The organism is Arthrobacter sp. B0427-1-12 (assembly GCF_059092905.1).
Genome location: NZ_JBNHIC010000022.1, coordinates 1 through 54,866, shown reverse-complemented (window position 1 = coordinate 54,866; position 54,866 = coordinate 1). Strand labels below are relative to the sequence as shown.

The 54,866-nt window shown below is 67.0% G+C and carries 56 protein-coding genes (1 of these 56 running past the window's edge); 24 read left to right on the top strand and 32 right to left on the bottom strand.

Annotated features, from left to right (window positions below; genetic code table 11):
* Positions 1-170, bottom strand: the 5' portion of a protein-coding gene (locus AC5RWU_RS14095; RefSeq protein ID WP_494031527.1) for an NAD(P)H-binding protein. Its footprint begins 499 nt before the window's first position; only the first 170 of its 669 coding nucleotides appear in the window; it begins with the start codon at positions 168-170; its stop codon lies beyond the left edge, outside the window.
* A 26-nt stretch (positions 171-196) separates the two neighbouring features.
* On the bottom strand, positions 197-1,039 hold the full coding sequence (locus tag AC5RWU_RS14090) for a hypothetical protein (protein WP_494037038.1): 843 nt from the start codon (positions 1,037-1,039) through the stop codon (positions 197-199).
* 222 nt (positions 1,040-1,261) lie between these two features.
* Here AC5RWU_RS14090 and AC5RWU_RS14085 point away from each other — a divergent pair, with 222 nt between their 5' ends.
* Together AC5RWU_RS14085 and AC5RWU_RS14080 are read left to right on the top strand one after the other, a co-directional pair.
* Complete coding sequence (locus AC5RWU_RS14085) at positions 1,262-2,092, top strand: aldo/keto reductase (RefSeq protein ID WP_494031525.1); 831 nt, start codon at positions 1,262-1,264, stop codon at positions 2,090-2,092.
* A gap of 5 nt (positions 2,093-2,097) precedes the next feature.
* On the top strand, positions 2,098-3,132 hold the full coding sequence (locus tag AC5RWU_RS14080; protein WP_494031524.1) for an LLM class flavin-dependent oxidoreductase: 1,035 nt from the start codon (positions 2,098-2,100) through the stop codon (positions 3,130-3,132).
* Positions 3,133-3,239: 107 nt separating this feature from the next.
* On the opposite strand, the gene AC5RWU_RS14075 is transcribed toward AC5RWU_RS14080, so the two are convergent.
* Complete coding sequence (locus tag AC5RWU_RS14075; RefSeq protein WP_494031523.1) at positions 3,240-4,586, bottom strand: MFS transporter; 1,347 nt, start codon at positions 4,584-4,586, stop codon at positions 3,240-3,242.
* A gap of 341 nt (positions 4,587-4,927) precedes the next feature.
* Positions 4,928-6,241 carry an MFS transporter gene (locus AC5RWU_RS14070; RefSeq protein ID WP_494031522.1) on the bottom strand — a complete coding sequence of 438 codons (1,314 nt, stop codon included), beginning with the start codon at positions 6,239-6,241 and terminating at the stop codon, positions 4,928-4,930.
* A gap of 150 nt (positions 6,242-6,391) precedes the next feature.
* Between AC5RWU_RS14070 and AC5RWU_RS14065 the strand changes: the two genes are divergently transcribed.
* Complete coding sequence (locus AC5RWU_RS14065) at positions 6,392-6,838, top strand: MarR family winged helix-turn-helix transcriptional regulator (RefSeq protein WP_494031521.1); 447 nt, start codon at positions 6,392-6,394, stop codon at positions 6,836-6,838.
* Positions 6,839-6,866: 28 nt separating this feature from the next.
* Here the strand turns inward: AC5RWU_RS14065 and AC5RWU_RS14060 are convergent, their stop codons facing one another.
* Together AC5RWU_RS14060 and AC5RWU_RS14055 are read right to left on the bottom strand one after the other, a co-directional pair.
* Positions 6,867-7,931 (bottom strand): Gfo/Idh/MocA family oxidoreductase, encoded by a 1,065-nt coding sequence (locus tag AC5RWU_RS14060; RefSeq protein WP_494031520.1) that lies wholly within the window; start codon positions 7,929-7,931, stop codon positions 6,867-6,869.
* A 32-nt stretch (positions 7,932-7,963) separates the two neighbouring features.
* Positions 7,964-8,560 (bottom strand): TetR/AcrR family transcriptional regulator, encoded by a 597-nt coding sequence (locus AC5RWU_RS14055; RefSeq protein WP_494031519.1) that lies wholly within the window; start codon positions 8,558-8,560, stop codon positions 7,964-7,966.
* A gap of 86 nt (positions 8,561-8,646) precedes the next feature.
* Between AC5RWU_RS14055 and AC5RWU_RS14050 the strand changes: the two genes are divergently transcribed.
* Positions 8,647-9,207 (top strand): NAD(P)H-dependent oxidoreductase, encoded by a 561-nt coding sequence (locus tag AC5RWU_RS14050; protein WP_494031518.1) that lies wholly within the window; start codon positions 8,647-8,649, stop codon positions 9,205-9,207.
* Positions 9,208-9,326: 119 nt separating this feature from the next.
* Here AC5RWU_RS14050 and AC5RWU_RS14045 read toward each other — a convergent pair whose 3' ends face one another.
* From AC5RWU_RS14045 to AC5RWU_RS14035, 3 genes are all read right to left on the bottom strand, one after another.
* Positions 9,327-10,118, bottom strand: a complete 792-nt coding sequence (locus AC5RWU_RS14045) for an SDR family oxidoreductase (protein WP_494031517.1) — start codon at positions 10,116-10,118, stop codon at positions 9,327-9,329.
* Positions 10,119-10,213: 95 nt separating this feature from the next.
* Complete coding sequence (locus tag AC5RWU_RS14040; RefSeq protein WP_494031516.1) at positions 10,214-10,756, bottom strand: hypothetical protein; 543 nt, start codon at positions 10,754-10,756, stop codon at positions 10,214-10,216.
* On the bottom strand, positions 10,738-11,289 hold the full coding sequence (locus AC5RWU_RS14035; RefSeq protein ID WP_494031515.1) for a methyltransferase family protein: 552 nt from the start codon (positions 11,287-11,289) through the stop codon (positions 10,738-10,740). Before AC5RWU_RS14035 ends, AC5RWU_RS14040 begins: the two co-directional genes overlap by 19 nt.
* Positions 11,290-11,749: 460 nt before the next feature.
* Between AC5RWU_RS14035 and AC5RWU_RS14030 the strand changes: the two genes are divergently transcribed.
* Together AC5RWU_RS14030 and AC5RWU_RS14025 are read left to right on the top strand one after the other, a co-directional pair.
* Positions 11,750-12,019 (top strand): hypothetical protein, encoded by a 270-nt coding sequence (locus AC5RWU_RS14030; RefSeq protein WP_494031514.1) that lies wholly within the window; start codon positions 11,750-11,752, stop codon positions 12,017-12,019.
* Positions 11,971-12,432, top strand: coding sequence for a class I SAM-dependent methyltransferase (locus AC5RWU_RS14025; protein ID WP_494031548.1), 462 nt, complete (start codon positions 11,971-11,973; stop codon positions 12,430-12,432). The genes AC5RWU_RS14030 and AC5RWU_RS14025 overlap by 49 nt, the downstream gene beginning before the upstream one ends.
* 12 nt (positions 12,433-12,444) lie before the next feature.
* On the opposite strand, the gene AC5RWU_RS14020 is transcribed toward AC5RWU_RS14025, so the two are convergent.
* From AC5RWU_RS14020 to AC5RWU_RS14010, 3 genes are all read right to left on the bottom strand, one after another.
* Positions 12,445-12,705 carry a hypothetical protein gene (locus AC5RWU_RS14020; protein WP_494031513.1) on the bottom strand — a complete coding sequence of 87 codons (261 nt, stop codon included), beginning with the start codon at positions 12,703-12,705 and terminating at the stop codon, positions 12,445-12,447.
* Positions 12,702-13,667: a lantibiotic dehydratase C-terminal domain-containing protein gene (locus AC5RWU_RS14015; protein WP_494031512.1), complete on the bottom strand. Its 966-nt coding sequence runs from the start codon at positions 13,665-13,667 to the stop codon at positions 12,702-12,704. Before AC5RWU_RS14015 ends, AC5RWU_RS14020 begins: the two co-directional genes overlap by 4 nt.
* Positions 13,668-13,754: 87 nt before the next feature.
* Positions 13,755-13,889 carry a hypothetical protein gene (locus AC5RWU_RS14010; RefSeq protein WP_494031511.1) on the bottom strand — a complete coding sequence of 45 codons (135 nt, stop codon included), beginning with the start codon at positions 13,887-13,889 and terminating at the stop codon, positions 13,755-13,757.
* Between the two features lie 402 nt (positions 13,890-14,291).
* Between AC5RWU_RS14010 and AC5RWU_RS14005 the strand changes: the two genes are divergently transcribed.
* A complete protein-coding gene (locus tag AC5RWU_RS14005) occupies positions 14,292-15,263 on the top strand; it encodes a helix-turn-helix transcriptional regulator (RefSeq protein WP_494031510.1) in 972 nt (323 codons plus the stop codon).
* Between the two features lie 76 nt (positions 15,264-15,339).
* The gene (locus tag AC5RWU_RS14000) at positions 15,340-16,641 is read left to right on the top strand and encodes an aminotransferase-like domain-containing protein (protein ID WP_494031509.1); all 1,302 of its coding nucleotides are present in this window, start codon (positions 15,340-15,342) and stop codon (positions 16,639-16,641) included.
* A gap of 7 nt (positions 16,642-16,648) precedes the next feature.
* Here AC5RWU_RS14000 and AC5RWU_RS13995 read toward each other — a convergent pair whose 3' ends face one another.
* The 4 genes from AC5RWU_RS13995 to hisC form a co-directional block, all read right to left on the bottom strand.
* Positions 16,649-18,154 (bottom strand): dihydrolipoamide acetyltransferase family protein, encoded by a 1,506-nt coding sequence (locus tag AC5RWU_RS13995; RefSeq protein ID WP_494031508.1) that lies wholly within the window; start codon positions 18,152-18,154, stop codon positions 16,649-16,651.
* An 18-nt stretch (positions 18,155-18,172) separates the two neighbouring features.
* Entirely contained in the window at positions 18,173-19,147 is a 975-nt protein-coding gene (locus tag AC5RWU_RS13990; RefSeq protein WP_494031547.1) for an alpha-ketoacid dehydrogenase subunit beta, read from the bottom strand.
* Between the two features lie 77 nt (positions 19,148-19,224).
* Complete coding sequence (gene pdhA, locus AC5RWU_RS13985) at positions 19,225-20,403, bottom strand: pyruvate dehydrogenase (acetyl-transferring) E1 component subunit alpha (RefSeq protein ID WP_494031507.1); 1,179 nt, start codon at positions 20,401-20,403, stop codon at positions 19,225-19,227.
* 144 nt (positions 20,404-20,547) lie between these two features.
* On the bottom strand, positions 20,548-21,684 hold the full coding sequence (hisC, locus tag AC5RWU_RS13980) for a histidinol-phosphate transaminase (protein WP_494031506.1): 1,137 nt from the start codon (positions 21,682-21,684) through the stop codon (positions 20,548-20,550).
* Positions 21,685-21,751: 67 nt separating this feature from the next.
* On the opposite strand from hisC, the gene AC5RWU_RS13975 reads away from it, so the two are divergent.
* Positions 21,752-22,156, top strand: a complete 405-nt coding sequence (locus AC5RWU_RS13975) for a phage holin family protein (protein ID WP_494031505.1) — start codon at positions 21,752-21,754, stop codon at positions 22,154-22,156.
* 57 nt (positions 22,157-22,213) lie between these two features.
* Here AC5RWU_RS13975 and AC5RWU_RS13970 read toward each other — a convergent pair whose 3' ends face one another.
* Complete coding sequence (locus AC5RWU_RS13970; RefSeq protein WP_494031504.1) at positions 22,214-23,206, bottom strand: aldo/keto reductase; 993 nt, start codon at positions 23,204-23,206, stop codon at positions 22,214-22,216.
* A 240-nt stretch (positions 23,207-23,446) separates the two neighbouring features.
* Here AC5RWU_RS13970 and AC5RWU_RS13965 point away from each other — a divergent pair, with 240 nt between their 5' ends.
* From AC5RWU_RS13965 to AC5RWU_RS13955, 3 genes are read left to right on the top strand one after another with little or no spacing between them, the layout of a single operon-like run.
* A complete protein-coding gene (locus AC5RWU_RS13965) occupies positions 23,447-24,850 on the top strand; it encodes an MFS transporter (protein WP_494031503.1) in 1,404 nt (467 codons plus the stop codon).
* 48 nt (positions 24,851-24,898) lie between these two features.
* Complete coding sequence (locus AC5RWU_RS13960) at positions 24,899-26,980, top strand: molybdopterin oxidoreductase family protein (RefSeq protein WP_494031546.1); 2,082 nt, start codon at positions 24,899-24,901, stop codon at positions 26,978-26,980.
* On the top strand, positions 26,977-28,602 hold the full coding sequence (locus AC5RWU_RS13955) for an FAD-dependent oxidoreductase (protein WP_494031502.1): 1,626 nt from the start codon (positions 26,977-26,979) through the stop codon (positions 28,600-28,602). Before AC5RWU_RS13960 ends, AC5RWU_RS13955 begins: the two co-directional genes overlap by 4 nt.
* On the opposite strand, the gene AC5RWU_RS13950 is transcribed toward AC5RWU_RS13955, so the two are convergent.
* Both AC5RWU_RS13950 and AC5RWU_RS13945 read right to left on the bottom strand, forming a co-directional pair.
* The gene (locus AC5RWU_RS13950) at positions 28,599-29,438 is read right to left on the bottom strand and encodes a multicopper oxidase domain-containing protein (protein ID WP_494031545.1); all 840 of its coding nucleotides are present in this window, start codon (positions 29,436-29,438) and stop codon (positions 28,599-28,601) included. The two genes, AC5RWU_RS13955 and AC5RWU_RS13950, sit on opposite strands and share 4 nt — an antisense overlap.
* On the bottom strand, positions 29,438-30,205 hold the full coding sequence (locus tag AC5RWU_RS13945; RefSeq protein ID WP_494031501.1) for a multicopper oxidase family protein: 768 nt from the start codon (positions 30,203-30,205) through the stop codon (positions 29,438-29,440). Before AC5RWU_RS13945 ends, AC5RWU_RS13950 begins: the two co-directional genes overlap by 1 nt.
* Before the next feature lie 324 nt (positions 30,206-30,529).
* Between AC5RWU_RS13945 and AC5RWU_RS13940 the strand changes: the two genes are divergently transcribed.
* Genes AC5RWU_RS13940 through lepB form a run of 3 tightly spaced genes read left to right on the top strand, consistent with a single transcriptional unit; the run spans position 30,530 to position 32,635 of the window.
* Positions 30,530-31,381 (top strand): multicopper oxidase family protein, encoded by an 852-nt coding sequence (locus AC5RWU_RS13940; protein WP_494037037.1) that lies wholly within the window; start codon positions 30,530-30,532, stop codon positions 31,379-31,381.
* Positions 31,378-32,133 carry a multicopper oxidase domain-containing protein gene (locus AC5RWU_RS13935; protein WP_494037036.1) on the top strand — a complete coding sequence of 252 codons (756 nt, stop codon included), beginning with the start codon at positions 31,378-31,380 and terminating at the stop codon, positions 32,131-32,133. Before AC5RWU_RS13940 ends, AC5RWU_RS13935 begins: the two co-directional genes overlap by 4 nt.
* A 28-nt stretch (positions 32,134-32,161) precedes the next feature.
* Positions 32,162-32,635 carry a signal peptidase I gene (lepB, locus tag AC5RWU_RS13930; RefSeq protein ID WP_494037035.1) on the top strand — a complete coding sequence of 158 codons (474 nt, stop codon included), beginning with the start codon at positions 32,162-32,164 and terminating at the stop codon, positions 32,633-32,635.
* A 30-nt stretch (positions 32,636-32,665) separates the two neighbouring features.
* On the opposite strand, the gene AC5RWU_RS13925 is transcribed toward lepB, so the two are convergent.
* A complete protein-coding gene (locus AC5RWU_RS13925) occupies positions 32,666-33,421 on the bottom strand; it encodes a M50 family metallopeptidase (RefSeq protein ID WP_494031497.1) in 756 nt (251 codons plus the stop codon).
* 159 nt (positions 33,422-33,580) lie between these two features.
* On the opposite strand from AC5RWU_RS13925, the gene AC5RWU_RS13920 reads away from it, so the two are divergent.
* On the top strand, positions 33,581-34,651 hold the full coding sequence (locus AC5RWU_RS13920; protein ID WP_494031496.1) for a maleylacetate reductase: 1,071 nt from the start codon (positions 33,581-33,583) through the stop codon (positions 34,649-34,651).
* A 53-nt stretch (positions 34,652-34,704) separates the two neighbouring features.
* On the opposite strand, the gene AC5RWU_RS13915 is transcribed toward AC5RWU_RS13920, so the two are convergent.
* The 5 genes from AC5RWU_RS13915 to AC5RWU_RS13895 form a co-directional block, all read right to left on the bottom strand.
* Positions 34,705-35,928, bottom strand: coding sequence for an MFS transporter (locus AC5RWU_RS13915; protein ID WP_494031495.1), 1,224 nt, complete (start codon positions 35,926-35,928; stop codon positions 34,705-34,707).
* 2 nt (positions 35,929-35,930) lie between these two features.
* Positions 35,931-36,449, bottom strand: a complete 519-nt coding sequence (locus AC5RWU_RS13910) for a DoxX family protein (RefSeq protein WP_494031494.1) — start codon at positions 36,447-36,449, stop codon at positions 35,931-35,933.
* A 49-nt stretch (positions 36,450-36,498) separates the two neighbouring features.
* Positions 36,499-37,278, bottom strand: a complete 780-nt coding sequence (locus AC5RWU_RS13905) for a hydrolase (protein WP_494031493.1) — start codon at positions 37,276-37,278, stop codon at positions 36,499-36,501.
* Positions 37,279-37,305: 27 nt separating this feature from the next.
* Positions 37,306-39,201 (bottom strand): amidohydrolase, encoded by a 1,896-nt coding sequence (locus AC5RWU_RS13900; protein WP_494031492.1) that lies wholly within the window; start codon positions 39,199-39,201, stop codon positions 37,306-37,308.
* 376 nt (positions 39,202-39,577) lie between these two features.
* A complete protein-coding gene (locus tag AC5RWU_RS13895; RefSeq protein WP_494031491.1) occupies positions 39,578-40,051 on the bottom strand; it encodes a MarR family winged helix-turn-helix transcriptional regulator in 474 nt (157 codons plus the stop codon).
* A 189-nt stretch (positions 40,052-40,240) separates the two neighbouring features.
* On the opposite strand from AC5RWU_RS13895, the gene AC5RWU_RS13890 reads away from it, so the two are divergent.
* The 3 genes from AC5RWU_RS13890 to AC5RWU_RS13880 all read left to right on the top strand — a co-directional run bounded on the left by AC5RWU_RS13890 (position 40,241) and on the right by AC5RWU_RS13880 (position 43,541).
* On the top strand, positions 40,241-41,212 hold the full coding sequence (locus tag AC5RWU_RS13890; protein ID WP_494031490.1) for a ring-cleaving dioxygenase: 972 nt from the start codon (positions 40,241-40,243) through the stop codon (positions 41,210-41,212).
* A 12-nt stretch (positions 41,213-41,224) separates the two neighbouring features.
* A complete protein-coding gene (locus tag AC5RWU_RS13885) occupies positions 41,225-41,863 on the top strand; it encodes an alpha/beta hydrolase (RefSeq protein WP_494031489.1) in 639 nt (212 codons plus the stop codon).
* Between the two features lie 100 nt (positions 41,864-41,963).
* Positions 41,964-43,541, top strand: coding sequence for an MFS transporter (locus AC5RWU_RS13880; RefSeq protein WP_494031488.1), 1,578 nt, complete (start codon positions 41,964-41,966; stop codon positions 43,539-43,541).
* 48 nt (positions 43,542-43,589) lie between these two features.
* Here AC5RWU_RS13880 and AC5RWU_RS13875 read toward each other — a convergent pair whose 3' ends face one another.
* From AC5RWU_RS13875 to AC5RWU_RS13865, 3 genes are all read right to left on the bottom strand, one after another.
* Positions 43,590-44,126 carry a hypothetical protein gene (locus AC5RWU_RS13875; protein WP_494031487.1) on the bottom strand — a complete coding sequence of 179 codons (537 nt, stop codon included), beginning with the start codon at positions 44,124-44,126 and terminating at the stop codon, positions 43,590-43,592.
* On the bottom strand, positions 44,050-45,114 hold the full coding sequence (locus tag AC5RWU_RS13870) for a hypothetical protein (protein ID WP_494037034.1): 1,065 nt from the start codon (positions 45,112-45,114) through the stop codon (positions 44,050-44,052). The genes AC5RWU_RS13875 and AC5RWU_RS13870 overlap by 77 nt, the downstream gene beginning before the upstream one ends.
* 140 nt (positions 45,115-45,254) lie before the next feature.
* The gene (locus AC5RWU_RS13865; protein WP_494031485.1) at positions 45,255-45,560 is read right to left on the bottom strand and encodes a hypothetical protein; all 306 of its coding nucleotides are present in this window, start codon (positions 45,558-45,560) and stop codon (positions 45,255-45,257) included.
* A gap of 229 nt (positions 45,561-45,789) precedes the next feature.
* On the opposite strand from AC5RWU_RS13865, the gene purB reads away from it, so the two are divergent.
* Positions 45,790-47,220 (top strand): adenylosuccinate lyase, encoded by a 1,431-nt coding sequence (gene purB / locus AC5RWU_RS13860; protein WP_494031484.1) that lies wholly within the window; start codon positions 45,790-45,792, stop codon positions 47,218-47,220.
* A 26-nt stretch (positions 47,221-47,246) separates the two neighbouring features.
* Here purB and AC5RWU_RS13855 read toward each other — a convergent pair whose 3' ends face one another.
* Positions 47,247-48,269 carry a zinc-dependent alcohol dehydrogenase family protein gene (locus AC5RWU_RS13855; protein ID WP_494031483.1) on the bottom strand — a complete coding sequence of 341 codons (1,023 nt, stop codon included), beginning with the start codon at positions 48,267-48,269 and terminating at the stop codon, positions 47,247-47,249.
* 171 nt (positions 48,270-48,440) lie between these two features.
* On the opposite strand from AC5RWU_RS13855, the gene AC5RWU_RS13850 reads away from it, so the two are divergent.
* Positions 48,441-49,367: a helix-turn-helix transcriptional regulator gene (locus tag AC5RWU_RS13850; protein WP_494031482.1), complete on the top strand. Its 927-nt coding sequence runs from the start codon at positions 48,441-48,443 to the stop codon at positions 49,365-49,367.
* Between the two features lie 43 nt (positions 49,368-49,410).
* Here the strand turns inward: AC5RWU_RS13850 and AC5RWU_RS13845 are convergent, their stop codons facing one another.
* A complete protein-coding gene (locus tag AC5RWU_RS13845; protein ID WP_494037033.1) occupies positions 49,411-50,055 on the bottom strand; it encodes a hypothetical protein in 645 nt (214 codons plus the stop codon).
* A gap of 173 nt (positions 50,056-50,228) precedes the next feature.
* Entirely contained in the window at positions 50,229-51,389 is a 1,161-nt protein-coding gene (locus AC5RWU_RS13840) for an alanine racemase (RefSeq protein WP_494031480.1), read from the bottom strand.
* A gap of 140 nt (positions 51,390-51,529) precedes the next feature.
* Here AC5RWU_RS13840 and AC5RWU_RS13835 point away from each other — a divergent pair, with 140 nt between their 5' ends.
* Complete coding sequence (locus AC5RWU_RS13835; protein ID WP_494031479.1) at positions 51,530-51,997, top strand: VOC family protein; 468 nt, start codon at positions 51,530-51,532, stop codon at positions 51,995-51,997.
* 61 nt (positions 51,998-52,058) lie between these two features.
* On the opposite strand, the gene AC5RWU_RS13830 is transcribed toward AC5RWU_RS13835, so the two are convergent.
* A complete protein-coding gene (locus AC5RWU_RS13830; protein WP_494031809.1) occupies positions 52,059-52,334 on the bottom strand; it encodes a DUF2277 domain-containing protein in 276 nt (91 codons plus the stop codon).
* A 136-nt stretch (positions 52,335-52,470) separates the two neighbouring features.
* On the opposite strand from AC5RWU_RS13830, the gene AC5RWU_RS13825 reads away from it, so the two are divergent.
* Together AC5RWU_RS13825 and AC5RWU_RS13820 are read left to right on the top strand one after the other, a co-directional pair.
* Positions 52,471-53,490, top strand: a complete 1,020-nt coding sequence (locus AC5RWU_RS13825) for an NAD(P)-dependent alcohol dehydrogenase (protein WP_494031808.1) — start codon at positions 52,471-52,473, stop codon at positions 53,488-53,490.
* Between the two features lie 439 nt (positions 53,491-53,929).
* Positions 53,930-54,866: S-layer homology domain-containing protein (locus AC5RWU_RS13820; RefSeq protein WP_494037032.1), on the top strand; the 937-nt coding region annotated here is incomplete at its 3' end.

Below are 54,866 nucleotides of genomic sequence, written 5' to 3'. Positions count from 1 at the left end.
GTGCGGGCCGCTTCAAGATCCAGCACCAGCGCCTGGCCGCCTGCGGCCTGGAGATCCGCCTCGTGCGCGGGATTACGCACCAGACCGACCACCTCATGGCCGGCCGCCGCAAGGCGCGCAGTGGCGAGCAGTGCTATCTGTCCATGTCCTCCGGCAATCACAATCTTCATGCGGCCCATCCTGTCACGCGGTCGGGCTACCGCACAGCGGGCCTGCCGGTTTCCAGTTGGTCCTGCCACAGCCGCCGTACGTCCTGCTCCGTGTAGGTGGCGCGGATCTGGCTGTCATTGCCCCCGCCCAATACATTGACTATCCAGAGGCTGCCGGCCTGGGTCCCGCCGACCGCCGGATAATTGCCGGGCGCTTCGGCGAGCTGGCGCACCGGCACATTGGCGCGCAGCGCCATCGCGTGCAGCCATACGTCGTCCGCATGGCGGGCGGTCCGCAGAAAGTCCTCGCCCGCATCGCGCAGTCGGTCCAGGAACGCCGGCGGGTAAAGCACCCCGGACATGCCGGTGGCGAAGGTCCGCAGCGAATCCATCCCCGCATCGGCCCGGTCCCATTTGGCGTACGGGTCGATACGGCCGTCCGTCAGCGTCATCAAGTGCGCCCGGTGCGCGCCGATGCAGCCGGGGAACCTGCGATGGAAGGCCAGCAGCGCTGCCAGCCAGCCCGCGTCGTACAGCGCGTCATCATCGGCGGTCACCAGCGGCAGCCGGTGCCTGCCGTGCAGCCGAGCGTAGGGATAGTACTTCTTGTGCGGTCCGTAGTCCGGCGTGGGGAGGATTTCCAGCCCCCTGGCCATCAGTCGCCTCAATGCACGCGGTGGGTTCCGGACCTGGTCTTCATCATCCAGCCAGAGGATCAGCCGCACCGGCCGCACCCGGCCCCGCCCGATCGCCTCGATCGCATAGAAGGACCGGCCGGTCCGCCGCCCATACGAGGTCAGACTGACCACAGCCTCCCCATCACCCAGGACACTGGACCGTGCGAACAGATTCCGGCAGCGCAGCCACAGCATCGCCGGCAGGGCCACCACCGCACCCAGCACTCCCTGCCAGTTGATCAGGTGGGTCAGGCGCAGCAGGCTGCTCTTCCAGGTGGCCGGGCTCAGGGCTCCTCCAGCGGGTCAATGGTCGGGTCCGGTCCCATCCTAAGCGGCGGCCGGCGTCACGATCCGACTCCTGCCGCGAAGACGCTGGACGGGCATGCGAAACCCGGGTAAGTCTTAGACGGTAACCGCCACCGAAGGAGCCTGCGCATGTCCACTGTCGCCCCGACCGTTCCGCTGCGGAATGGAGCCAGGATGCCGCTGATCGGGCTGGGCACCTGGCCCCTGGACAATGCGGAGACAGCGGCCGCCGTCGAAACCGCCCTTGGCCTGGGGTACCGGCTCATCGACACCGCGGAAAACTACCGCAACGAGGAAGGCGTAGGCGAGGGCATCCGCCGCAGCGGGATTGACCGCGGCGAGGTGTTCATCACCACCAAATTCAACAAGGAATGGCACAGTTACGACGGCGTACAGCAGGCCTGGGAAAACAGCGCCCGCAGGCTCGGGGTGGACTACATCGACCTGCTGCTGATCCACTGGCCGAACCCGGCGCAGGACCGCTACGTCGATGCCTTCGCCGGCATGGCCAAGCTGCTGGCCGACGGGCGGGTCAAGGCGATCGGCGTCTCCAACTTCAAACCCGCGCACCTGCAGCACCTGCACGACAACGGCCTGGTGCCGGAGGTGAACCAGATCCAGCTGGATCCCAGGCACACCCGCAACGACCTGCGGGCTATCCACGCTGAGCGCGGCATCGTCACCGAGTCCTGGAGCCCGCTGGGCCGAGACAGCGGCCTGCTGCAGGAGGCCGCCATCGTCGAGCTGGCGGAGAAGTACGGCAGGACGCCCGGGCAGATCGTACTGCGCTGGCACACCCAGCTGGGCTGCGTGGCCACCCCGAAGTCCGCTAATCCGGACCGGCAGCGGCAGAACATCTCCATCTTCGATTTCGAACTGGAGCCGCAGGAACTGGACCGGCTGACCGGCATGGACACCGGCGTCGCGGACATCTACGACGCCGACGTCTTCGGCCACTGACGTCCGTGGAGCTGGGTTTCCTTTCCTTCGTCCCCAACCACGGCGGACCGGAGAACGCCGGACGGGCGCTGCGGGACGGCGTCGAACTTTTCGAATGGGCCGAGCAGTTGGGGCTGGACGCCGGCTGGGTCAGGGTACGGCACTTCGAGCCGTTCCTGTCCTCGCCACTGACCTTCCTGGCCGCAGTCTCCCAGCGCACCAGCCGAATCCGGCTGGGGACCGGCGTAATCCCGATGCGCTACGAGGACCCGATCCGGCTGGCTGAAGACGCCGCAACGCTCGACCTGCTCAGCGGCGGACGGCTGGAACTGGGCCTGAGCGGCGGCATCGCCGGGCTGGCCCCGATTCTGGACGGAGTCTTCGGCAGATCTGACCGCACCTTCTCCGACGAGGCGCAGCACCGGATTGCGCGGCTGCGCGCAGCCTTGTCCGGCAATACTCTGGCGCACAGCGGCAAGGGGTTCATGAGCGTTCCGGCGGACACGGAGCTGACCCTGTCCCCGCGCAGCCCGGGCCTGCTGGACCGGCTCTGGTACGGCCCCGGCACGCTGGCCACCGCCCGCCGGACCGCTGAGCAGGGCCTGGACCTGCAGGTCTCCACGCTCAACGGCGAGGACACCGGCGAAGCGTTCGAGGCCACGCAGGCCGCGCAGATCCGCGCGTACAAGCAGGAGTTCGCCGCCAGCGGAGCAGTGCGTGCGCCGCGGGTGGCGGCGGGGCGGATCATCCTGCCGCTGCTGACCCCGGAGGACGAGGCCCAGCACCGCGGTTTCATCGACTTCTACAATGCCCGCATGGATCCCGACGGCCGGCCGCGCGACGGGAAGATCCCGATGCGCTTCGGCCGGATCCACTGCGGCTCGCCGGAGCAGATCACCGAGGGGCTGCTGGCGGACGAGGCCCTGGCCGAGGCCACGCAGCTGATCATCACGCTGCCGGCACCCGGGGACGCCGCCTCGCACCGGCGAGTGCTGGAGGCCGTGGCCACGAAGATCGCACCCCGGCTCGGCTGGGAACCTGCCACGGCCGTCAACCGCTGACCCAGGGACCGGGTCCACGCCCACTCCCCCCGTTCGCACAGCAGCACGCGCCCGAAAGATCGATCTTTCGGGCGCGTGCTGCGGAGTCAACCGTGGAAAGGGGCGGGTCAGTGTGCCCCGGCCGGCGCCTTGGCGAGTTCCTTGGCCTCGGCGCTGTGCAGCACCGGCTTGCCGAGCATCGAAATGACCACTGCGCCAATGAGCATCGGAACGATGAACAGGAAGTACAGGCTGCCCGGCTCCCAGCCGCTGTCCAGGAAGGCACCGGCGATGATCGGCGACGCGATGGAGCCCACGCGGCCCATGCCGATGACCAGGCCCAGGGCGGTGGCACGGACCTCGGAGGTGTAGTAGGTGGGACTGATGGCCAGCATGCCGGCGATCGGTGCGTTGGAGCCGAAGCCCACCAGGGCCGCTGCGAACAGCGCGCCCGCCAACGAACCAGTGGAAAGCGCGAAGACACCGAATGTGGCGCCGCCGAGCACGAAGAACACGGCCAGCACGCGCCGCATCGGGAACCGCGCACCGAAGGCACCCAGCACTACTGCACCGATGATGGCACCGACGCTGAACAGCGTGCCGGCAAGGATGCCATCCTGAGTGGAGAAACCGCTGGCGGTGACCAGGCGCGGGGTCCAGGAGTTGGCGAAGTAGAAGCTGGCCATCAGGATGAAATAGGCCAGGGAGATCAGGATGGTGCGGCGAGCGTTGGCGCCGGTCAGCACGTCCGCGAAGCGGGACTTCTGCTGGGCGGCACGCGGCGCGGCTGCCGGCAGTTCCGTGACGGCCGGCTGGCCGATCCGGCGCAGGACCGTGTTGATCTGCTGCAGTGCGTTGGCCGGTCGCTTGACCAGCAGGTAGTCGATGGATTCCGGCAGGAAACGCATGATGATCGGGATCATGATCAGCGTGATGATGGCACCGAACATGAAGGCCGAACGCCATCCCCAGGCGGCAATCAGCAGACCGGTGGCCAGGCCGCCGAGCACGCCGCCGATGGGCTGGCCGATGCTTACAATCGCCAGTGCGGTGGAGCGGCGCTTGGCGTTGGAGAATTCGGAGGCGAAGACATTCAGGCTCGCCTGCAGCGTGCCGATGGCGGTGCCGGTGATGAAGCGCAGCAGGAGCAGCACTTCGTACCCCGGGGCGAAGCTGGAGGCCAGCATGCCTGCGGCTACGACGACGGCGCAGAACAGGATGGTCTTCCGGCGGCCGATGATGTCGGCGATGGTGGAGACGAAAATGGAGCCGATGGCCATGCCGACCAGTGCGGCACTGAGGAGAATGCCCAGCTGGGCACCATTGAGCTGCCAGTCCTCGGTGAGGGCGCTGGCGCTGAACGCCATCACCAGCACATCGAAACCGTCGATCATGTAGAGCGCCGTGCAGATGGCGATGATGCCGATCTGCGCCCTCTTCATGGGCGACGCTTCAATGCGTTGTTTGAGTTCCATCTCCGGGCCTATCTGTTTATCCGTGTACGCACCAATTGCTCGCACGGTTGACGGACCGGCAATTGGAAGGGGCCACTGTGGCTGCGGCCATGCCAGTATATGACCGGCCCAACATCTCCTTGTGCGCGACAGCACATGCCCAACAGGAGCCGAGAGTGGCCGTGACACCGCAGGACGCCCGGATTCAAGCGGTTTCCCACCCTTCGATAACCGACTTTTCGTTCGGTAACTGATTTGCCGTGATTCTGCTCACATAGCCGTGTTGGGTGGAGCTGCGCCGCGCACAGGAAACCCGCCGGACCTGACGGGTCCGGCGGGTTTCCTGTGTTCGGCCGGGGCGGTTAACTGGCCGCTCCGACGGCGGCGGGAACTTGAGTTCCGGCCTGTTGCCGGCGGTGGCTGCGCAGCACCGCAATGGCCACAGCGCCAACGACCATCGGGACGATGAACAAGTAGTACAGATTGCCCGGCTTCCAGCCGCCGTCAATCAGGGCCCCGGCGAGAATCGGGGAGATGATGGCGCCGATCCGGCCCATGCCGGTGATGAAGCCGACCGCCGTGGCGCGGACGTCCGAACCGTAGTACACCGGGCCGATGGAGAACATGCCGGCGATGCCCGCGTTGACCACGAAGCCCAGCACCGCGGCGCTGACCAGCGCGGGGGTCAGGGAACCGGAGGCAACGGCATAAAGCGCAAAGCCCGCGCCGCCGAGGAGGAAGAAGACCACCAGCGTCCATTTGACCGAAAAGCGGGCCGCGATCAGGCCGAAGATGATAGAGCCGAAGATGGCGCCGAAGCTGAACAGCGTGCCCGCATTGATGCCGTCCTGGACGGAGAAGCCGCTGGTGGTCAGCAGGCTGGGGGTCCAGGAGTTGGCGAAGTAGAAGCTGGCCATCAGCACCAGGAAGGCGATCGATAGGAACAGCGTGGCCGTGCCGTACTTGCTGCCGAACAGTGTCTTCCAGCGCGCACCGGCGGACAGCGCTGTGCCCGTGGAGACCTCGGGAAGCTGGTTGAGGGCGGGCTGGCCCAGCTTGGCCACGATGCCGTTTACCTTGGAAAGCGCATCCTCAGGCCGCTTGGCCAGCAGGTAGTCCAGTGACTCCGGCAGGAACCTGACGATGAACGGCACCATGGCCAGAGTCACGAGACCGCCGAAGATGAAGGCAGAGCGCCAGCCGAAACTGCTGATCAGGATGCCTGCGATGATGCCGCCCAGCATGCCGCCGATCGGCTGTCCGGCACTGTAGAAGCTGATCGACGTCGAGCGCCGCTTGGCCGAGGAATACTCCGCCACGAAGACATTCAGGCTTGCCTGCATGGTGCCGATCGCCAGGCCGGTGATGAAGCGCAGCAGGAACAGCAGTTCGTAGCTGGGGGCGAAAGCGGAGGCCAGCATGCCGGCGGAAATCGTGAGTGCCGAGATCAGGATGGTCTTCTGCCGGCCGATCACGTCGGCGACCTGGGTCAGCAGGATCGAGCCGATCGCCATCCCGAACAACGCGGCGCTCAGCAGCAGACCCAGCTGGCTGGCAGACAGGGCCCACTGTTCGGTGATGGCGGTGGCGCTGAAAGCCATGACCAAAACGTCGAAACCGTCAATCATGTTGAGCGCAACGCAGATGGCGACGATACCGATCTGCATCCTGGTCATGGGAGACGCTTCGATACGTGCCTTGATGTCCAATACGGGGGCCTAACTACTCAAATTCCAGCAACCGGGGGACTAAAATAGTCCGTATGCGTACGGCCTAGGCTACACACCGCTGCGACCTTCCTCACAATTCGGTGCCATAATTGCCAGGTGATTCTTCCCAACTATCAGGATGTCCGCAGCGTGCTGCTGCGGCGCGCACTTCAGATGCACACCTGGACGTGGCAGCACGAGGTATCTGCCGATGTGACCTCAGTGCAGTTCGGCGTGTTGCATGCGCTGCGGGACAACCCCGGCATCAGCCAGCGGGACTTGGGCCGGCTGGTCCAGGTCGACAAGTCCACGATGGCGGACATCATCGCCCGGCTGCGGCGCAATGGCTACATCACTTGCGCTCGCGATTCAGCGGACCGCCGTCGCAACATGGTCGATCTCACGGACACGGGCCAGGACCTGGTCCGGGAGCTCGAACCGAAGACGGTGCGGGTCAACGACATGCTGTTCGCAGGGCTGGACAGCAACGCTGCCAGGGAACTGGACCAGTTGCTGCAGCGCCTGCTGGCCACCGACCTCGCCAAAGCTGCAGCGATCCAGTAACACCGAACCGGAGCAGCCGTGCCGTCCGCTACCCGCCCGCCCGCCGGTGCGCCTCCTCGATGATTCCCAGCACCGGCAGGCTGTCCCTCGGCTCCACCGGCACCGGACCGCCGTCGCGGATCGCTGCAGCCATCTGCTCATAGAACGCGGGCCAGTTGCCGCGCTCGGTCGGCACCGTGTCCAGCGCAGTATCCACGCCCAGCGTGCCCCAGGCCTCGGCCGGCTCCACGCCATAGTCCTCGTCGCCGGGGCGGATGCCCTCGATGATGGAGGGCTCCTGCGTATCCGCGCCCCACTTGACGTAGGCGGCCTTGGAGCCGAGTATCCGGAAGCGGGGACCCGACTGCGCGGCCAGGCCATTCAGGGCCAGATGCGAGATCACGGTTCCCGCCGGCGTCGTATGCTTCAGGGCCAGGAAGACGTCGTCATCAGGTCCGCCGTCGCCCCGGTTCGCCGCAATTTCGGCATACAGCAGCTCCGCCGGCCCAAACAGCTGCAGCGCCTGGTCGATCACGTGCGGTCCGAGGTCGTAGAGAATGCCGCCGCCGTCGGCCGCCGCGGTGTCCCGCTTCCACACCTTGGTGACCACCGGCTGCCAGCGGTCGATCCGCGACTCGAAACGGTGCACGGTGCCCAGCGCGCCGTGCGCCAGCAGCTTCTTCACGGTCAGGAAGTCCCCGTCCCAGCGGCGGTTCTGGAAGACGGACAGCGCCAGTCCCCGCCGTTCGGCGTACGTGATGATCCGCTCCGCATCGACGGCATGCGGCACGAAGGGTTTGTCGACGACGACGGCGAGCCCGGCCTCCAGCGCCGCCTCCACAAGTGCTCCATGGGTGGCCGGCGGCGTGGTGACGACGGCCAGGTCCAGCTGGTGCGCATAGGCCAGGGCGTCGTGCGGCCGGGACACGATGTGGGCCTGCGGATAGCTGGCCCGCGCCGCCTCCTGGCGGGCCGGGTCCGAGGTGACGATGACATCGAGTGAATACCGCGGATTCACCGCGATCAACGGCGCATGGAACACCTTGCCACCCAGGCCGAAGCCGAAGACGGCGGTGCGGATTGCCTGCGGGTGTGAAGCTGCGCTGTGAGCCATGGCACAAGGCTAGCCGCCTGCAACCGGCGCCGCTATGCCGTGACCCTGCGCACCAGGTCCGCCCAGCCGTCGGCCAGCCGCTCCAGCGGCATGCGCTCCACGTGCCGCAGGTACAGCAGCAGCTCCGCATCCAGGGTGGCCATGAGCTGGTAGGTGACCAGGTCGGCGTCGCACTTCACCCCAGCCTCGGCAAGCAGCATCGATAGGTGCCGGCGCACCAACCGGCGCGCGGGGTGGGCGTAACGCAGCGCAGTGGAGGCATCCGCCGCCCGCTGCAGCTCGCCGTGCGTCTCGACAATGCCGATCCGCGCGATCCCGAAGGCGACCAAACGTTCGACGGCGGGAGCCCCCGGTCCCAGCGGCGGCGGCCCGAACATGAACGAGCGCTGGAATTCCTTCTCAGTGTGGTCCAGCAGCGCGACCATGAGTCCTGCGCGGCTGCCGAAGCGGCGGAAAATTGTGCCTTTGCCCACACCCGCATGCTGCGCGAGCGCGTCCATGGTCAGGGCATCGACTCCATGCCTGGCCATGAAATCCCGCGCCGCTTCCAGCACAATGGCGCGGTTCCGGGCGGCATCGCCGCGCTCGCCGTCGCCCGTTCCTGCCATCGGCAGCAATCCCCCGTCCACGGATCCATCATAGGGTCCGGGAATGCATCCGGACCGCGGTCCGCTTATACTGGTTGACAGTTCAACAACTTGAAGGAGAACCTCATATGGCTACTTTCGTCCTGACCCTCGTCGGCTCCCTGCGCAATGGCTCCACCAACCAGCAGCTGGCCGAGGCCACTGCCGCCAACGCCCCGGAAGGCGTTGAGGTTTCCATCTACGAAGGCCTCGGGAACATCCCCTTCTACAACGAGGACATCGACGTTGAGGGCCAGGTTCCGGCTGCGGCCGCCGCCCTGCGCGAAGCCGCAGCCCAGGCCGACGCGCTGCTGCTGGTCTCCCCCGAGTACAACGGCACCATGCCGGCCGTGCTGAAGAACGCCATCGACTGGCTGTCCCGCCCCTACGGTGCCGGCGCCGCAGCGAACAAGCCGACCGCCGTCGTCGGTACCGCCTTCGGCCAGTACGGTGGCGTCTGGGCGCAGGATGAGGCCCGCAAGGCCCTGAACATCGCCGGTGCCAAGGTGCTGGAAGACGCCAAGCTCTCCATCCCGCAGTCGGTGGTCCGCTTCGCCGAAATCCACCCGAAGGATGACGCCGAGGTCGCCGAGCAGGTTGCCGGTGTGCTGAACGCCCTGGTTGCCGCCACCGCGCCGGTCTCCGCCTAAGCTCCCGGCGAGCTCCGGCCGGCCGCATGGCAGCCGGCCTCCACAAATTCAGAAGGGGTCCCCGGTCACTGTGAGCCGGGGACCCCTTCTGTTGTCTTCCGTGTTCGACGCCGGTGCGCCTAATGGCGGGACAGCTCGCGGGGGAGCCCGCACGAGGCGGCAGGGTCGGCCGGAAAGTCCGTCGAGAGCGCGAGGTCGCGCTGCGCCTGCAAGGCGGCAAGCCGCTGCTCCAGGGCCGATTTCACGTTCGTGTAAGCGTCGCTGCCCAGGGTCAGCCGCTTCGGTGCCGGACGGGTGTCCGCCGAGGCGATGATCGCGGCCGCCATCTTCGCTGGATCTCCGCGCGCAGCGCCGAAATTCGTGCGCGAGGTGCCCTGCTCCACCATTGTGACCTCGATCCCGAACGGCGCTACTTCCGGAATCAGGGCTTCGAGAAACCCCTCGATCCCCCATTTGGTCGCATGGTAGATGCTTAGGCCGGGCATGGCCCATTGGCCGCCCATGCTGGACAGCTGGACGATCCGCCCGCCGCCCTGCAAGCGCAGGTAAGGCAGCACTGCCCGCGCGAGCTGGATCGAGCCCGTGAGGTTGGTGGCGATCTCCCGTTCGATCTCCGCGTCCGACAGCGCCTCGGCCGCGCCGGAGAGACCGTAGCCGGCATTGGAGATGACGACGTCGATCCTGCCGAGTTCCCCGAAAGCGCGTTCGATGACGTTGCGCACTCCAGCGGTGTCCGTCACGTCCAGGCAGGCCGTCCACAAGCAGTCCGGATGCTCTTCGCGCAACGGCGCAAGGTTCGCCGGGCGGCGGGCGGTCGCCGCCACCCGCTCGCCTCTTGCCAGCAGTTGCTCCGTCAATTCGCGTCCGATTCCCTGGCACGCGCCAGTGATGAACCAGGTTCTGGCGGCCATGTCCGTCACTCCCCCTGACCGACCTCGGTCGAGCGATCGCCGAGACCATTATCCCGCGGACCGGCTCCGTCTGTCGCTACCCGCGGGCCCCGGAATTACCCTCGCGTACCGCGCTCGTGGCTTCCGCGCTTGTGGCTTCCGCGCCCGTGGCTGTCGCCGCCACCGCTACCGGTACCGTCATCGGTCGATCCCTCGCCCCGATGCCGGCCGGAATCCTTGTCCGGATCGAGTTCATCGGCCTTCCTGAGCTGTTCCCCCGTCTTTTCCCGCAGCGTCTGGGCCTCGGACTGACCGGCTTCGGCTTCCTGCCGGCGCTGGTCCGCTTCGCTGCGCAGGCGGTCCGCCTCCGCTTCGGCTTCCTGCCGGCGCTGCTCCGCCTCGCGGCGCAGACGTTCCGCTTCCACTTCCGCCTTCTTGGCATCGGCCGTGGCCTGGCTGGCCTGTGCATCCCGCTCGCGCGCTTGAAAGTCCGCAGCCTGCGCCTTCTCGCGGATCGCCGCGGCCTCATGGCGGTCCTGCTCGCGCTTGCGTTCGACGCGAACGTGCTGCCGTTTCCGCGCCATGAACGCCAGCAGCGCAACGATAGCCAGTACAACGACGATCCCTACGATGATCCCGATTATTTGGGCTGTATCCACTGCTCATCCACCTTCTGGGTCGGTTCTTCTGGGTTTTCCGGACACGGCTGTTCCGCCGGCCACGGCCCTCCGGTGGCGGCCCTTCCGGCGGCGGCGCTCCGGCGACGGCGCTTCCGAATGTGCAAAAACCGCGGGCGGCACGGCGGCAACCGCTCCGTACAGGAAAAGCTTGGCTGTCCAAGCAGCAGTCCCGGTCCAAAGCTCGCTGCCTCCAGCGCCAGGTACATGGGATTGCGGACATAGCGGTACAGTCCGCCGACCACCAGGTACTTGGGCGGGGCTATCGGCGCTGGCGTGCCCACGCCCTCGGCCGCGAACCGGACAAAGGAACTGCCCACCGCAGCCGCTCCGGTTCCTATCAGCGCCGCACCCAGGATCTGCGCCGGAGCGCCGCCGGGGACCGGCACGCGGACTCTCCAGCGGGTGATCCGCCATGGAACGGCTCCCGCGAACACGGCCGGCGCCAGCCCCATGGCGATGGTGCCAAGGACTGCGCTGCGCTTCTCCTGCGCCGAATCGGCCGAAGTGCCCATGGAGCTACTCTTGTCCGCTGCCGGAACCCCGTCAAGGCCCTCACCCCCGGTTCACTCTCTCAGCACGCGCACGTCCGCCCGCTTATTCGTGCGCCAGGCGCGGAGTCAACCGGGGCGGGAGCCTGCTTACCGTGCTGAGATGGGCCGGGCCGAACCGGAAGCACTTTGCTCCGGCGGCCCGCGCCGCACTCGCCGCCCAGTGCCGGCCATCACCTCGCCCCGTAGCTAGAGAACTTCATGAGTTGCACATACGGTGGAGGGCAACCGAGCAAGGTCTCTCCACTGTCCATCTGCGAGGCCTCTTTCACCCGAGGATTGGATCTGGCCGTCTTTTCCCATTCGCCGGCGGTCTGCAACCCGGCTGAACAGAGTGCCGATGAATGAAGAGGATGTGCATTGATATGCAGGGTCTTGATTTCCGACGCGCCGAAAGTGACGGGGCTGAGAGCGGGACGACGTCATGAATCCGCAGGCGACGAAGGACCTTCCCCATCCATTTTTCAGCCATTTTTACGCCAAGGTCAGTCCCTGGATGGAGGAGGAGGGACTGGCCGACCTTCGCCAGGAACTGCTGGTTGGGCTGGAGGGTGACGTCGTCGAGGTCGGAGCCGGCAACGGGATGAACTTCGCCCACTACCCTCCAACCGTTACCCGCGTGATTGCGTCGAGCCGGAACCGTATCTGCGTGGACTGGCGGAGCAGGCCGCTCACAAAGCACCCGTTCCCGTGACAATTCTTGCCGGGACTGCGGCCCGCTTACCGCTGGAGGACCGTTCCGTCGATGCCGCAGTACTCTGCCTTGTCCTCTGCTCCAGTAGGGATCGAAAAGGTGCACTGGCCGAGGTGCTCAGGGTGCTTCGCGCGGACGGCCAGTTGCGTTTCCTGGAACACGCCATTGCCGAGACACCTAGCCTGCGACGGCTTCAGCGGATCGCTGACGCAACGGTATGGCCGCCTCTGACCGGCGGCTGCCATACCGCAACGGATCCCGTGCGCGATATCGCCGACGCAGGATTCTCAATCAACAATCAGAGGCGGCTGCGTTTTCCGGAGCGAAGGCTCACAGTGCCGACCAGTCCACACGTGATCGGGACGGCAATCGCACCCGTCGCAGACAGGGATGGCAGGGGTTTCCCAATCTAAGACCGGCCAGATTCAGCGCCAGAGTTCATCCGCCCAGGCTGCGTCCCGCAGGTAGTCCCGGGCCGGACCGAGGTTCCACAGCTCACCCACCGTGGACAGGTATCCCATGGAGCGCATGGTTTCCACGGCGTCCTCGGAGCATCCAAGGGCCGCGCTGAGATCGCGGTTACTTGCGGCCCTGATCACGTCTTCCGTGCGGTCGATGCCATCCTCGACGCTGTTTTCCATGTTGGGGGCTTCAAGGTGGTGAGTGTGCTGTCCAAAGGGGCTCATGATGAATGCTTTTCCAGTTCGGGGGCTCCTGTGTCCGCGTGCCAGCCCCGGGCATAGAGGCCCAGGGCAGCTTCCTCACGGGGAGTGAAGCCCAATCTGTTGATGAGCATGTGCGCCTGGTACACCGTCAACTGCTGCGCACTGCGGCTGACCCGGGCCCTGTCCGCCCGGTAGAGGTAGGTGTCAATCGCCCGGAACCACCGGCGGCGCCAGTTCTTGACGGCGGCTTCAGCGGCCGTTGCCGCCATAAGACCGTGAATAGAGGGCATCTTGGCTGCAACCTGCGCGGTCATGGCTTCCCGGACGTTGGCTGCACGCGGCCCCATGCCGGCGGTGCAGCTCTTGAGATGGCTGTCCCAGTAGTAGTCCCAGGAGGGCCGGCGACGGTCCGGCCAGCTGCCCGACCGAGGACCGCGCATCATGGAACGGGCGGAATCAAAATGGAGCAGGGCGCCGAAGGCGGAACGGTTCTGCCCCTTGGGGAACCGCTGGATTCCCCAGGCGGCGAGCTCCGAGGCCAGCTCAAAGACTTCCTCAGCCAGGCGCAGGCCTTCCACGCCGCCGAAGGTCGCGAGTTCCGCTTCCAGTTGAGTATCGATCTCGGTTACGAATCCGTCAAAGACCAACTCGCTGGCCGGCGTGCTGAAATGCTGCGTCACTGTCAGCTGGGACAGCACCCCGCCGGCCTGGTCCTGCAGTGCACGCTGGAAGGCCTGCAGCCGCTCGAGGGTTTCGACCGGCGCGAGGATCCGGATGCGCACCTGGGCGGCCGGGATGCCTTCCACACGCTGGAAGAACCACCGGACAGCACCGAGGAGACGCGCCTGCGCTGCCAGCGGGGTGACCAGTTCGCCGATGATCGCATCGGCAACATCGAAGCCTTCCGTGTGAATGGAGAGGTGCCACCACTGCGGGCTGCCACTGGTTCGCTTGGGGGGACGAACGGCAGTCATTTGGCTCATGGCGGTCTCCTTCTCCGAAGGCTCTGGTCCACCCCGCTGGCGCGCTTCAGGGGACGATTAGGGGATTATTTCGACGAGGGCTCCTCCTTACGCTCCGGGCCAATCCCACACCGCGGCAGTGATGTCCCCGGAGGGCTCTGCGGGGGCAACAGCGCCGGCGGCGAATACCGCGCCAGCGGCGACCAACAGGCCTGCAGCCAAGCCAATGATCTTCTTTCTCATGAAAATGTCCCTTCAAGCAAGTGCGAGTGAGTTCTGCTGGTCCGCCGGGGTTTCCGACCCGGTAGAAGTAAGATTCCACTCCCGCCAAAGGGAAGTCCAGCGCTGGAAATGCCCTATTCCGGACATGGCCTCATACGGACTCGGAGGCAGGATCGGGACAGGGCCAAGAATGTCCACGGGCGGCGCAATTCTGCGGTTTTCCCGTCCCTTCGCTGCTACTGCGGGCCCTCAAGTCACTGCTGGCAGCAAGTGGACATGACAGGTTTTTACAGCCCTCTTGCGCCTGCCGCCCATCAATCGTTTCCCTCCGGAACCGGCGGGGAGGTGTTGATCGCTAAGCTAGTGCCAGAGGAGGGCCGCCGGCTGCGTCCGTGGCCGAGGTTTGCAGATGGGGGATCTGACGTGCTGGACGGAGTGTCGCTGGAGCTTTACCGTTTTGCCGTGGCGACGCCGGGCTGGACGCTGGACGAGGCGTCCACCGCACTCGGCTACACCACTCGCAAGATTGAAGGCGCCGTGGCGGAACTGCTGGAGAACCGGCTCCTGGAACTGCCCAAGGGACACGCGGACACCTATGTGGCAGTTTCCCCCGAAATCGCCCTCGCGGACCTCGTGGACGAAGACGAACGGACGCTCCAGGAGCTACGGAGCCGGATCAACGCCAAGCGCCGGGAAATGACGGCCCTGCTTCCGGAGTATGCAGCTGCGCGCAAGGAAATAGCCACGGATCCGTCCGTCGAAGTCCTGGAGGATCCCGCCGTCGTCCGCCGGGTTCTCATCGAATACGGCAGGGACGTGACCGAACAGGTCCTGATCGCCATGCCCGGGCAGGGCTCGAATGCCGAGGCCCACGAAGCCAGCATCAGGAAGGACCGCGATCTGCTCGCCAAGGGCGTGGTCCGGAAAAACCTCTACGACAACAGCACCCGGGACCATATGCCGACCCGCAAGGCCGTGGCGGCGCTGAGCCCGGACGGAGTGCAGTTCCGCACCCTCCCGTTTGTTCCGGTCCGACTGCTGATCTTCGACCAGAAGCTGGCCCTGGTCTCCCGCCAGCTGGAACAGGACGACCATGCAGCACTGGTGGTCCGGGACATCAACCTCATCCGCATCTTCAATCACCTGTACGAAGTCGCCTGGGAACTGGCAGAACCGTATATCCCGGTGGAGGAAGTGAAGGCCACAAAACTCAATAGCACCCAGCAGTCCATCCTCCAGGGACTGGCGGCCGGACATTCGGATGAGGTCATCGCCCGGCGCCTGAACATCAGTGTCCGCACCTGCCGGCGCCATATCGCGTGGATGCTGGAGGAGCTTGGAGCCGAGAGCCGCTTCCAGGCCGGGATGAAGGCCCACGAGGCAGGCTGGATCTGAGCGGCACCCCCAGCGATGCAGATACATAAACATCTGTAGCCTATTGAACAACACCGGGGGTTATGCTGGGTGAGTGATGCCCCGAGAGACAGCCGGCCCAATGACGCTGCCGACTGAAACGGAAGTGGCCCTGGAACGTGCGGTGGAGCAGGCCCACCGCCACGATCTCCTGTTTGCCGAGCGCGCGTACCACATCAAGCAATCGGCTGTCCGGGATGTCTTCGACATTTCGGTCCGACCCGGTCTGGTGTCCCTGGCCGGCGGGTCCCCCTACCTGAAATCGCTGCCGCTCCAGCGGCTGGGACAAACGGCCGCCCGGATCATTGCCGAGGAGGGCCTGCAGGCCCTGCAGTACGGCAGCGGCCAGGGCATGCCGGAACTGCGCCGGCAGATCTGCGAGGTGATGGCACTTGAGGGAATCACCGATGCGGACCCGGACAGCATCGTGGTCACCACCGGATCGCAGGCAGCCCAGGACGTGGCGGCCAAAATCTTCTGCAATCCAGGCGACGTGGTGCTCTGCGAAGACCCCACCTACGTGGGCGCACTGAATTCCTTCGAGGCCTACCAGGTGGAACTGCAGACCGTCGCCACCGATGACAACGGCCTGGTTCCGGAGGATCTGCAGCGGCGGATCGCCGGCCTGCAGGAGGCCGGCAGGACGATCAAGCTGCTGTACATCATTCCTAGCTTCAACAACCCCAGCGGCCACACGCTGAGCGCCGAACGCCGCCGTCAGGTCGTGGAAATCTGCCAGGAAGCCAACATCCTCATCCTCGAGGACAACCCCTACGGCCTGCTTCGGTTCCACGGCGAAAACCTGCCCCCGCTGCGGGCCGGCAACCCTGACGACATCATCTACCTGGGTTCCTTCTCCAAGATCTTCGCCCCCGGTGTCCGGCTGGGGTGGGCGCTGGTTCCCAAGCACCTGCACCGGCGGTTCTACCTGGCCTGCGAAGCCGTGGTGCTCTGCCCGTCCGGGCTCAGCCAAATGCTGGTGTCCGCGTACCTGCGGGAGTATGACTGGCGCAGCCAGCTGGAAACCGCCCGCGGCATCTACCGCGAGCGCTGCCAGGCGATGCTCGATGCCCTCGAGGACCAGATGCCGGAGGGTGTTTCCTGGACCCGGCCGGACGGCGGGTTCTTCGTGTGGGCCACCCTGCCCGAGGGCGTGGACACCTACCCGCTCCTCTACCAGGCGATCGACGCCGGCGTCGTCTTCATCCCGGGAGCCGCCTTCACGCCGTCGGACGAACCGTCCCGCCGGCTGCGGCTGGCCTTCAGCGGCGTCGCGGCAGCGGACATCACCGAAGGGATCCGGCGCCTGGCGCCGATCCTCCGGCAGGCTGTCGAGGACAGCCGCCGGCGGAGCGCCTGAGGTTCCCCTACTCCAGCAGCAGGGCAGGCTCTTCCATGATGGCGGCGACGTCGGCCATGAACCGTGCGGACAGGTCGCCGTCGACCACCCGGTGATCGAACGATCCGCCAAGGGTGGTGATCCAGCGCGGGATGACTTCGCCGCTGACCACCCACGGCTTCTGCCGGATGGTGCCGAATGCCACGATCGCGACTTCGCCCGGGTTGATGATCGGAGTGCCGGTATCGATCCCAAGGGCCCCGATGTTGGTGATCGTGAGCGTTCCGTCCTGCATGTCCGCCGGCTTGGTCTTGCCTGCGCGGGCCGTCGCGGCCAGGTCGCTGAGCGCTACCGCCAGTTCCTTCAGTGACAGGTCCTGGGCGTCCTTGATGTTGGGAACCAGCAGTCCGCGGGGGGTGGCGGCCGCGATGCCCAGGTTCATGTAATGCTTGACGATAATTTCGTCCTCGGCCCATGTCGCGTTGACCGAGGGATTGCGGGCTGCGGCCCAGATGACCGCCTTGGCCAGGATCAGCAGCGGGGAGACCTTGATGCCTTCGAAGTCGCGGGAGGTCTTGAGCCGCTTGACGAACTCCATGGTGCGGCTGGCGTCCACGTCCACGAAAATGCTTACGTGCGGAGCGGAGAAGGCGCTCTCCACCATCGCCTTGGCGGTTGCCTTGCGCACGCCGCGCACCGGGATCCGCTCGATCCGCTGCCCCTGCGGCTTCTTCGACGGCTCCCAGAACTCTCCCGCCTGCGCCACTTCGGCTTCGCGCTGGGCCTGATAGCTCAGCAGGTCCTGCTTGGTTACCTCGCCCCGCACGCCAGTGGCGGTGACGTCCGCCAGGTCAATGCCCAGGTCCCGGGCGGCCTTGCGCACCGGCGGTTTGGCCAGCACCTTGTGGATGAACTTGTTGAGCCGTTCCTGTACGACGGCGGCGGGCGAGGCGGGTGCAGCGGCGGAAGGTGTGGCGCCGGAAGGCTCCGCGGGCGCGGAGGGCGCCGCGACGGAGTACGACGCCGGCCCCTGGGTATCCGGGTCCGGTCCGGCCGGAACACGGGCGGCCGGAGCCGGCGCGGACGGCTGGGCCGCAAAGGGGGAGGCCTTGCGCGGGCGGCGCTTGACGGCGTCGGCCTTCGGGCCCGAACCAACCAGGCGGCCGGCAGTGTCCGCGGGCTGGTTTCGACTCGCTGGCGCTCCCTCAACCACCGGGGTTTCGTTCCTCACTGACTCGCCCGCCGGGGTTTCGACTCGCTCGTTCCTCGTTCCCTCAACCACCGGGGCCGGGCTGCTGTTCACAGCGATGATCGGGGTTCCCACGTCCACCGTCACCCCTTCTTTCACGAGGAGTTCGGCGACGACGCCGGCATACGGGGACGGCAGTTCCACGAGCGATTTGGCGGTTTCGATCTCGACGATGACGTCATTGATCGCTACCGGGTCTCCCGGCTTGACCTTCCAGGAAACGATCTCTGCCTCGGTCAGGCCCTCGCCGACGTCCGGCAGGTTGAAGGTATTCAGATCCGACATGTGTTCTCCAGTGTCCGGCTAGTACGCGAGGGAGCGGTCGAGGGCTTCGAGGATGCGGTCGATGTCCGGCAGGTAGTGCTCCTCCACCTTGGCCACAGGATAGGGCATGTGGAAACCGCCGACGCGGATCACCGGCGCCTCCAGCGAGAGGAATGCGCGCTCGGAGACGCGAGCGGCGATCTCGCCGCCGATACCGCCGAAGGTGGGTGCCTCATGGGCGACGATCAGGCGCCCGGTCTTTTGGACCGACGTCGTAATGGTGTCGAAATCGATCGGCGAGATGGAGCGCAGGTCGATGACCTCGAGGCTGCGGCCGTCCTCGGCGGCTGCATCGGCCGCGGCCAGTGCCACCGGCACCAGCGGACCGTAGACGACGACGGTCGCGTCCGTGCCCTCCCGCAGTACCTGCGCCTGGAACGGGTCGCCGGCGGGCGTCGTCGTGTCCACCTCTCCCTTGAGCCAGTAGCGGCGCTTGGGTTCGAAAAGGATGACCGGATCCTGGCACTGGACCGCCTGCTGGATCATCCAGTAGGCATCCTGCGGATTGGAGGGGGTGAGGATGCGCAGCCCAGCCGTGTGCGCGAAGAGAGCTTCCGGCGATTCCGAATGGTGCTCGATCGAACCGATGCCGCCGCCGTAGGGAATGCGAATGACCACCGGCATGGTCAGGGCCCCGTCGGTCCGCGAATGGATTTTCGCCAGCTGGGTGGTGATCTGGTTGAAACCGGGGAAGACGAAGCCGTCGAACTGGATCTCACAGATGGGGCGGTAGCCGCGCATGGCCAGGCCGATCGCCGTACCGATGATGCCAGATTCGGCCAGGGGTGTGTCCACTACGCGGTCCTTGCCGAATTCCGCCTTCAGGCCCTCGGTCACCCGGTAGACGCCGCCCAGATCCCCGATGTCCTCGCCCATGAGCAGCGCCTTGGGATCGTTGGCGAGCACTGTGCGCAGGCCCGCATTGAGGGCCTTGACGAGGGTCATGGTCTGCACAGCCGGGGTGCCGCTGCCGGCCGCGGCCTTCGCGGATTCGATGCTCACTTTGGTGGTGCTCGCTTTGGTGTCGATGCTCACTGTTCCGTCCCCTCAAAACCGGCCTCGTACTGCCTGTGCCACTCGAGTTCCTCCGCCACCAGCGGATGCGCTTCCGCATAGATGTGCCTGAAGGACTCCTCGAAAGTCGGGGCCGGCATGGCCAGGGTCTGCTCACGGATCCTGGCGGCCAGGGCCGCGCCTTCGCCGGTCAGCGATTCGAAGAAGGCATTGTCCGCCTGGCCGCTGCTGCGCAGGTATTTTTCCAGCCGCACCAGCGGGTCCTTACTCCTCCAGGCTTCCTCCTCTTCCAAGGGCCGGTACTTGGTGGGATCGTCCGCGGTCGTATGCGCGCTCATGCGGTAGGTGAAGGCCTCGATGAGCACCGGACCCTCCCCGTTCCGGGCCCGCTCCAGCGCCCACATGGTGACGGCGTGGACCGCGATGACATCGTTGCCGTCCACGCGGATGCCTGGGAAGCCGTAGCCCTGGGCACGGTTGGCCAGCGGAATGCGGGACTGGACCTCCGTCGGCACGGAGATCGCCCAGTGGTTGTTCTGGCAGAAGAAGACGACCGGGGCGTTATAGGAAGCAGCGAACACCATCGATTCGTGGACATCGCCTTCGGAGCTGGCGCCGTCGCCGAAGAAGGCCACTGTTGCGGCCTTGGCGGCCTGCGGATCCAGGGCCTGGTCCCGCTGGATGCCCATGGCGTAGCCGACGGCGTGCGGCACCTGCGCCGCCAGCACCAGGGTGTAAAGGTGGAAGTTGGAATCGCGGGGGTCCCAGCCGCCGTGGGAAATGCCGCGGAAGCGGCTCAGCAGCTGGGAGAGGTCCAGTCCGCGGGTGAGTGCCACACCGTGCTCGCGGTAGGTCGGGAAGACGTAGTCCTGCGGCTGCAGCGCCCGGCCGCAGCCGATCTGGGCGCCTTCCTGCCCAGTCAACGGCACCCACATCACCAGCTGGCCCTGGCGCTGCAGTGCCGTTGCCTCCTGGTCGAAACGGCGGACGAGGAACATGTCCCGGTACAGCCCGCGCAGCGCCTCCGCATCCAGCCCCTGCACGTAGGGGCTGTAGACCGGGTCCTCGGACAGCGCACCATCGGGGCCCAGCAGCTGGACCAGCTCCGGCCCGGCTGCCTCAGGTGCCTGCGGATGCACGGCCTCCTCGAGTTCTTCCGATTCGAACTCGGTGGCTGGCAGGTGTTCTACGCCCATACCTACTCCTCACCTGGACCGCCCGTCGACGGTTCGTCCCTAGATATATTCCACCAGGGGAATATATTCCCTCTTTGGCATATATGTTGAAGTTACAGCTCCAAGACTAACTTTTGCCGGGCTTTGTAACCTATTCGTGACACGTCAGGCCACGCCCGGACCTTTGGGATAGGAAGCGCAGATCTCCAGGAACCGGGTGTTGGCCTCCGGCTCGCCGATGCTCACCCGGATCCCCTCAGCGCCGAACGCCCGGACGGACAGGGCCCGTTCCTCGCACAGATCGGCGAATTCGGGGGTGTTCTCCCCGAGGGCCAGCCAGACAAAGTTGCCGTCCGCATCCGGGACGGTCCAACCCAGCTCCTTCAGCCCATTGACCACGCGGGTGCGCTCATCCACCAGGCTCTGGACCCGGTGCCGGACCTCATCCATATGCTCCAGCGAGGTAATCGCAGCGTGCTCCGCGATCGAGGACACGGCAAACGGTATCGCCGCCATCCGGAGGTGCTGGGTCAGCTCCGGGCGGGAAATGGAGTACCCCACGCGCAGCCCCGCCAGGCCGTGGGCCTTGGAGAAGGTCCGCAGCACCGCCACGTTCGGGTACCTGCGGTAGAGCTGCACGCCGTCCACGACGTCGTCCTTCCGGACGAAGTCTTCGTAGGCCTCATCGATGACCACCAGCACGCGCGACGGTACGTTCTGCAGGAATCCCTCGACCTCTGCGGTGGTCAGGGCCGGTCCCGTCGGATTGTTGGGCGTGCACAGCAGGATGACCTTGGTCCGCTCCGTCACGGCCGCCGCCATGGCCTCCAGATCGTGGCGCCCGTCCGCCAGGACCGGCACCTGGACGCTGGCGGCGCCGACCAGTCCCACGCAGATGGGGTAGGCCTCGAAGGAACGCCAGGCGTAGATCACCTCATCCGGAGCGGCGTAGTCGTTGCCGCCGGCGAAGGTGGCCAGCAGCGCGTTGAGGGCGCCCAGGCTGCCGCCGCCGGTGACGATGTCCTCCGCAGGAACACCCAGGTGTTCGGCAAGCTTGACGCGCAGGGCGGTGGAGGTCGGATCGGGGTATCGGTTAATGTCCGTCTGCGCCGCGATGGCCTCGAGCACGGCCGGGATCGGCGGCAGCGGGTTCTCGTTGGAGGCCAGCTTGAAGCTCTGCAGGCCCTCGATGGCAACGGGCGGCTTGCCGGCGGCGTAGCGCGGGAGCCTGCCCAGGACGGCGCGCGGCTGGACGCCGTCGACCCGGCTTTCGGCAGCGGCGGTGTGCTCTGTGGAAGTCATGGGTTAACCCTAGTCCTGCCGCTGCCCAAGTCCGGGCGGTCCTACCGGCGTGTGAAAGCATGGGGGCGTGGGTAAGTTCATCGTCCGGATCCTGATCAATGCGCTGGCACTGTGGGTGGCCGGCGGGCTCCTGCCGGGCATCACCGTCGGCTCCTCCGCCGCCATCCAAACCACCGGCAGCGGCACGGCCGGGATCGTCCTGGCCTACCTGTTCGTGGGCCTGGTTTTCGGCCTGGTCAACGCGGTGGTGCGTCCGGTCGTCAGCTTCCTGGCCCTGCCGGTCACCATTCTGACCCTGGGCCTGTTCACCGTCATCATCAATGCGGCCATGCTGATGCTGACCTCGTGGCTGACATCCTACACGCCGGTGGAATTCCACGTCGATTCGTTCTTTTGGACCGCCATCCTGGGTTCCCTCGTGATCAGCATCGTTTCCCTGGTGGCCGGCACGGTGACCCGCACGCGCGACTGAAGCACCGGCGTCGTACGGTTCAGATCTGCGGTTACGCGGGCAGGTGTCAGACGTCTGTCAGACGTCGACGGCGCGCATCGCCTGCTCCGGGTAGCGCTCGCCGCTGGCGGCGCCCGGCGGGAACAGCGCGGCGATCCGCTCCAGCTCGGCGGCTGACAGGCTGACCTGCAGTGCCGCGACGTTCTCCTCCAGGTAGGAAACCCGCTTGGTCCCGGGGATCGGCACAATGTCCGGGCCCTGGGCGTGCAGCCAGGCGAGGGCCAGCTGCACCGGCGTGACTCCCTTGTTTTCGGCCACGCCGGCCAGAGCCTGCACACGCTCGAGGTTGTGCGCCAGGTTCTCGCCCTGGAAGCGGGGCACGCTGCGGCGAAAATCGTCCGCTGTCAGCTGGACCGGGGACTTGATCCGGCCGGACAGGACCCCGCGGCCGATCGGCGAGTACGGCACGAATCCGATCCCCAGCTCGCGGACCGTCTCCAGCACGCCGTTCTGCTCCACGTCCCGCGTGAAGAGGGAGTATTCGGTCTGCACCGCGGTCAGCGGATGCACGGCATGGGCACGGCGGATCGTGGCCGGCGCGGCCTCGGAGATGCCCAGGTGGCGGACCTTTCCTTCGGCGACGAGCTCCGCCATGGCGCCGACCGTCTCTTCGACCGGCACCGTGCGGTCCACGCGGTGGATGTAGTACAGGTCGATGTAGTCTGTTCCCAGCCGCCGCAGCGAACCTTCCGCGCTGGCCCGCACGTACTCCGGGCGCCCGTTGACCTTCCCGGTGAGCCGGCCGGCGTCGTCGATCTCGTTGCCGAACTTGGTGGCGATGACCACACGGCCGCGGATGGCGTGCAGTGCACCGCCCACCAGGTCCTCATTGCGCCATGGACCGTACATATCCGCCGTATCAAAGAAGGTAACGCCGAGCTCGACTGCGCGCCGGATCGTGGCGGTGGATTCGATGTCGTCCGTCTCGCCATAGAAGGCACTCATGCCCATGCAGCCCAGGCCCTGGGCGGAAACTGCCAGTCCCTGCGGCCCCAATGTCCTCGTGTCCATGCCTGCCCGCCGTTCCGGTTGGGAATCCCCTGTCCGCTCCCGAACTTACTGCCGCCTGCAGCCTCCGGCAAGAGCCGGGCCAGAGTCTCGGGCCGGATCCTCCGCTGCGGGACCTCACAGCGGCGGCCGCTATGGGTGAGAGTCGGTTGACGAACCTGTAACAGAGAGCAGCATCGGCCGAAACACGGACTGCATACCGTGGATCCCAGCCCCAGAATCCGACGCCCGCTGGAGGATCCCTTGAGTATCGACCGACCCGTTGAGGCCGCCCCCGCGGCGGCCCAGCCAACCACCGGCATCCGCGTCCGCCCCGGCCGTTGGGTGGACAACTGGAATCCCGAGGATGAGGCCTTCTGGGAAAGCAAGGGCCGCCGGCTGGCCGGGGTGAATCTGCGCTGGTCCATCTTCTGTGAATTCCTGGGTTTCGTGGTCTGGCAGCTGTGGTCGATCGTGGCCGTGCAGCTGCCGGCGGCCGGTTTCAGCTTCAGCTCCTCGCAGATCTTCTGGCTGATCTCCATGCCGTCCCTGGTCGGCGCCACGCTGCGCATCCCCTACACCTTCATGGTGCCGAAGTTCGGCGGCCGCAACTGGACCGTCATCTCCGCGCTGCTGCTGCTCATTCCCACCGCCGGCCTGGCCGTCTGCGTGGCCAACCCGCAGACGCCGTTCTGGGCCATGCTGCTTTTTGCCGGACTGGCCGGTTTCGGCGGCGGTAATTTCGCCAGCTCGATGGCCAACATCACCTACTTCTACCCGACACGTGAAAAGGGCTGGGCGCTGGGCCTGAACGCCGCCGGCGGGAACCTGGGCGCAGCCGTCGCCCAGCTGGTCGTGCCGCTGGCCATCACCTTCGGCGCGGCCGCCAGCGTGGACCTGCCGCTGGCCGGACTGATCTGGGTGCCGCTGATCCTGCTGGCAGCCTGGGGTGCCCGGAAGTTCATGCACAATCTGTCCCACGCCCGCGGCGACCTGGCCGGTTCGCTGGCCGCACTGCGCGAACCGCACCTGTGGATCATGTCCTTCCTCTACATCGGCACCTTCGGCTCCTTCATCGGCTTCTCCGGTGTGTTCCCGAAGCTGATCAACGACGTCTTCCCGGAATTCTCCGCCTTCTCCGTCGGCGCCGCTGCACTGTCGCTGTCCTTCCTGGGCCCGCTGGTCGGCTCGCTGGCCCGCCCCTACGGCGGCAGGCTCGCGGACCGTTTCGGCGGAGCGCGCATGACGGTGGCATCCTTCGCGGTCATGGCAGTGGTTGCGCTGGCCGTGGTGTTCACGCTGCCGGCGGCCAACTTCTGGCTCTTCCTGGTCCTGTTCCTGGCCCTGTTCACCGCCAGCGGCTTCGGCAACGGCGCCACCTACAAGATGATCCCGGCGATCTTTGCGGTCCGCGGCCGGCAGGCCCGCGTCACAGGAAAGGACGACGTCGGCAGCGAGCGCAAGGCGTCCGCCGCCTTGGGCCTCGTCTCGGCCATCGGCGCCTACGGCGGCTTCGTGATCCCGCAGGTGCTCAACGCGTCGAACACCGCCACCGGGGCCTACGAGGCCGCGTTCCACGGTTTTGTCGGTGCCTACGCCATGATGCTGGGCGTGGCCTGGTTCTGCTACCTGCGCCGCGGCTCCGTTTTCGCCCAGGCCGGGATCTAGCCCGTGGGCACGGACACGCACTGCCCGTACTGCGCGCTGCAGTGCGGCATGCGGCTGGGCACTGCCGATGCCGGCAGCGCAGGCATGCCGCTTCAGGTGAGCGGCCGGGACTTCCCTACCAACCGCGGCGGCCTGTGCCGCAAGGGCTGGACCTCCACGTCGCTGCTGGGCTCGCCGGAGCGGCTCACCTCACCGCTGCTGCGCGGGGACGACGGCGTGCTGCGCCCGGTCGGCTGGGACGAGGCCCTGGACCGGGTGGTGCTCGAAGTGCGCCGGGTGCAGGCGCGCTACGGGGCGGACGGCGTCGGGGTCTTCGGCAGCGGCGGACTGACCAATGAGAAGGCCTACCTGCTGGGCAAGTTCGCCCGGGTGGCGCTGGGCACCTCGCGGATCGACTACAACGGCAGGTTCTGCATGTCCTCCGCCGCCGCGGCGGGCAACCGCGCCTTCGGCCTCGACCGCGGGCTGCCGTTCCCCCTGGAGGCACTGGACAGCGCGCACGCCATCCTGCTGCTGGGTTCGAACGCGGCCGACACGATGCCGCCGTTCGTGCAGCATCTGCAGGGTGCGCGCGACGCCGGCGGGCTGATCGTCGTCGACCCCCGCCGCTCCGCCACCGCCGCGCTGACCGACAACGACGCCGGCCTGCACCTGCAGCCGACGCCCGGAACCGATCAGGCCCTGCTGCTGGGCCTGTGCCACGTGGTGTTCCACGAAGGCCTGGCGGACCGGGACTACATCGGCCGCCGCACCTCCGGGTATCAGGCCGTCAGCCGCAGCGTCAGCACCTGGTGGCCGGAGCGGGTACAGGCCGTGACCGGCGTGCCGGCGGAGCTGATCCGCGAGACCGCGCGGCGGCTGGCCGACGGCGCCCGGCACGGCCAGGAGCAGGGAACCGGCGGCACCTACATCCTCACCGGCCGCGGTGTCGAACAGCACGCCGACGGCACGGACACCACGACGGCGGCCATCAACCTGGCGCTGCTGTTGGGCCTGCCAGGAACCGCGCACAGCGGCTACGGCACGCTCACCGGCCAGGGCAACGGCCAGGGCGGGCGCGAGCACGGCCAGAAGGCGGACCAACTGCCCGGCTACCGCAAGATCACCGACCCGGCCGCCCGGGCGCATCTGGCCAAGGTCTGGGGCGTGCCGGAGACTAGCATTCCCGGACCGGGGCTTCCCGCCGTCGATATGCTGATGTCCCTGGGCACGGAGGGCGGCGTGCGCTGCCTGCTGGTGCACGGTTCCAATGTGGCCGTCTCCTCCCCCGATGCCGGGGCGGTGATCGCCGGGCTGCGGCGGCTGGACTTCCTGGTGGTGGCGGACTTCTTCTTGTCGGAGACCGCGGCGGAGGCGGACCTGGTGCTGCCGGTGGCCCAGTGGGCCGAGGAAGAGGGCACCATGACCAACCTCGAGGGCCGCGTCATCCGCCGGCGGCGCGCCGTGGGTCCTCCTGCCGGCGTGCGCAGCGAACTGTGGCTGCTGAGCGAACTGGCACGCAGGCTGGACGCGCCGTCGTCCTTCAGCGCCGATCCGGAAACGGTCTTCGAGGAACTGCGTCTGGCCTCCGCCGGCGGCCCCGCGGACTACTCCGGGATCGACTACGGACTGCTGGAGTCCGGTGCGGCCGCCTACTGGCCGTATCCGGCCGGCTCCACAGGAACGCCGCGGCTCTTCCTGGACGCCTTCGCCCATCCGGACGGGAGAGCGCGGTTCATTCCGGTGCGACCGGGGGCACCAGCGGAGGAACTGCACCGCAACGGCTCGCTGGCGCTGACCACCGGGCGCCTGCTGGAGCATTACCAGTCCGGTACCCAGACCCGCCGCGTTCCGGATCTTGCCGCCGCCCAGCCAGAACCGCGGCTGCAGCTGCACCCGGCCACCGCCCAAGCACTGGGCATCGCGGACGGGGACATGACGGAACTGGACAACGGCCGGGGCACCGTCCGCAGCCGGGCACAGGTCACTGCCGAGATCCGGCCGGACACGGTTTTCCTGCCGTTCCACTTCGCCGGCCAGCAAAGCGCCAATCTGCTCACTCAGGCCGTCACGGACCCGGTCTCCGGGATGCCTGAATTCAAGACCAGCGCCGTATGGGTGCGTGCCCTCAAGGAGGCTGATGCCGGATGATGCCCGAACTTTCCGTCGGCGCCGCCGGCCCCGAACGCGTGATCGTCGTCGGCTATGGTCCGGTGGCTGCCCGCTTCGTGGACGAGCTGCTGCCCGCCGTCCAGGCCGGCCGGCTCTCGCTCCTCGTGCTCGGAGAGGAAAGCGTTCCAGCCTACAACCGTGTGCTGGTCGCCGACGTGGGCGTCGGCCGCACGACCCGGGAGGCCATCGAGGTTTCCGACCCCGAGGAACTGCGGAGCCATGGCGTCGAGGTCCGGCTCGGGACGAAGGTGCAGCGGATCGACCGCCCGCGCCGGCAGGTCCTGCTGGCGGACGGATCAGCCGAGCCCTATGACCGGCTGGTCTTCGCCACCGGCGCGCGGGCCCTCGTGCCGACGCTCGCCGGCATCAACCCGGATCCCGGTGGCATCCACCTGCTGCCGCCCGGCGTCACCGCACTGCGGGACCTGCGCGACGCCGAACGGCTGCGCCAGGCGGTCGAGGCTCAGGAGCACGTGATCGTGCTGGGCGGCGGCATCCTCGGTCTCGAGGCGGCCCTGGCCGCCTCCGATGAAGGGACATCGGTGACCGTCGTGCACCACGGACCGCGGCCGCTGGCACGCAGCATTGACCGCGGCGGCGCCTTCGTACTGGCCGCCCAGCTGCGTGCCCGCAGCATCCGCCTGGTCTCCGACGCGCGCTCCACCGGGATCACCTTCCGCCCGCAGGCCGGCGGACGCCACCGCTTCCGTTCCCTGGTGCTCGACGACGGCACGGAGCTCCAGGGCGGCCTGCTGCTGCTGTCCTGCGGCGTCCGGCCCCGCACGGAGTTGGCCGAGGGCTGCGGCCTGCAGGTGGAGCGCGGGATCCGGGTCAACCACCGGCTGGAGGCCGACATCGACGGCCGCATCTTCGCCATCGGCGACTGCGCAGAGGTGCTGTGCGCGGATCCGGCCTGCGCCGAATGTCCGGGCCGGGAGGGAATGGGACCGTCCGGGCTGATCGGGCCGGGCTGGCGGCAGGCCGAATACCTCGCCGCCCGGCTGGTAGTGGAAGCTGCCGGGGCCAGGACGGGAGCAGCTGCCGGGGCCAGGGCGGGAGCCCTTGGCGAACGGCTCGAAGCCGAGAAACCCGGCGTGATCCTGCTCAAGGCCCGCGGCCTGGATCTGGCGGCGGCCGGTTCAGTGGATGCCGAGCCGTGGGACGAGGACGACGCCGACACCACCCGGGGCGGCGCGGCCCCGCGCCGGGTAGCCCAGTGGGCTGATCCGGAGCACGGCCGCTACGTCAAGATGGTCACCCGCGCCGGGGTCCTTGAAGGACTGGTGTGTGTGGGCATGCCGCGTACGGCAGCCGAACTGATCCTGCTCTTTGAACGCGGCGCCGAACTGCCGGCGGACCGGACGAACCTGTTCCGCCTGGATGCGCTCGACCAGCCGGCTACCGCCGCCCCGGCTGGTCCGGACAGCACGGTCTGCCGCTGCACGGGAGCCACTCGGGGCAGGATCGACAGCGCCATCGCCGCTGGCTGCAGCACCGTGGACGGCATCGGCAAGGAAACCCGGGCCGGTACCGGCTGTGGCGGCTGCAAGGAGCGGATAGCCGAGATGATTGCCGAGTACCAGCTGACGCTGACGGCTTAGGGCGCCGGGGTGTCGAAGACCGGCCGGGCCGCCTCGATCGGATCATTCGGGTCCGGCTCCCCTTCCTTCATGCCGACCCGGAACTGGACCATCATGTCGTGGTCCTCATGGGGCAGGTTATGGCAGTGCATCATGTAGCGGCCGCGGTGCGGACCGAAGCGCATGATCGCGCGCACCGTCTCGTTCTCGCCCAGATAGATCACATCCTTCGGACCCCGCTCCCACGGGAACCGCGGCGCACCGTTGCGGTCCAGGATCCGGAAGTCGACCAGGTGGATATGCACCGGGTGGAACCAGCCGCCGGACTTGTTTTCGATCTCCCAGATCTCGACATCCCCCAGCCCGGGATCGGCGACGGCGTGCTGGAAATTGCTGGCGATCACGTCCTCCCAGGTTTCGCGGTTGATGGTCCAGTCGCCGCCCTGGCGCTCGAACCGGAAGTGCCGGGTGGCCACGGCCTGGGCAGGATCCAGCTGGGACTCCGCGGTGGTGACCAGCCGGTCCGGAATGCTGTTCGGTCCGCTGGTGTCCACGGGTGCGTCCGTGACATCGAAGGCCATGATCTTGTCCGTGTGGTCGAAGTCGATGTTGTTCTTGTTGGACAGGTTCCGCAGCTCCACCCGCTGGCCGGGCCGGTACCGGGAGAAGTCAATCAGGAACTCGTACCGTTCGGAGTTGGCGTGCCGGTAGGAATCCACCGCCTGGGTCCGGGGCATCAGCCCGTCGTCGGTTCCCACCATGAACAGCGGCTCGCCCGTGCTCAGCACCGGCCGGATGGACCGGTTGATGGAGGCATTCAGGCACCGGAAGCGGTAGATGCGCCGCTGGACCTCCATCACCGGCCAGGCCGGCCGTTGACCAGGATGACATCGCCCCAGAGCCCCGAATGCGAATGGTCGTCAAAGGCTTCGGTGCCGTCGGCGGCGAACATGAAATCATTGATGATCAAAGGCACGTCGAAGGGCCCCTGCGGCACCAGGGACCGCTCCTCCTCATCATGCAGTTCATACATTCCGGCCAGGCCCGAATACACATTCTGCGCGGTGAAGTGCACCTGATGGTCGTGGTACCAGAACGTGACCGCCGGATGGACGTTCGGATAATGGTAGTCCTTCCTGAACCCCGGCAGCGTGACATCACTGGCATAGCCGTCATACTGCGGCAGCGACGGCGAACCATGCAGATGGGTGGACGTTCCGGTCGGCGTACCCAGGAACGGCTGCGGACTGGGCAGCTGGTTCCGCATCGTCACCACGGCGTGGACACCGTTCTCCAGGCTGATCGTCGGACCGGGGAAGATGCCGTTGTAGCCCAGCACCGGGGTGGCAAAGCCCGGAATGAACTGCTCCAGCCCGGCCCGCTCGATGATGGTGTAGTGGTTGACGGGCAGACCGTCCTCCGGATCAACGCCCTGTCCGTCGGGCTGCAGATACGGCGGAATACGGAACTCGTTGGTAAATGGCACCGGGAATTTATCGTCCGGCAGGCTGCTGGCCGACTTCGCGGCAATAGAGGACAGCGGAACGCTCAGGCCCGCCGCTCCCATGACGCCAAGCCCTCCCAGCAGGAGCATCTCGCGGCGGCTCATGGACATTTCAGTCATCTCCTCGACATATCCAGTCCAGATAGCGTCGAGCCGATGGGACCAGGCCCCGGGACCCAGGGACTCCCTTCCGGTCCCCCCAACCTTTAAACGTTATTCCCCGGGCCTTGGGCAAATCTTGGACTCGCCGCCAGGGCCAGCCAGCCGGCGTCGTACTCCTGCGGGGATCCAACTCCCCACCTCAAGGTTTCCCTAAGTGTCCAGGAGGAATCTTTTCGCCAGACGAACATCGAGTCCGCAGGTACCGTCGGGGGTAGACCCACTTCCCGGTGTACGTCCCAGCAAATGGTAAGGGGCCATGTGCAAAGAAGGGATGTATCCATCATGTCTATCAGCCGACGCAACCTACTGGCGATGGGGGGACTCGGTGCGCTTGGGGCCACCGCGCTGTCCGTGCCGCTGACCTCGATCAGCGCCAAATCAGCCAGTTCCCTGTCCGCGTCGAAAATCCCGCCGCCGTTCACACAGAAGTTCGTCATTCCGCCGTACCTGGCCCCGGACCGGACCGGCGTCGATCCCGAAGACGGTCAGCCGATGAACTACTACACGGTCACGGAGATGGCTGCCGCCGCCGAATTCCTGCCCGGCGTCCAGACGCCCATCCTGGGGTACAATGGCATCTTCCCGGGGCCGACGATCAGGGTGGACCAGGGCACCAAAGCGGTAGTCAATATGCGGAACCAGCTGCCGAAGACCCACCCGGTCTACGGCACGCCCCTGGCCACCTCGACGCACCTGCACGGGTCCGCGTCGCTGCCGCAGTATGACGGTTATGCCAGCGACGTCACCGAGCCCGGGTTCAGGAAGGACTACCACTACCCGAACTTCCAGCCGGCACGGACGCTGTGGTACCACGACCATGGCGTGCACTTCACCGCCCAGAACGCCTATTCCGGCCTGCTCGGCATGTACCAGCTCCATGATCCGGTAGAGCGGGCACTGCTGCCGCAGGGGGAGTTCGATGTTCCGCTGCTGGTCTCCGACATCCAGTTCCGCGCCGACGGTACCGCGGCCTACGACGACCACGGACACTCCGGCCTGTGGGGCGACGTGGTCCTGGCCAACGGCGTGCCCTGGCCGGTGTGCAGGTCAAACGGCGGATCTACCGGTTCCGGGTGCTGGTCTGCGACATCTCCCGCTCCTTCCGGTTCCGGCTCAGCACCGGGGACCCCATGATCATGGTGGCCACCGACGGCGGGCTCATGCCCAAGGCCCAGCCAGTACTGGAATACCGCCACGCCAACTCCGAGCGGTACGAATTCCTGATCGACTTCTCCAAGTACCGGCCGGGCCAGGAAATCGTGCTGCAGAACCTGTCCAATCCGTTCAATATCGACTACAACGATACTGACAAGGTGATGAAGTTCGTCGTAACCGACGAAGCCTTCGACAGCAACGATCCGAGCGCTCTGACGCTGCCGTCGGTCCTCGCCGGGAGCGAGCCCATGCTACTGAGGCGGGCGGAGTCCAGGATGACCAGGAACATGATCGTGGAGCGGCAGAACGGCGAGTGGAAGCTCAGCGGCAAGAGCTGGGCCGATGTGATCGCCAGCAACTTCCAGTGGGCCTGGGCGAATCCTGACCTTGACGACGTGGAGATCTGGGAGATCGAGAACAAGTCCGGCGGCTGGTTCCATCCGGTCCACATCCACCTGGTGGACTTCCACATCCTCAGCCGCAACGGCCAGCCCGCGTTTGCGTATGAAGAAGGCCCCAAGGACGTCATGTACGTCGGGGAGAACGAGAAGATCCAAGCCATCATGCGCTTCGAGCACCGGCAGGGCCGCTACATGGTCCACTGCCACAACCTGCCGCACGAGGACCACGACATGATGGTCCAGTTCCGCGTCGGTTTGAAGGAAGGTGAGCCCGATCCGAACGACCCGATCAACTCTGCCCGATCTGTCCTGGACATCCCGGTCACCTAGCAACAGTACGGCGCACCGGACCCGGAACATGATCCTGGTGGCCGCGGCGATACTGCTCATCGTGGTCATCAGGACCTTCGTCCTGCAGCCGGGCACCGTCTCCTCCCAAAGCATGGAGCCCACCCTGGAGCGGGGCGACGTCATTATCCAGAACAAGCTGGCGCCCGCGCTTGTCGGCATCAAGGCTGGCGACCTGGTGACGGTCAGCAGTCCGGTGGATGGCGCGACCATTGTCAAGCGGGTCGTCGCGACCGGCGGACAGAGCGTGGAACTCTACGGCGGAAAGCTCGTGGTCGACGGCAATCCCGTCGAGGAGCCGAATGTCGACATGCACAATATGGGCGGCATCTTCTTCGGTCCGGTCACTGTACCTGAGGGACAGATCTTCCTCATGGGGGACAACCGCCTTGAGTCGATCGACTCCCGCGATTTCGGGCCAGTTGACGCCGGTCTGGTGCACGGAACGGTGATCCTGACCCTGCCTTTCGGGGACCGCAGCTAGCGTGCTTTGGTCTGCTCTGGCCTACCGGCGCTACCCGCCGAAGGCCGCTGCCATCGTGGCCGCTGCGGACAATGCGGCGGCCACGATGACTGCGCCGAAGCCGGCCAGCCACACCGGCGACGGAATGCCGGTCCGGCGGGACAGGATATAGGCATCGGAACTCCCGACGTCCCGCCGGCGCCTGAAGTGCACCGTGGCCAGGTTCACCCAGGCCCGGATCGCCCCGGCCAGGAGCGCAATGCCGGTCACCAGTGTCACGTGACCGGCGAACCCGGGCGGCGTATACCAGACCAGCATTCCGGCGACGGCGGCGCAGGCCAGGGCGATCACGGCGCCGTGGAAGTTGCGGACGAACAGCAGCGTGGCCAGCAGCAGGAGGGCGCTGAGCGAGAGTGCCAGCGACGCCCAGCCGCTGAAGGCGGCCCACACCAGCGCGGCTCCGACGACGGCTGGCGTCGGATAGCCCCAGAAGCCGGACCAGACGGAGCCGGCACGGCTCCTGCCAAGGCTGTGCATTGTTCCCGAGTGGTCGAAGCGCAGGCGGATTCCCTTGACGATCTGCCCTGTCATCAGGGCGGCGAAGGCGTGCCCCAGTTCGTGGACGACGGTGACGAACAGCCCGAACCAGCGCCAGATGGCCCGGGGCACCGTGAGCGCCAGGGCAGCTGCCCCGATGATGCCCAGCATCAACGGGCTGACGGCAACGGGCAGGCCGGGAGCGAATCCTGCGAGCACCTTGTCCCACCATTGGCCGAGCACTGACGGCAGGTTATCGGCTATGTTCACGTCGTGTTTTCCTGTCCGGCGGCTTGGGCATCGCGGCCGGATGCTGCCTCCCATACTGCCGCCGTGGAGATATGGGATGGAATATTAGGGGGTGCAGGTTGTCTGCGCTGCCGATGACATTACCCGGGTTGATTGCCACGAACAGAAAGCAGGGTTGGGATGGCGGATGGTTTGGTTTTTGAGCATGAGACGCTGGGGCAGCGGGTGCTGTTCGGCACCGGCCGGGCGGGCGGGTTCCTGGCCCAGGAGGTAGAGAGGCGCGGCGCTGCCCGGACGATGGTGATCGCGACCGGGCGGGAACTGGAGCGCGTCGCCCACGTCCTTGACGGGCTGGATGCTGCCCTGGTCTATGACGATGTCGTCCAGCATGTTCCGGTCGGGAACGCGGAGCGGGCGCGCCAGGCTGCGGCCGATGCCGGGATTGACCTGCTGGTGTGCATCGGCGGCGGCTCGGCCACGGGTCTGGCCAAGGCGGTTGCGCTGACCTCGGGGCTGCCGATCGTGGCGGTTCCGACGACGTATGCCGGTTCGGAGGCCACGAATGTGTGGGGGCTGACGGAGAGCGGGAAGAAGACCACCGGGGTGGATCCGCGGGTGCTGCCGGCAACGGTGATTTATGATCCGTCCCTGACGCTGTCGCTGCCGCAGGAGCTGAGCGTTGCCAGCGGGCTGAACGCGCTGGCTCACTGTGTTGATTCGCTGTGGGCTCCCGGCGCGGATCCGATCAATGCCGCGTTGGCGACCGAGGGGGCCCGTGCACTGGCGAGGGCCCTGCCGGCCATTAAGGCGGACGCCCGGGATCTGTCCGGCAGGGAGGACGCACTGTACGGGACGTATCTGGCGGCGGTTGCCTTTGCCGGTGCCGGGTCGGGAATGCATCACAAAATCTGCCATGTCCTGGGCGGACGGTTCGATCTGCCGCACGCCCAGACCCATGCGGTGGTGCTGCCCTATGTGCTGGCCTTCAATGCCGGCACAGCTCCGGAAGCTGCGGAACGGATTGCCGGCGCGCTGGGCGGCACTGCCGCCGTGGAAAGCCTTAACACCCTGCGGGCCGCGCTGGACGCGCCCACAGCGCTGAAGGACTATGGCCTGGCCGAAACCGATCTTAAAGAAGCGGCGGAGCTGATCCTGCCGTACATCCCCGAGTCCAACCCCCGTACGGTCACGATCGAAAACCTCACCGGCCTGCTCCGCGCTGCCTGGGCCGGGGACCGGCCCGGACAATAGGCAGGTCCAGCGGGAATTTCCCCGCCGCACCTGCCTATGGCCTGCAGGAGCGGTTACCGGGCGTGGGCCGGTGCGTGGTGCGCGCCGGCGGTGCTGCGGGTTTTGCGGAGGTTGATGGCCCAGGCGATGGCGGCCAGGGCGATGACGGCGCCGATGACGGCGGCGGTCGCTCCGGTCAGTCCGAGCGGTCCGGTCAGGGCGCCGATGGACAGGACGGGCACGGCCAGGCCGGACTGGGCGGCGATGAAGTACGCGGCCACACTCTTGGCGTGGGACTCGTGCGGGACGGCGCCGGTGAGCTGGCCCAGGCCGCCCATGAAGGCCAGGCCGGCGCCGAAGCCGCCGATGACGGTGCCGGCGCCGAAGAGGATGATGTTGCCGGCCAGGAATCCGGCCAGCACCAGGGCCAGGGCCGCAATCAGCAGGGGCAGGCCGGTGAGCAGGTTCTTCCGGGCCGGACGGGAGCGGAAGAGCAGCTGGGCGGTGACACCGGTTTCGAACAGGATGAAGGTCGCCAGTCCGGCCACGGCCAGGTTATGAACCTGAAGGGTTTCGGCGATGAAGCGCGGCGTGAGGCTGGAAAACAGGCCGAGCAGGGTGAAGGTGGGGACGACGGCGACCGCTGACTTCCAGTAGACGGTGCGGGCCTGGGCCGGGACGCCGACCCGCGGTGCCCAGCTGATTTTCCGGCCCGGGCTGCGGGGGTGGGTTTCCGGGACGAAGAAGGTCAGCACGGTCACCGCGGCGACCAGGGCGAGGAAGACGGTGAAGACCAGCACGGTGGGTGCGGGCAGGTACTGGGCGAACAGGCCGGCGGCCAGCGGGCCCAGGCCGAGCCCGCCCATGTTCGCGGCGGTGGAGATCATCGCCGGGAAGGCCTTGTTCTGTCCCTTGTGGAGTTCGGACAGGGCGGCGGTGGCCGCGGAGGTGATCAGTCCGACGCCGACGCCACTGAGGAGGCGGCCGGCCAACAGCATCGGCACGTTCGCGGCGAAGATGAAGGAGGCGGTGGAGGCGATGGTCAGCACGAGCGCGGCGATGGCCAGCGGCCGGCGGCCGATCTGGTCGGAGAGGCCGCCAAAGAAGACCAGGGCCAGCAGGGTGCCCAGGACGTAGATGGCGAAGACCCAGGTGGTGGTTTCGGCGCCGAAGCCGAAGTCGGCGCCCCAGAGGGTGTAGAGCGGGATGGGCAGGGTGCCGCCGGTGGTCAGCAGCGCGAACGTGGCCGCGATGATGGCGAAGGAGGCCCCGTAACCGGTTTTGGGTGTGCGGGCCATTCTCATGGCTCCTTTCGGGTGGTTTGCCGGCCGGTCCGGTCGTGGAGGACCAGGCGCATGAGCAGTCCGGCGGCCACGCCGGCGGCCAGGGCTGCGGCGCCGGCCCATACCGGCGGGTTGTCGATGCCCAGGGCGGCGTCGACGGAGTAGGCGCCGGGGCCGGTGAAGCCCAGGGCCGCGGCGATGGTGATCAGCACCAGCGGGTATTCGTAGCCGTCATGCTGGACCCAGAGCCCGTTGCCGGTTTTGACGGTCACGGCGACCGTCATGACACCGATGGCGGCCATGGCCGCCAGCGGGGTCAGCGCACCCAGGGCGAGGAAGAGACCGGACCCGATCTGGCCGATGCCTGCGGCCAGCGCCGTGAGGGCGCCGCCGCGGAAGCCGTCGGCCCTGAACTCGTCGATGCCGCCCTGCAGTCCCCTGCCGCCGAGGCGGTAGGAGATTTTCTGCACGCCGTGGCCGGTGATCAGCAGTCCGATGACTGCCCGCAGCAGCAGCATGCCGACGTCGTCATTCATGATCCGGTCCCTTCACTCATTCCTGGTGTTTCGGTGTACGGACAGTGCTTCAGCCGGCGTTTCCGCCGAGGAAGTCACCGGCGTAGTGCATGCCCAGCCCGTAGGCGCCGCCGTGGGCCTTGACGATCTCCGAGACGGGGCCGTAGGTTTCGCCGCGGGCCCAGTCGCGCTGGAGCTCGAGCAGGACCTGGACCCAGGTCACCGGCACGGCGCCGGCCGCGGCCATGCGCTGGATCGCCAGGTCGTGCGCCTCGGTGCTCACGCCGCCGGAGGCGTCGGCGACCACGAAGACCTCGTAGCCCTGGCCCAGTGCGGACAGCGCCGGCAGGACCAGGCAGACCTCGGTCCACAGGCCGGAGAGGATGATCTTGGTCCGTCCGGTGGCCTTGATGGCTTCGACGACCCGCTCGTCCTCCCAGGCGTTCATGGTGGTGCGGTCGATGATTTCCTGGCCCGGGAACACCTCGGCCAGGGCCGGCAGCAGGTTGCCGGAGAAGGTCTGGGCGGCCACGGTGGTCAGCACGGTCGGGACGTTGAAGGCCTTGGCGGCCTTGCCCAGTCCGACGGTGGCGTTGATGATCGACTGGCGGTCGGCGTTGCCGACGCCGAAGAACATCTGCGGCTGGTGGTCCACGAAGAGGAAGACACTGTTCTCAGGGGTGATCAGGTCCTGGCTCGGAACGGCCTTGACGTTGTCGAAGTTGACGTTTCCCATTGTCCTGTTTCCTTTACTGGTGTTGTTACCGGCGCTGTTGGTGCCGGTGGTGTGGGTGGTTGTGGTCTGGGTGAATACTGTGCGAAGGATTTCGAACAGGCTTTTTCTGGTCATGGGCTCAGTGGTTCTGGTGGATGCGGTTTAGTGGCTGTGGGTTTCGAAGGCGTCGGAGGACACCATGGGGGCGGCGCCGCCGCGGGCGATCTGCCACTGGCGCTGCTGTTCGGATTCGGCGGCGGCCTGGGCGAGCAGTTCGGCCTGCCGGCCGCCGGTGCTGGAGGGCTTGGCGGTGGCCTGGTAGCCGCCGAAACGGGCCACCGGGCTCCACAGCGGGCTGATGGGCGGCAGCTGCTCGTCCTGGCCCTCGTAGTCGCCGGCCGCGTAGACGATCCGCCCGCCGACCAGGGTCAGCAGCGACTCGATGTGCGGGATGTCCCGCTCCTCCACGGTGAGGAAGTCATCCGAGAGGATGCTCAGGTCACCGTAGAAGCCTTCGCGCAGGATGCCCTTGACGTGGTCCTCACCGGAGAGCTTGGCCCCGGCGACGGTGTACATTTCCAGGGCCTGCTCGCGGGAGACCCGGTTTTCGGGCGGGTAGATAAGGGTGTCCCCCACGGTCCGTCCGGACACCAGCCAGTGCAGGGCCACCCACGGGTTGTAGGAGGAGACCCGGGTGGCGTCCGTGCCGGCGCCGACGGTCAGGCCGCGGTCGAGCATCCGGCGGATCGGCGGGGCTTCGGCCGCCGCGCCGGCGCCGTAGCGCTCCACAAACGCCTCGCCCTGGAAGGACATGCGGTTCTGGACCGAGAGCGCACCGCCCAGGGCGGCGACCCGGTCCAGGCTGGCCGGGCTGATGGTTTCGGCGTGGTCGAACAGCCAGCGGCTGTTGCCGGGGAACAGGCCCTCGGCTGCCAGCTTCTCAAAGACGGCCAGGTCGCGTTCGATGGTCTCGTTGTAGGTGGCGTGCAGGCGGAAGCCCCAGCCGTTCTCGAGCATCAGGCGCACGGCCTTTTCAAACTCGACCTCGTAGTCGGAGGCCAGTTCCGGGCGCGGCTGGGAGAAGTTCTCGAAGTCCGCCGCCGCCCAGGTCAGGTTCTCGCCGGCACCGTTCAGGCGCAGGTACTCGTCCCCGTCGCCGGGCTTGATCATGCCGACCCAGCGCTTCAGGTCATCGAGCTCCTGTCCCACGGTCTGGGGGAAGAGGTGGTAGGCGATGCGCACCGAGAGGTTGCCCTCGTTGGCCAGCTCCATCACCGTGCCGTAGTTGTCCGGGAAGTTCTGGAATCCGCCGGCGGCGTCGATCGCCGAGGTCAGCCCGAACCGGTTCAGCTCCCGCAGGTACTGCCGGGTGGAGTTCTTCTTCTCCTCCGGGTCCTCCAGCACAGGCGCCTTGGCCAGCGTCGAGTACAGGATCAGCGCGCTCGGGGCGGCCAGCAGCATGCCGGTCGGTTCCCCGTCCCGGCCGGTCACGATCTGTCCGCCCTTGAAGCCGGCGCTGTCCCTGGTGTAGCCGGCGGCCTTGACCGCCGCCCGGTTCAGCAGGGCCGACTGGTACAGGTTGAGCACGAAGACCGGGGTATCCGGGGCCGCCTCGTTCAGTTCAGCGACTGTGGGCAGGCGCTTCTCGGCGAACTGCTCCTTGTTGAAGCCGCCGACCACCCTCACCCACTGGCCCTTGGGGGTGCGCCCGACCTGCTCGCGCAGCATCTGCAGGGCCATCTTCAGCGTCGGGACACCGTCCCACCGCAGTTCCAGCACGTAGTTCAGTCCGCCGCGGATCACGTGCAGGTGTGAATCGTTCAACCCGGGGATGACCCGGCGGTTCTGGGCATCGACAATCCGGGTGCCGGGGCCGGTCACCTTCAGGATGTCCGCATCATCACCGACAACGGCGACCTTGCCGTCCTTCACGGCCACGGCGGTGGCCGCCGGACGCGCCAAGTCCCCAGTATAGATTTTGGCGTTTCTTACGACGATGTCCGCAGGCTGTTCCACATCTGTTCCGGGAACAATCCCTGCCACAGGCATTGTGGGCATTACACCCACCTCCAATCCGATGTCACGAATGACGTACACGGGCCTTCCGGTCCGCAGGCCCCTGTTCCGAAGCCTTGCGCTCCGGCCCTGTCCGGGACCCGATGAATACAACTTACCTTGCTGGCAAACTATTTCCAAATCAGAGGTTTGCTAGAAAGAAGTATCGGAAGGAAGCACTGCAGGGAACCCACACGAGGACCCGGCAGGATTTTCCAGCCAGTCCCAAGGTGTCACGGCCCCCTCGCGAGCTCCCCAGTGGGCCTTAAAAGACGTCGGGGCACCCAGGCCTCTTCAGACCCAAGTGCCCCGAACATGTCCCGGCGCAATGTATATTCTCGGAGGCGGGATGCATCCCGCCACGCAACCCGGCAGGCTCCTATGAATCCCGATGGGCCTCCCGGAGTTCAGCCATAGCTTCGGCGACCATCGCGGCACGTTCAGCACCGAGGACATCGATATAGGTGGAGCGGACAATGTCCGCAACCAGGCAGCGCAGCTCCTCCGCAACCTCTCGCCCCTGAGCACTCAACTCCAGATACGTCACACGGCGGTCATCGACACAAGGGGTGCGCTGCACCAGATCCCGCTTGGCCAGTCGATCGGCAATTTTCGTAAAGCCTCCACTGCTGAATGCCGCCTCCCGCGCCAAGGCGGCCATGGGCATCCGGCATTTCGGACTACGGCCCAGCCTCAGCATGGTTTCCGCCTCAGCGGGGTCGAGGGTGAAGGCGGCGGCGATGGCGCTATGCAGCTTCTTGTTCGTCAGCTGGAAGCCTTCAATCACAAGACCCCATTGCGTTACTGCATCCAGATCCTGTTTGTCGGCGTTTCGGGAGCGGTAAGTGGTCATAACAGTCCTTTCCGCCCCCAGTATACACTTTCTAGCAAGCTTCTTTCCAGAAAATAATTTCCCCTGCACAGACCGCGGACGCCCATTAAACTTTGCTAGGAAATAATTGTCTGGAAAGATGTGTTTGCATGAACATCACGTCCGGTTGGAACCTCGACCGGCTGGGACCGAACCCCGGGAGGGATTACCATGACCGCGAACACTTCGGGTCTGCACCACGTCACCGCCATTGCCGGTGACCCGCAGGCCAACATCGACTTCTACATCCAGGGCCTGGGCCTGCGGCTGGTCAAGAAGACCGTCAACTTCGACGACCCGTCCACCTACCACCTGTACTACGGGGACGAGGCCGGACGGCCCGGTACCCTGATGACGTTCTTCCCCTGGGGCGGAGTCGCCGCCGGCCGCATCGGCTCCGGGCAGTCCACCTCCACCGCGTTCTCGGTCCCGGAAGGGACGCTGGGCTGGTGGCGGAACCACTTCAGGGCCCTGGGGGTGGAATCGCAGATCACCCGCGTCTCGGCCGACGAGGAACGCCTGTCGCTGCGGGACCCCGACGGCCTGCAACTGGACCTGGTCGCCTCCTCGACCGCTGATCCGCGCAACCCGTGGGATTCGGCCTCGGTGCCGGCCCAGTACGCGGTGCGCGGTCAGCACTCCTCGGTGCTGACCGTCAGGGATGCGGAGCAAACCCTGGCCGTGCTGACGGAGGATCTGGGGCTGCGGATCGTGGGCGAGGCCGGCAACCGCACCCGGCTGGCCGCCGGCGCCGGCGGGGCGGGGAACATTGTCGATGTCATCGCTGATCCGGCCGCCGAGCGCGGACTGACCGCTGGCGGCACCGTCCACCACATCGCCTTCCGGGTCCCGGACACCGCAACCCAGGAACAATGGCGGCAGGAACTTTCCGGGCGCGGCTACCGGGTCACTGCCATCCTGGACCGCCAGTACTTCACCTCCATCTACTTCCGTGAGCCCGGTGGTGTGCTGTTCGAGATTGCCACCGACACTCCCGGCTTCGACGTGGACGAGCCGCTGCTGGAACTGGGACGCTCCCTGAAGCTGCCGCCGTGGCTCGAGCCCACCCGCGAGGACATCGAGGCCTCGGTGGCCCGGATCCAGCTGCCGGCCGAGAACAACCCGGCTGCGGCCGTACGGTAGGGGAGGCACCCGATGGGCACTGCAACCGATACGGTCACCGGCTGGCCGCACCTCTACCGCCCCGGCAGCAGCCCGGACGCCCCGGTGCTGCTGATGCTGCACGGCACCGGCAGCAATGAACAGGACATCGCCGCACTGGCCACCGAGCTGGATCCGGACGCCGGGGTGCTCGCACCCCGGGGAAAGGTTGCCGAACACGGCATGCTGCGCTGGTTCCGCCGCCACGCGGAGGGCGTGTTCGACGTCGACGACGTCACCGCCCGCGCCGGGCAGCTGGCCGGCTTCATCGACGCCGCCGTCGAATACTACGGGATCCGGGACCGCCGGCTGATCGCCGTCGGCTTCTCCAACGGCGCCAACATCGCCCTGGCCACCGCCCTGCTGCACCCGCAGAACCTGGACCGGGTCATCGCCTTCTCCGGCATGTACCCGCTCGGAGAACGGGACACCGCCGCTGACCTGACCGGCAGCCGGATCCTGGTCCTGAACGGTGACACCGATCCCATGGCCCCGCTGGCCAGCATCAGCCAACTGGTGACCGCACTGAACCGGGCCGATGCGCAGACCGAGCAGGTCCTTCGCCCCGGAGGCCACGGCATCACCCACACCGACCTGGCCGCCGCCAAGGACTGGCTCACCCGCCAGGCCTAAGCGCCGACGGGGGCGCCCCGCGTGGGGCGCCCCCGTCCGGGGCCTTCTAGGCGTGCCCCGGAGATCTTCAGCAAACATCCCGCATCCGGAAGGACCCAACGTGGAACCGCCTGCCGTCGAATCGCCCTGGGCGCCGCTTCGCCGCCGCGCCTTCCTCATCCTGTGGCTCGCGCAGCTGGGCTCCAACGTGGGGTCCTGGATGCAGACCGTCGGTGCCCAGTGGTATCTGGTGGAAGCCGATGCCAGCCCCACCATCGTGGCCCTGGTGCAGACGGCCAACATGGCACCGGCCCTGCTGCTGTCCCTGATGGCAGGGGTGCTGGCGGACGCCTTCGACCGGCGCCGGCTGATCATCGGCACCAACATCTTCGCCGCCCTGGCCGCCGCGGCCCTGACCGTCAGCGCAGTGGCGGGCCTGCTGGATCCGGCCTCCCTGCTGGTCTATACGTTCCTCATCGGCGCCGGTGTCGCCCTGAGCGGACCTGCCTGGCAAGCGATCCAGCCGGACCTGGTTCCGCGCGCCGAGATCCAGTCGGCCGCGGCCCTGGGCGGTGTGACGGTCAACGCCGCCCGGGCTGTCGGGCCGGCCGCAGCCGGAGTGCTGGTCGCCTGGGCCGGCCCTGCCTTCGTGTTCGGGCTCAATGCCCTGTCCTTCATCGCCGCGGCCGCGGCCGTGTATTTCTGGCGCAGCCCCGACCGGGATACCACCGGGCGGGAAAGCGTCAGCGAAGCACTGGCCTCCGGGCTCCGGTACATCCGCTCCGCCCCCAGGATCAAACGGATCCTGCTGCGCACCGCCCTGTTCACCACGCCCGCCGGGGCCCTGTGGGCCCTGCTGCCCGTTGCCGCGGACGGACACCTCAACATGGGGCCGGCCGGCTACGGCCTGCTGCTGGGCGCACTCGGAGCCGGCGCCCTGCTCGGGGTCGTGGCCCTGCCCCGGATCCGTGCCCGTGCCACCCACAACACCGTGCTGGCCCTCTCCGCGCTGCTATTCGCTGCGGGTACGGCAGCCGCCGGCTACCTGCCGCCCGCTGCCGTGGCCGTCCTGATGGTCATCGCCGGTGCCGCCTGGATCGGCAGCCTGTCCACTTTCAGTTCGGTGATGCAGCTGACCCTGCCGCACTGGGTACGTGCCCGCGGCCTGTCCACCTATCTCTTTGTCATGATGGGCACCCAGGCCATCGGAGCCTTCCTCTGGGGAGCCCTGGCGACCGCCATCGGCTACGCACCGACACTGGCCGCCAGCGCCATCCTGCTCGTGCTCACCGCCGCCAGCATCACCATCTGGCCCCTGCTTCCCGGCACCGGCCAACTGGACCGCACCGTAGCCCGGACCCCGCAGGACGCCGGCAGCCAAACAGCCACGCCCGAGCCCGGCGCCGGACCGGTCACCATCCTCGTCACCTACAAGTCAGCCCCTGGCCAGGCCGAAGAGTTCACCGCCGCCATGACACAGGTCCGCCTCTCACGGCTGCGCACCGGCGCCACCGACTGGAAACTCCTTCGCTCCGCCGAAGACGGCACCCGGTTTACCGAGATCTACACCCTCCCGTCCTGGCGCGAATACCAGCGCCAGGAACAGGACCGGCTCACCGGTGAAGACCGCAATCTGCTCTCCCAGGCGCTGGACAAAACTTCGGAAGTGCCCAGCACCAGCTGGCTCCTCCCCGCCTAGGGCGCCAGCTTCAGGACTCCGTCCGGATTTGGGCTCCCTGTCGTGCGGTCACGAAGGCGGCGGAGCCACTGACGGCGGAGCCTGCAACCGCGGCAGCCCCACCCTCAGCGGCCCAGCGGTCCGCGGAGCGACGATCCGGGGCCCCACGGTGGAGGTCGGTGCGGTCAGCGGCGGTGCGGGAACCCGGCGTCGGTCTGCCCTGGGATAGACAGCATCCGTGCCGCGGTACGTGTGGACGGTGACCTTCGCAACCGAGGGAATAACCGCGGCGAGCGCGGCGGTGTGGGCTGCTGCGGAGATATGTCCGGGCTGGGCGGCCGCCGACAGTTGCCCCAGCTGATCCACCTGGCCGGCCTGTTCCACATAGCGGCCGATGTCATGCGCCTGGCCTACCCGCGCTGCCGGATCCACCAGCTCATTGGTCCCGGCGGTGGACGTCACGGTCGTCCAGTTGGGCAGGTCCGGGTTGGCTGCACCGTCCAGACCGGAAGGGACGTCGTCGACGTGCTCAAGCGCCAGCACCTTGACGTTGCTGCCGACGTCGAAATGGGCGATTGGCGCACCGGCGACGTGCAGGAACTGCACGTCGTACCGGGCGAGGAAGGCCGGGTCGCTGGCGAGCGGCGTGGATACCGCCGGCGCTGTGGCCGTTGAGGATCACGGCCTCGTCGGCGGCGACGCCTGCGTCCGCCATGGCCTGCTGCACCAGTTCCATGACCAGCGTCGCCTGCCGCTGCTCCTCCGCCAGCGCCGCCGTATCCTGCCCGGTATCCGCAGCCGCCCCGGCTGGGCCTTCGGCGAGCGCCAGGCCGCCCACGGCGCCTTCGACGTCGTAGACGCTGGCCGAATCGGGGCTCCAGTCCTGCGTTCCGGGAATGTCCACGATCCAGACTTTCCGGCCCTCCATGGTCTCCACTTCCCGGATCTTGACCTCATCCGGCGCCGTGTAGGCGTTGTGCACTCCGGACATCATGTCGCTGACCGTGTTGGGGGTCCGCCGCAGTGCGCTGCCGGTGTCCGCACCGGCCGGGATGGAGGATACGTGGCGGAAATCCAACCGGCCGGAATCGGTCATTCCCGTCAGCGTTCCGGCAGCGCGGACCCAGGTGGCATAGCTGAGGGCCAGCGGCCGCTCGGCGGAACCGCCCTTGTCCGCGGTCTGCAGACGTGAATTCAGCATCCCCGGCGGCAGGCCGATCAGGCCGCCGGCATACTCCGGGGAGACATTGATCGCATCCTCGGTGGCCCCGCGGTAGCCGACCGCCTCTGCATAGAGCAGTCCTCCCCCGGCCTGCAAGCCCACGGTTCCGGCCATGGCCAGCGGATTGAGGGGTGCCAGCGCCAGGCCCAGGTGGCCGCCCGCGGAATGCGCCACCTGGCTCTTGGCCAGATGTACCTGTTCATCCAGGTAGGAGTCCGCGGCGAAGTAGGTCTCGTGGCTGATCCGCACCAGGTCCGCCAGGATCTGCAGCTCCACCATGGCGGCCATCAGGGATCGTCTGGCGTCCTCAAGGTCCGTGCTCAGCGCATAGTGCGTCGGCGGGGACAGCGCGGCACCGGGGCCCAGGATCACGCCCAGTTCCACAATCCGCCGGGTGACGGGGTGGATGTCGCCGGCCTAGCCGTCCAGCAGCGCGGCGGCCAGCAGCAGCTGGTCCCAGCCGAAGCGGGTGCCGCCGTGGCCGCCGCGGACATGCAGTTGGTCCCCGGACATCACAGGCCGCCCTCGGCAAGCTCGACACTGTGAACCGCCTCGGCGTGGGTCTGGGCCGTGGCGGCCGCGCCCCGCAGCTGGGACGCGGCGCCGCGCAGCTGCGTCTGCCGGTCGCCGACCCGGTCCCGGAAGATGTCCGCCGCCGCGGAATCCCATTCCACCGCCGCGGCGGCACCGAGGCTGTCCGCGATGCCGTCCACCGTTCCGGCCAGCGCCGTGATTTCTCCGCCGGCCTGTTCTGCCTCGTAGCCCGGCGTTCCGCAGAACCCGCCGGTGAAATGCGGGCTTCCCGATCCGGTCACCATGTCCTCCTTTGCCTGGGTTCTTGGCCAGGGTTCGTTGCCTGGGTTGCGACTGGAAGCCGGTCCGGCATCCGTGTCCATCGACGGTAGACCGCGGCCGGGAGGCGGCTGAAGGCGACCTGCGTGCTTTGTGGACTGCCGCCGTCGTACTTGGCGGTGTGCAGGAGTAGATAGGGAACTTTAGAGGGAGTCGGTAGGGAACATCGCGGAACAATGGGGAACAATGGGGAACATGGCTGATTCCGCACACCTGCTTTCCGATGGGCGCACCGCGCTGACCTCCGTTTCCCCCGCAATCGCCCTCGGGCCACTCGACGGCCGCTATCATTCGGCGGTGGCGCCGCTGGTGGACTACCTATCCGAGGCGGCACTGAACCGCGACCGCACGCATGTGGAAGTGGAGTGGCTGATCCACCTCGCCGACCACTCCGTCCTGCCGGGCACAGCACCGCTCAGCAAGGGGCAGAAGCAGAAACTGCGGGACATCGTCAAGCACTTCGACGGCAACGCCGTCCATGAACTGGCGGAGATCGAGAAGGTCACCGTCCACGATGTGAAGGCCGTGGAGTACTACATCGGCCGGCGGCTGGCGGATATCGGTATTGCGAACCTGACCGCCATGGTGCACTTCGGCTGCACCAGCGAGGACATCAACAACCTCTCCTACGCGCTCGGCGTCAAGGGCGCGGTGGAGCACGTCTGGCTACCCGCCGCCCGACACCTGGTGGCGGACATTGTCAAGCTCGCTGAATCCACGCGTGAGGTACCGATGCTCTCCCGCACCCACGGGCAGCCGGCTACCCCCACCACGCTGGGCAAGGAGCTGGCCGTCGTCGCGCACCGGCTGGAGCGCCAGCTTTCCCGGATCGCGAAGACCGAATACCTGGGCAAGATCAACGGCGCCACCGGCACCTACGCGGCGCACTACGCCTCGGTTCCCTCCGCCGACTGGCAGGCCGTATCGAAGAGCTTCGTGGAGGGGCTGGGGCTGACCTGGAACCCGCTGACCACGCAGATCGAATCCCACGACTGGCAGGCGGAGCTGTACGCGGACGTGGCCCGGTTCAACCGCATCCTGCACAACTTCTGCACGGACGTGTGGAGCTACATTTCGATCGGCTACTTCCGGCAGATCCCGGTGGCTGGCGCCACCGGATCCTCCACCATGCCGCACAAGGTCAACCCGATCCGCTTCGAGAACGCCGAGGCGAACCTGGAGATCTCCTGCTCGCTGCTGGATACGCTGGCCGCGACCCTGGTGACCTCCCGCTGGCAGCGCGACCTTACCGACTCCTCTTCGCAGCGCAACATCGGCGTCGCCTTCGGCCACTCCCTGCTGGCGATCTCCAATGTCACCCGCGGCCTGGCCAACCTGGACGTCGCGGAGGATGTGCTCGCCCAGGACCTGGACACCAACTGGGAGGTGCTGGGCGAGGCCATCCAGATGGTCATGCGCGCCGAAGCCATCGCCGGAACGCCGGGCATGGAGAATCCGTATGAGCGGCTCAAGGACCTGACCCGCGGCCACCGCGTGGATGCAGCCCGGATGAAGGAGTTCGTCTCCGGCCTGGGCCTGTCCGCGGAGGCCGAGCAGCGTCTGCTGGAGCTGACCCCGGCGACCTACACGGGCATCGCGGCGCAGCTGGTGGACCACTTGAAATAAGACGCTCCCTCGTGCGGCAGCAGGCATCACGGACGCAGCAGGACCTTTACGGCGCGGCGCTCGTCCATCGCCTTGTAACCCTCGGGAGCCTGTTCAAGCGGCAATTCGAGATCGAAGACCTTGCCCGGGTTGATCTTGCGGTCCAGGATCAGCTGGATCAGATCCGGCAGGAACCGGCGCACGGGAGCGGGACCACCGAGGGTGTGGATGCAGGCAAAGAACAGCTCGATGCCCGGGATCGTCACATCGTAGTTGACCCCGACGTATCCGAGATGTCCTCCGCCACGCGTGGCGCCCACAGCCTGCATGAACGATTCCTGGGTGCCGACGGCCTCGACGACCGAGTGAGCGCCGAGTCCGTTGGTGAGTTCCTTGATCTTCGCAACGCCTTCCTCGCCGCGCTCTTCCACGATGTCGGTGGCGCCGTAGTAGCGGGCCAGCTCCTGCCTGTCCTTGTGACGGGACATGGCGATGATCCGTTCGGCTCCCATCTGCTTCGACGCGAGGACGGCCATCAGGCCGACCGCTCCATCGCCGACGACGGCGACGGTCTTGCCGGGACCGGCCTGTGCGGCAGTGGCGGCGAACCAGCCGGTGCCGAGCACGTCGGAGGCGGCCAGCAATGACGGGATGAGATCCTCATCCGGCTGACCGGGCGTGGGAACGAGGGTGCCGTCCGCGTACGGGATGCGGGCCTTCTCCGCCTGGGTGCCGATCGTCTGCGACACGAACTCAGCGTGCACGCACTTGGACTGGAATCCGGCCTGGCAGATTTCGCAGGTGTTGTCCGAGATCACGAACGAGCCGACGACGAAGTCGCCGACCTTGACGTTCTTCACGTCCGCGCCGGTCTCCTCAACGACGCCGACGTACTCGTGCCCCATCACCTGGTGGTCGGCCGGTTCGATACCCCGGTAGGGCCACAGATCGGATCCGCAGATGCAGGTCGCTGTCAGCCGGATGATCGCGTCCGTGGGCTCGATGAGCTTCGGGTCTTCACGTTCCTCGACGCGCACGTCGCCAGCGGTGTGCATAACTACTCCACGCATGGGTGCTCCTGTTCATGTAGGGAAGTCCGGAACCGAGTCGGGCCCGGGATCGGGAGGCTTTGCCTATGGTCATGCACCATTCAACCGGGCTTTTCACCCGTGCGGGAGGTCGAGTTTATGGGGGTACACGTACAACCTCCCTTCCTCGACAGGAACTCCTACCATGGAGATGTGGACAACCGCTCCGATATCCGTGACTTCCTGGTCACCCGACGTGCCCGGCTGACTCCGGAGCAGGTTGGGCTGCCCGCCGGCGGCGGGCGCCGACGGGTGGCCGGGCTGCGCCGTGAAGAGGTCGCCGTGCTGGCCGGGGTGAGTACTGAGTGGTACACCCGGCTGGAGAAGGGACACATCAGCGGCGTCTCCGAAGACGTCCTGGAGGCAGTGGCGAAAGCGCTGCATCTGGATGAGGAGGAGCGCACCTACCTGTTCGCCCTGGCTCGATCCGCCCGCCCAGCCGCCCGCCCAGCCGCCCGCTCGCCGCGTCGCCGCAGGGCACCTGATATCCCGCCCAGCGTGCAGTGGCTGCTGGACTCGATGACACTGTCGGCGGCATTCGTGAACAACGGCCGGCTGGAGATAGTCGCAGCCAACTCGCTGGGCCGGGCCATGTACTCGGGCATGTTCACCGGCGTTTCCGTCTCTGATACCGGTCAGGCCAGCTTCGCCAGGTACAACTTCCTCGACCCGGCCTCTCACGACTTTTACGCCGACTGGGACGCTGCCGCTGACTCCACCGCCGCGCTGCTGCGCGCCGAAGCAGGCCGGCACCCCCACGACAAAGTGCTGCGTGATCTGATCGGCGAACTGTCTACCCTCAGCCCGGAGTTCAGCACGCGCTGGGCTCAGCACAACGTCCGTTTGCACCACGGTGGGGTCAAACGGTTCCACCACCCCGACGTCGGCGCGCTGGAACTCACCTACTACTCCTTGCAGCTGCCCACGTCCTTCCAGACGGTTCACACTCTGACGGCTTACACCGCCGAACCAGGCAGCGCGTCCGAGGACCAACTGAAACTGCTCGCCAGTTGGGCAGCAACCGAACGCACCACGGCGAACACCAAGACAACGACGGCGGCAGAAGAAACAACCCGCTGACGGGTGCCGGGTGTGCCAACAAACCGGCCGTCCTCTCACAGATCTAAGGCGCTTCGGTGTGGACGGAAGCTGCAGTGCGTTCCAGGAACCGGCCCGTTTGATGAAACTGCCAGATGGTCATGACGTACACAGCGAGGAAGATCCCGAAAAGCGAAATCCATATGGCGTTCAGAAAGCTGTCCGGAGCGTTCAACAGCTGTCCTGCAGCCATGAGCATATATCCCGGTGCGATCAGCAATTGCAGGGCAAGGCTTTGCCGGATCTGAACAGCCGCGCCGCGGGCAACGGCCAACTGTTCCTGCACCGGAGGGATTCGACCGTAAATCTGTTTCCGGATCTTCTTCTGCTCATACTTCTCCAGCCAGATCAGTGCCCCCGACCGTTGCGGGCGCACCTGTGGATTCACCCGTTTGCTGGCATACACGAGGCCCCCGACCAGGGTTCCCATGGACGAGAGGAAAAGGCCCATGACCAGAGGCAGGGGCCACTGCTCCCGGATGTTCCCGAAGATGAGTACCGAGATGAGGAAACCAATGCCGGTCAGGACGATGACACCGACGGGCAGGTACAGCAGGAAGTACGCCCGAACGGCCCTACCGATGCCATAATCGGTGATCCCCTCAGCGATCCTCGTAACCTTAGCCCAGCGGGCCGCCGTTTCGGCATCAGCATCAGTCATCTTGGCCATCCTCTCAGGCAAGAAATCCTGCTTCCTGGTAGCGGTCTAACCCTGCGCCAGCAATGAGGACTTGTCTATAGGAACATTTCCCGCGAAACCTCAGTTTTTACCGGGTTTGGCCCCTGAATCCAGCAAAAACTGAGGTTTCGGCGATGGGGGCCGGGAGGGGCGAAGGGTTGGGCCTAGAAAACGGGGTGCCAGGTTTCGGTTGCGGCGCCGTTGACGGCCACGATGTCGCGCCAGCGGTCGAACAGCGAACACGGGTGGGAGATCCCCAGATCCACGGTATCCCCGACCTCCAGACCGGCGACGTCGTCGACCACCGCATGGTGGTCGAAGAGCTTTGCCACGGTGCCGCCACAACCGGACGGCACGGCCCTGGACGGCACCGTCCCGGACAGCTCCACCCCGTTCCGGTGACAGGCGACGATCATCGGCAGGCCGGCGTCGTACGCCAGCTCCCGCTTGCCCGCGTTCAGCACCACCCGCCCCGGCTCCGGCGCCGAGATCACCAGGGCGCGTACCACCGCCGCGGGGGCCAGCCCCTCCACCGGGGAGACCTCCGCGTAGGTGCCGTGGTCGTGCACCACATAGCAGCCGGAGCGCAGCACATTGACCGCCGGGCCGGTGGGCAGGAACAGGGCCGCCCGGTCCTGGAACGCCGAGCCGCCGATGGTGAAGACCGGCGCTTCGGTTTCCGGCAGGTCCGCCTCAACCAGCGGCCGCAGGCCGTCGAACACCTCCCGGGCCTGCCGGCAGTGCGCGTCCACCCGCGCCAGGTTGTCCGCGGTCCGCAGGTTCGGGGCCACGCCTTCGTACGCGCTGACTCCCGCCAACAGCAGCCCGGACGCCCCGGCGATCCGCCGGGCCAGCGGCGGCGCCTCGTCTGCGGAACGGATGCCGGTGCGGCCGCCCGGAGTGCCGACGTCCACGAGCACCCGCAGCGGCCGGGACGCGCCGTCGAACTCCTCTGCCATGATCCGCACGCCGGCGGCGGAATCGGCCAGGCAGTAGATCTGCAGCGACTCAGACCCCGCCAGCAAGTGGCGCAGCTGGCGCAGGTGCGGGCGGAAGACCACCTCATTGGCCATCAGGATCCGCTCTGCGCCCCACGCGGCCGCCTGCAGCGCCTGCGCCGGCGTCGCGACCGTGACGCCCCACGCGCCGGGCAGCTGCCGCTGAACGATCTGCCGGGTCATGGTGGTCTTGATGTGCGGGGCCAGCACCATGCCGTGAGCGCACGCCCACGCCTCCTTGACTGCGATGTTCCGCTCCATCGTGGGGACGTCGAGCAGCATCTGCGGCAGGGTGTCCAGCGGCAGCGAGGCGTCAAGGTGCGGCATGAGGCCCGGTCCTCTCCTGAGGGCAAAGTTTTTCGGCTCATCCCATTGTGGTGGCATGAGGCCGGGTGTATTCGTGAACAAGGGCTATGTTCGGTCGGTGTCCGAGCAGCCTACCCCCACGCCAAGCAAAGGACCGCCCAATGAACCGCATGATTTTCCCCAACCTGCCCGTCGCCGACCTGAAGAAGGCCGAGGACTTTTACCTGGGCCTCGGTTTCGCCAAGAACCCGGCCTTCAGCAGCGACGAGTGCACCGCGGTCGTCGTCTCCAACGAGATCGTCGTTATGCTGCTGCGGAAGGACTTCTATGAGGGCTTCCTCCCGGAGGGCGGTTCGGCCCATCTGGGCTCCGCCGCCAAGGAGGTCCTCAACTGCCTCAGCTGCAGCTCCGCCGGGGAGGTCGACGCCTTCGTCGCCAAGGCGGAAGCCAGCGGCGGCAGCGTGTACGTGCCGGCCAAGGAGCAGATGCCGGGCATGTACGGCGCGTCCATTGCCGACCCGGACGGGCACGTCTGGGAACTGCTGTGGATGTCGCCGGAGGCCATCGCCAACAACGGTGTCGGGCCGGGGACCGAGCAGGCCGAAGCCGGCTCCCAGGGACTGCTGTAACCGGCAGGTACGACGGCGGTGGGCCGGGCTGCGCACCCGGCCCACCGCCGTCGTACCTGAGTCAGCCCACCTGGGCGAACCGGGCGGCCGAACGCGCCTTCGCCTTGGCAGCCTCCTCCTCGCGGTTCTTCGGCGGGGCGGTGGTCACCAGCGTGTCCAGCAGGTGCTGGGTGGCATGCGCGATTTCGTGGACCGCCCGGTTGAAGGCCTCCTCGTTCGCCTTGGACGGCTTGGTGGTGCCGCTGATCTTGCGGACATACTGCAGCGCGGCGGCCCGGACCTCTTCGCTGGTGGCGGCCGGTTCGAAGTTGTGAAGCGTATGGATGTTGCGGCACATGGCTGGCTCCCCTGTTGGCTCGTGTGTCTCTTTCCAGTGTGCGCTTTCACACCGGGTCGGGCATAGATGTGGCCTGAGCCACAACCGGCCTATATCATTTGAGCAGCAGTATCTACTCAAATGAGCGGAGCAATTCATGAGCACTCCCGGAACCATGCAGGTCTCCGTCCTCCACGGCCCCGGCAAACTGCGCCTCGAGGACCGCACCATTCCGCGTCCCGGGCCCGGGGAGGTCCTAGTCCGGATCCGGTCTGTGGGGGTCTGCGGCTCGGACACGCACTATTACCGCGAGGGCCGGATCGGCACGTTCATCGTCGAACAGCCGCTGGTGCTGGGACACGAGCCCTCCGGCGAGATCGTTGCGCTCGGGGACGGCGTCACCGGCCGCCATGTCGGCCAGCGGGTCTCGCTGGAACCGGGCATCCCCGATCCGCTGTCCGCCGAGAGCCTGGCCGGCTGCTACAACCTGGATCCCAACGTCCGCTTCTTTGCCACCCCGCCGGTGGACGGTGTCTTCTCCGAATACGCAGTCCATCCCGCCGCGTTCTGCCACCCGGTGCCGGATTCGGTGTCCGACGATGCCGCCGCACTGCTGGAGCCGCTGAGCGTCGCTCTGGCCGCCCGCTCTGCCGGGCAGGTGCAGCTGGGCGCCAAGGTGCTGGTGGCCGGCGCCGGGCCGATCGGACTGCTGGTCTCGCAGGTCTGCCACCTTGCCGGTGCGGAGGTGACATTGACGGATGTCCGGGCGGAGCGGCTGGAGCTAGCCACGAAGTACGGGGCGCGGCACTCCTTTACAGCCGCCGACGCTCCGGCTCCCGGCGGGGGCTCGGGCTACGACGTCTTCATCGACGCCACCGGTGCCGAGGCTGCGGTGCTGTCCGGCCTGGTGCGCCTGGCACCCCGCGGCCGGTGCGTGCTGGTGGGCATGGGCGCGGACACCATCGCCCTGCCGGTGCCGCTGGTGCAGAACCGCGAGCTGGCCATCACCGGCACCTTCCGGTACGCCAACACCTGGCCGACGGCGATCACCCTGGCGGCGCAGGGGCTGGTGGACCTGGACGGCCTGGTCACCTCGCACCACGGGCTCGACGACGTCGCTGCCGCCCTGGAGGCGGGGTCGCGTCCGGGCGCGCTCAAGGCTGTCGTGCGGCCGTAGCGGGTACTGTGGTTGCGGGAGCGAGAAACGGTGAACCCCGGGATGGTGCGGACATCCTGCAGGGAACAACCGGCTTGAGTATCGCGGCCGTCGAAACCCGCGAACTGCGCTTCATGACCGCTTTGATTCCGCAATCGGTTTCTGGCCCCTGTCCTAAGACAGTCGCAATGACCGTTCAGGGCGTGTTGCTTTCCAAGGTGATTACAGGATGTGTCACTCACGCTGGGGGGTGTTCCTATCTTGAACGGTTCGGACACCGAGATGGATCGGGCTCCCACCCTTGAGGGGAGTGGGAGCCTGATCCATCGTGCCAAGAAGTGACGGGCCCGGTTCAGGGATCTGCCGTTCCTCCCATCGGGAAAAGCCAGCCGGTAAGTGGGATAGGCGGGCTCTCCTGTATCTAGAACAGCTCCCTACAGTTCCCGCACCGGTGTCGGAAATGACAACACCGGAGTCTCCTGGTCTTCCCGGATTCGCCGGAGGCTCCTTCGGCGACGGCGTCACACCCACCACGGTCACCGGCAGCCCCTACGGCACCAACGTCTTCCGGATCGAAGGACCGAACGCGGGCGGACCCGGTGTGAAGTCCGTTCAGACGGACCTGTTCACGATCCAGGGCAAGATCGCCAAACTGAAGGCCGGCGTCAACATTCCCGGCGGCCTGTACGCTTCACCGCAGCAGGTCAAGATCCAGTCCTCCTTCCCGGCCGAATCCAAGCTCGTCTACACCATTGACAGCACGGACCCGGCCGTGGACGCCGAAGGCAACGTCACCAACGGCACCGAATGGGCACCGGCCGCCGGAAACCCGGCACACGGCGCACTCGTAACGGTTGGCGTGCCCGCCCCCGTCGACCCGCCCATCGACCCCGCCGACCCGGCTGGCCCCGGCAACGGCAACCCCGGCAACGGCAACCCCGGCAATCCGACTGTCGAGACGGTCCTGAAGTACATCGCCGTCGATACCAACGGCGCCACCCCGGTCTACACGGAGACGTACACCGTCAACGGCAATCTGCCGGCCGTGACGACCGCCCTGGATCCCGCTGTGGTCCATGCCGGCCATCAGGAAGTGGCTCTGACCGGAGCGGATCCGGCGGGCCTGTACACCGCGGTCGTCCTAGGCGAAACCGACCAGTTCATTATCGCCGGACGCCTTTCGCCTGCCGAGCCCACGGTGGATCCGGCACCGGTCGACCCGCCGGTTGACCCGGTACCGGTCGCCACCCCGTTCACCGACGTCGCCGCGGACACCCAGTTCGCTGCGGAGATCGCCCGTCTGGCCGATCTGGGCATCACCACCGGCTTCCCGGACAGCACCTTCCGCCCGGTCCAGCCCGTGAACCGCGACGCCATGGCAGCCTTCCTGTTCCGCC

Excerpts from the sequence above, each read along its gene's own strand:
- AC5RWU_RS14085 (WP_494031525.1), top strand. The coding sequence starts at position 1,262 with ATGTCCACTGTCGCCCCGACCGTTCCGCTGCGGAATGGAGCCAGGATG.
- AC5RWU_RS14075 (WP_494031523.1), bottom strand. The coding sequence starts at position 4,586 with ATGGAACTCAAACAACGCATTGAAGCGTCGCCCATGAAGAGGGCGCAG.
- AC5RWU_RS14070 (WP_494031522.1), bottom strand. The coding sequence starts at position 6,241 with ATGACCAGGATGCAGATCGGTATCGTCGCCATCTGCGTTGCGCTCAAC.
- AC5RWU_RS14060 (WP_494031520.1), bottom strand. The coding sequence starts at position 7,931 with ATGGCTCACAGCGCAGCTTCACACCCGCAGGCAATCCGCACCGCCGTC.
- AC5RWU_RS14050 (WP_494031518.1), top strand. The coding sequence starts at position 8,647 with ATGGCTACTTTCGTCCTGACCCTCGTCGGCTCCCTGCGCAATGGCTCC.
- AC5RWU_RS14045 (WP_494031517.1), bottom strand. The coding sequence starts at position 10,118 with ATGGCCGCCAGAACCTGGTTCATCACTGGCGCGTGCCAGGGAATCGGA.
- AC5RWU_RS14035 (WP_494031515.1), bottom strand. The coding sequence starts at position 11,289 with ATGGGCACTTCGGCCGATTCGGCGCAGGAGAAGCGCAGCGCAGTCCTT.
- AC5RWU_RS14030 (WP_494031514.1), top strand. The coding sequence starts at position 11,750 with ATGAATCCGCAGGCGACGAAGGACCTTCCCCATCCATTTTTCAGCCAT.
- AC5RWU_RS14020 (WP_494031513.1), bottom strand. The coding sequence starts at position 12,705 with ATGAGCCCCTTTGGACAGCACACTCACCACCTTGAAGCCCCCAACATG.
- AC5RWU_RS14015 (WP_494031512.1), bottom strand. The coding sequence starts at position 13,667 with ATGAGCCAAATGACTGCCGTTCGTCCCCCCAAGCGAACCAGTGGCAGC.
- AC5RWU_RS14010 (WP_494031511.1), bottom strand. The coding sequence starts at position 13,889 with ATGAGAAAGAAGATCATTGGCTTGGCTGCAGGCCTGTTGGTCGCCGCT.
- AC5RWU_RS14000 (WP_494031509.1), top strand. The coding sequence starts at position 15,340 with ATGCCCCGAGAGACAGCCGGCCCAATGACGCTGCCGACTGAAACGGAA.
- AC5RWU_RS13995 (WP_494031508.1), bottom strand. The coding sequence starts at position 18,154 with ATGTCGGATCTGAATACCTTCAACCTGCCGGACGTCGGCGAGGGCCTG.
- pdhA (WP_494031507.1), bottom strand. The coding sequence starts at position 20,403 with ATGGGCGTAGAACACCTGCCAGCCACCGAGTTCGAATCGGAAGAACTC.
- hisC (WP_494031506.1), bottom strand. The coding sequence starts at position 21,684 with ATGACTTCCACAGAGCACACCGCCGCTGCCGAAAGCCGGGTCGACGGC.
- AC5RWU_RS13970 (WP_494031504.1), bottom strand. The coding sequence starts at position 23,206 with ATGGACACGAGGACATTGGGGCCGCAGGGACTGGCAGTTTCCGCCCAG.
- AC5RWU_RS13960 (WP_494031546.1), top strand. The coding sequence starts at position 24,899 with ATGCGGCTGGGCACTGCCGATGCCGGCAGCGCAGGCATGCCGCTTCAG.
- AC5RWU_RS13955 (WP_494031502.1), top strand. The coding sequence starts at position 26,977 with ATGATGCCCGAACTTTCCGTCGGCGCCGCCGGCCCCGAACGCGTGATC.
- AC5RWU_RS13950 (WP_494031545.1), bottom strand. The coding sequence starts at position 29,438 with ATGGAGGTCCAGCGGCGCATCTACCGCTTCCGGTGCCTGAATGCCTCC.
- AC5RWU_RS13945 (WP_494031501.1), bottom strand. The coding sequence starts at position 30,205 with ATGACTGAAATGTCCATGAGCCGCCGCGAGATGCTCCTGCTGGGAGGG.
- AC5RWU_RS13940 (WP_494037037.1), top strand. The coding sequence starts at position 30,530 with ATGTCTATCAGCCGACGCAACCTACTGGCGATGGGGGGACTCGGTGCG.
- AC5RWU_RS13935 (WP_494037036.1), top strand. The coding sequence starts at position 31,378 with ATGATCATGGTGGCCACCGACGGCGGGCTCATGCCCAAGGCCCAGCCA.
- lepB (WP_494037035.1), top strand. The coding sequence starts at position 32,162 with ATGATCCTGGTGGCCGCGGCGATACTGCTCATCGTGGTCATCAGGACC.
- AC5RWU_RS13920 (WP_494031496.1), top strand. The coding sequence starts at position 33,581 with ATGGCGGATGGTTTGGTTTTTGAGCATGAGACGCTGGGGCAGCGGGTG.
- AC5RWU_RS13915 (WP_494031495.1), bottom strand. The coding sequence starts at position 35,928 with ATGGCCCGCACACCCAAAACCGGTTACGGGGCCTCCTTCGCCATCATC.
- AC5RWU_RS13910 (WP_494031494.1), bottom strand. The coding sequence starts at position 36,449 with ATGAATGACGACGTCGGCATGCTGCTGCTGCGGGCAGTCATCGGACTG.
- AC5RWU_RS13905 (WP_494031493.1), bottom strand. The coding sequence starts at position 37,278 with ATGACCAGAAAAAGCCTGTTCGAAATCCTTCGCACAGTATTCACCCAG.
- AC5RWU_RS13900 (WP_494031492.1), bottom strand. The coding sequence starts at position 39,201 with ATGCCCACAATGCCTGTGGCAGGGATTGTTCCCGGAACAGATGTGGAA.
- AC5RWU_RS13895 (WP_494031491.1), bottom strand. The coding sequence starts at position 40,051 with ATGACCACTTACCGCTCCCGAAACGCCGACAAACAGGATCTGGATGCA.
- AC5RWU_RS13890 (WP_494031490.1), top strand. The coding sequence starts at position 40,241 with ATGACCGCGAACACTTCGGGTCTGCACCACGTCACCGCCATTGCCGGT.
- AC5RWU_RS13885 (WP_494031489.1), top strand. The coding sequence starts at position 41,225 with ATGGGCACTGCAACCGATACGGTCACCGGCTGGCCGCACCTCTACCGC.
- AC5RWU_RS13865 (WP_494031485.1), bottom strand. The coding sequence starts at position 45,560 with ATGGTGACCGGATCGGGAAGCCCGCATTTCACCGGCGGGTTCTGCGGA.
- purB (WP_494031484.1), top strand. The coding sequence starts at position 45,790 with ATGGCTGATTCCGCACACCTGCTTTCCGATGGGCGCACCGCGCTGACC.
- AC5RWU_RS13855 (WP_494031483.1), bottom strand. The coding sequence starts at position 48,269 with ATGCGTGGAGTAGTTATGCACACCGCTGGCGACGTGCGCGTCGAGGAA.
- AC5RWU_RS13845 (WP_494037033.1), bottom strand. The coding sequence starts at position 50,055 with ATGGCCAAGATGACTGATGCTGATGCCGAAACGGCGGCCCGCTGGGCT.
- AC5RWU_RS13840 (WP_494031480.1), bottom strand. The coding sequence starts at position 51,389 with ATGCCGCACCTTGACGCCTCGCTGCCGCTGGACACCCTGCCGCAGATG.
- AC5RWU_RS13835 (WP_494031479.1), top strand. The coding sequence starts at position 51,530 with ATGAACCGCATGATTTTCCCCAACCTGCCCGTCGCCGACCTGAAGAAG.
- AC5RWU_RS13830 (WP_494031809.1), bottom strand. The coding sequence starts at position 52,334 with ATGTGCCGCAACATCCATACGCTTCACAACTTCGAACCGGCCGCCACC.
- AC5RWU_RS13825 (WP_494031808.1), top strand. The coding sequence starts at position 52,471 with ATGAGCACTCCCGGAACCATGCAGGTCTCCGTCCTCCACGGCCCCGGC.